Origin of the sequence: Peristeroidobacter agariperforans, from assembly GCF_004138335.1 — a bacterium.
Classification (GTDB): Bacteria; Pseudomonadota; Gammaproteobacteria; order Steroidobacterales; family Steroidobacteraceae; genus Steroidobacter; species Steroidobacter agariperforans.
Window position 1 is genome coordinate 282,043 of record NZ_RYFW01000004.1, and the last position, 57,671, is coordinate 339,713.

Genomic DNA, 57,671 nt, shown 5'->3' on the forward strand with positions numbered 1-57,671 from the left:
CGATGAATGCCGCCACCGCGCCTCCAAATGAACCCACCGCCAGAATAGTGGCGATGACGGGCTGGCGGCATCGGAACGTTGGCGCGAAGAGTGAGTATTCGCAGTTGCACGCCGTGCACGCAAGGCTGGCCGACGACATGATCCACAGCGAGCAGTACACGCCAACTAGCACGAGCACTGCTCCGAGAACTGCATAGGCAATCTTCATATTTTTTACGCCCAACGCCGCCGCTGTGCCGCGAGCAAAAGCGCCTCGCTTTTGCGAGTCGGAACCAGCGGCTTGTTGGGCTGCCTCACTCTATCACCACTTTGTCGATGCGGGTGCCAGGTGGAAGCCTGGACACCTGTCTGTGTATCTGACCCGACACAGAGAAGTGAACCTCGATGTCCGAGACCTCTACATTGCCGACATCAACCTCGCCACCTAGCACCGGTGGGTGCTTGAAACTATAAATCTGCCCTCGCTGAAGCACGCACCCAGAAGAGCGGAGCTCACCCACCATTTGGACCGCAAAGTGACTACCGACAAATTGCCTATCCGATAGCAGCGTCCGAAACTCTTCCACTGAGTCCGCCACCTTTTGTAGCTTGGCTTCGAGCGTGTCGAGAATGTGAATGCTGCCATCGTTAACATCTTGCACGAAGGCATCGCCGCTTGCTGCAAGCAATATTGGCAACTTGTGCGTGCCGATGAGCCATTCCCACTCGCTCAATATTGCTTCGCGATTCAGGTGACTGAAGTTCACGGTCAGATCATTCAAGGTCACGTCTCTGCTCCTTCCTCTGAAGCCCAACGCTAGCGATGAGCCGCGAGCAAAAGCGCATCGCTTTTGCGAGTCGGGCGACCAACGGGAGCGGACTCGATCGCTTTGTTAGGCATCTTCGAGCATCCGCTTGAATTCTTCTTTCTTCCCGTTGCCATTGACATGAAGTATGAGAGTCGTTGCATTTCTGTGCTCGGATGCATGGCTGCAAACTTTGAAAATCCGAAGACCTCGCTCAAGGACTCAGACTCATGCCATGTCGTCATGACGAAGTTGTCTTCGGGTACGTCACGGAAATCGAACTGCTCAAGATTCGCTAAATCGACGGAATCATCCCAGGAGCTGCACCCTGGCCCCCAGGCCATCATGTAGAGACAGCCAGAATCCACCAACCATCGGCTGATCTCAACCTGGCGCGCCACAGAGACTGAGGACTCAATGATTACTACACACTTATATGGCGCAAGCGCTCTGACGTCGGGCAGTGTGCCAACTTCGGTGACGGGCTGATACTCGATCATCTTCAGCCTAACGCCATTGCTCACGCGCGCGCGTTTCGCGCGTCGCGTGCAGCAATTTGTTGGGCACCTCACACATACGTCCAGTGAAACTCAGAGCCGAAGACACCACTCTCCGCAACCGAGCGAACGGCGCCAAGCGCGTGCTCCAGGCTGACAACGTAGCAGGCGGGATAGTCGGCGAGTTGACCACCGACGACCAAGTCGATGTGGGGATCTTCTGCAATTGACGGGTCGGTAAGCGTCGGAAAAGACTCGGCCGCCACGGAGCCGGAAACGATGTACTTTCCGGAACCGCCGCCAACCGTCAATGACACGTCGGCGTTGCCCTCAAGGCCTAGGTGCACGTCGTTCAGATTGCAATTGTTCATAGCGCGTATAGCTGACTCGACCTCAGCCCACGACGGTTTATCAATCACCGTATCGGTCCGGCCTCTCTCGTTCCAATCGCAGATTGTCAGGCTCCGAATCCTCATTCCCTTACCGCCCAACGCCGCCGCTCAGGCGCGCGCGTCCCGCGCGTCGCCTGCAGCGGTTTGTTGGGCATCAGCTGACCTTAGGACCGGCTCCGACTCCGATAAAACATCTACGCACTGATTTCCTGATTTAACAAACCAGTGGATTAGAGGAAAGGAGTCCATTGTACTAGCGGCAGACCGTCGAAACGCCACGATGTACTCGGAACCATGGACGCGCCAGATCAGCCCAGGCTCTACAGGGATCGAGCGAAGGCGATGACCTTCATCTATACATTGGAATGCCCTTTCAGGCGCGAACTCTACCCAGACGCGAACCGAACCGGAAAGACCCTCCGCAATACCGATTTTCAACCCATCCTCCACGGACCAGCTCACCTCCAGAATCTCTGGATTCTGAAAATGACCCTCCGTAGGTATCCAGAGCTCGAATGTCTCTTCGCTCATGATGCCCAACGCCCACGCTGTGCCGCGAGCAAAGGCGCTTCGCCTTTGCGAGTCGGAACCAGCGTGATGTTAGGCGCTCTGTCGCGCCAAGCGATCACGAATTTCATCTCGCGCTCCTCGTTGCAGGAGTAGCCAGAGATCGAGTGCCTCATGCCTCGAAACGCCGCGACGCTCACAAATCATCTCGCCGTTCGAACTGAAGATCACGAGACCATGCTCGTAAACGTCGACGGTCCAGCCATCCGCGTCTGTTAACCACGTATTCGGGTGCTCCTCATCGGGCGTGTCTAGTTCCACCAAGGCCGCTTGCAGTTCCTCAAGCGTCGGATTGTCTGGGCCGCCACCCCACCGACATTCAAGACCCGTATCTATGGTCGATGATGCCGACCGCTTTCGCGGTGGGCTTGCTGCGGGCGGGGCTGTGCAATACGGGCAGAACTCTTCCGTTGCCGGCCGAGGCTTTCCGCACGCGCTGCAATGTCTAACTGACGCATTCATCTGTGCCTAACGCCGCGCATCACGCGCGTGCGTCCTCGCACGTCGCGTGCATGCGCTTGTTAGCCCATGCGCCATTATCTTTCCCATTCGACCGCAACCTCTTTTGTTTCTTTGTCGTTATATGCAGTCAGCCGCGCCGACACGTGTCGACCCGCCCAGTTGATGCTCGAAACAAAGTACCTGTACTCGGCACCGTGCTGTTCAGCTGCTAAGCGTACTGCTTTTTCAGCCGACTCGCCCTTGAGCGTGAGCTGCAACATCACGGCCATCACGACAGCCAATACGCTTCCAGCAAGGAACGCTAACCTGGGCGCGCCCGATTTGTGACCTGCCGTAGCACGAGCCTCCAAGACAGGCGGCGAGCGTAGCTCCCTATAGACCCAAAAGAGCATGAACAACACTGCGGGAAGCAAGACCATCGAACCCAGAGAACTGAGGGGATCTTCGCGAAACGTAATCAGCCAGTACTCCAATGGCTGCAACCACGGAGAAATTATTAAGGACCCAAGCAGGAAGCCGGAGAGCATAAATGCGCTGAACCAGGTAACTATCCGCGCAGTGTCTAAACTGCCTCTGACCAGAAAGATGCCTGCGACGACTGTAAAGATGTTTAGGCTAGATGAGTAACTCATCTGATTGGTAATGCAGTAGATCATGAAGCCTATATCCAAGGCTCCCACGACGATGAGAAGCCAACCGACGCGCGCGAGTATTCTCCGGTGCTCAGGCATAGGTTTTTCGGGGCCTAACGACAACAATGAGCCGCGCGGCGCGATGAGGCTAACGAAGGGCGCATACGTTTCACCGCGTCGGCTCCATTGTTTTGTTGGATTGCAGCAGCCCGCGCACGAGGGCCTCCGCCTGCTGCACCCCTGGATCGTCGCCGATGGCGACTATGACAAACGCGGAGGGCTCGAAGAAGTCAAAGGACGTGTTCAGCACAAAGAACTCGGCGATGTCTTGCAGCGGTTCTTGACAGTGCCACGAGGTCATAACGAACCTGTCGTCAGGCGGCTTGAATTCTGCAGATGTATCGAGGAACGCCAAGTCAACTGCGTCGTCCCATTTTGATGCTTCGAAACCGGAGCAAACGGCGTACCTGCATCCGGAGCCCACCAACTCCGCTGCGATCTTGTCCCGCTCCGCCGCGGTTTGCGTTCGATCATGGGAGATGATCCACGCAGCGTACTCCGTGCCCGGCACGGGCGATCGAAATGCGTACGGTCGGGACAATGCGTTAGAGAAGACGCGTTGCATTCCTGCTTCCTGCAATCCAACGACAACGATGAGCCGCGCGGCGGGATGTCGCTGAGGAAAAGCGCCAAGGTTTCACCGCGTCGGCTCCATTGTTTTGTTAGGGAGCACACGCCGCTGCGCAGCCGTGAGGAGCTGACTCGTTGTGACAACTGACTGCCCTTCGGCTCGCTGCGTAAACCCGCGAGCCTCGAACTCGACCTCGCCCCCAGGCCAACTTATCGGAAGCCTCCATACCTGCGCTTCGTAACTCACTCGACTCTCCACCCGTCGCTCCATCCCGTCAATCATAAATGGACCGAATGCGGCGGTGGCCGCGGCGTAGTCAATCGAGATTCGAGGGAACATGACGCCATGAAAGATAAGCGTCGCGGGCTGCACCCGAAACTTGAATCCACCGTCCTCGCCTTTTAGCCACTCAAGAATGTGGTCGATGTCGAGTACCAGCTCCCCCTCCCCATTTTCTCCCTCAACAAACCGAATCCCATGAACGTGGTTGTCGTGCCACGACATGCGATCAAAGTCCGCTTCCGTCCAGACTTCCTGCATTCGCTGCTCCCTAACGCCGCCGTTAACCCGGCGCGCGCGTCTTCGCGCGCGATCGGGTTGAACGGCTTGTTCGGCTCTCATCAGCAAGCTCGTTCAGTATTGCGATGTCTTCGTTTGCTTCGCTGCGCCTTAGGGGACGAGTACAACTCGTCGCCTCGTAGTAGCCATCCTTGTCTGGGCCATATGCGAACACGAGGAAGACTCCCGATTTCGGGAACTCATAGCCGCATAGGCAGCACGTGATCGCTGACTGAACAAACACGCGGCTCGCTTTTTCGCCCTTCCATGCCTCGAGAATATAGAACTGCGTTCTCTGATACTCGACCTCGAAGTCACCCTCTTCCATAAGCGTGAAGCGCTCCGTGCCCTCGATGCGGCCCAGGAAGACGAGCTGCGCTCTTTCGAATCGATCAGCCACAGCTGTCCGCTTGTCATTGCTCTCTCGGATGCAGGAGCAAGCACCTGACACGCCGACAGCTCCGACAGTCAAGGCAAGAACGCAGAGAATGGCTTTAGTCATAGTCTTCCGGGCCGAACTCTTATATAGACCGCCTACATGCGGTAGTTAGTGCCGAGGCGTATTTCTGGAGGCCGCAAAAGTGCGGTGTATCCCCCCGCCAACCTGGCTCCGCCTTCCGCTTTCGTCCCATATCTTCATGACTTAGGCACTTATTGGGCAATTCGCCCAGAAATACTACCGCACCCGACTCCGTTTGGTGGCCAAGATAGTGCCGCATGGTTGCCAGCGTCAATCCGCCGGGTCACCGGAGTGAACAAGGAGGTTCTTATGTCGCCTGATTCGCAGGATCGAAACTCGCCGCGGCTGCTCGACCAAGTACGTGAGCTGATACGAATCCGCCACTACAGCATCCGTACCGAGCAAGCATATGTGCAGTGGATCAAGAGATTCATTCTGTTCCATGACAAACGCCATCCGCTCGAAATGGGCGCCGATGAGGTCACAGCGTTTCTCAGCCACTTGGCCGTGAAGCGCAATGTAGCGGCTTCCACGCAGAACCAAGCGCTGAACGCCATCCTGTTTCTGTACCGCGACGTGTTGAGATGCACATTGCCGTGGCTGGAGGGCGTACAGCGCGCCAAGAAGCCGCAGCGATTGCCAGTGGTGCTCACTCGCGATGAGGTCAGAGCCCTGCTCGCGCAAATGCAAGGCACCACCTGGCTCATGGCGGCGCTCGTTTACGGCGGCGGGTTGCGGCTGCTGGAATGCCTGCGCATTCGAGTGAAGGACATCGATTTCCAGTATCGCCAACTGGTCATCCGTGACGCCAAAGGCCAGAAGGACCGCATTACACTGTTGCCGCAGAACCTGTTCGAGCCGCTAGGCAACCATCTCGTCCGCGTACGTGCGCTACATGAGAACGATCTTCGCGAAGGCTATGGATGCGTCTATCTGCCATTTGCGCTGGCACAGAAGTATCCGACGGCGGAAAGAGATTGGGGCTGGCAGTATGCCTTCCCGTCGACACGTCGCTCGATGGATCCGCGCTCCGGCGTAGAACGGCGCCATCATGCGCCGGAAGACTCGCTGCAGCGTGCTGTTCGTCAGGCAGTGCAAAGAGCCGGCATCATCAAACCCGCCAGCGTTCACACGCTGCGCCACTCGTTCGCCACTCATCTGCTCGAATCAGGCTATGACATCCGCACGGTCCAGGAACTACTGGGCCATGCAGACGTGAAGACGACGATGATCTACACGCACGTGCTGAATCGCGGCGGCAGGGGAGTCGTCAGTCCGTTCGAAACTATCGCCTGAGAGCCCAGCTCCATTTCCCCCCAAGTGGCGGCTGGGCGGCACGGCCTTGGGATTTGGCGAGGCGCCTGTCCGCGGTCGCGGACAAGGGCCGCAGTCGCGGATACGCGCATTATTGCGTCCCCCGCTTTCGACCGCGTCCTTTAACTCGTTCACCGGCATCGCTGGTGCCAGCTTTGGTGCCAGCCACGGGGAATCGATGGGACTGGAGGGGATTGAAAATCCGCCACGATCAGTAAGTTGCTGATTCGGTCAGTCCTCTTGTCGGGTTTTGATCCCGCCATTCGGAGGTTCGAATCCTTCCGCCCCAGCCAACCACAATAGTTAAAACAACAATCTAGAAAACGCTGTCGCGCTCGCTCCGGGTGAGCCGTAAGCAACGGCGGCGCGCTTTTATGATTCGGGCGCGCCAGCGCGAACTTTTGTTACCCACTCTCGTGCGCCTCCACAACCGCTCGCATCCAAAAGAAAAGGCGACGTGAGTACGGGTTCGCTGCTTCCGTTGATTCACGCGCAAGGACTATCTGTTCCTTTGTCCCCTGCCAATTCTGCGCAGGGTAATGACCACGCTCGCACCACACCGGTTCTGGATTGAAGCTGCAGGTTCGGCGACTTGGATCGTACTGCAGGGTTCCGACGTGATGATCGGGACGCCATGCTGTACCAAATTCTTCAGAAAGAACCCGATACGTGGTTGCCTTCTCATCGCGCGGATATGGGTCGATGTAGAGCGGGACTCTGCTCATGGCCCACGTTCACTAACAGCGCGATCCGCTCGCAGCGGCTGCCAAATGGTGATTGCGCGATCCTGCCGCAGTAGCCGGGGTAGCGCGTCGTGCCATCGCTGACGATAGGGACGTTGGAGTTGAACGTCGATGACGTCCTGGTGGCTCTGCCAGGTCTCATACAGCATGAAGCGGTTCTCGTCGTTCGGATCCCGGTGCAGGATCGCTTCGCGAAATGCGGATTCTCCTCTCATCGCATCCAGCACGCCTTCGAGCAACTCGAGAAACTCGGGACGCCGCTCCGGAACGACATCGAACACGATCACATAAGTCACGGGCGCCATGGGGACTCCATCCAAGTAGCGGATCAAAACCTCAGCTCCAGTGTCCGTGTATTCGAGTACGCGATCCATTACCTCTCAGGTAAAGCTTGGATATCTGACCACAGTCGCACTGTTCGAAGGGAGATTTTCACTTCCCTTCACCCGTATTCATCGAGCCATCGCTGCGGCTCACGCTGCCGGTGTAGCGGCGCACGATGTCGTCGGGCGGGGGCGTGACGCGATTGACTGCGGGCATGCAGTAGCAATACAAGCAACCAACAACGGCCTTGCGGGCTGTTTTGTACTGAGGTGTGAGTATGCCTGTCAGGATCAAGATAACGGGGCGGTTGATCGCCGCGGCGCGCGCCTTGACCGGCGTCAATCGGGGCGATTTCGCCGCGGCGGCTGGAGTGTCGCCCGAGACTATTGCTTCGATGGAGGCAAACGGCAGCGCCTGGTTGCACTCGGAAAGTGATGCGGATGCCGTGTGCCGCGCGTTCGATAAATTCGGGATCGTCGTGCTGGGCGAGTCGGACGGGATGGGCGCCGGCGTCAGGTTGAAATTCACGCGTCAGGATGTGCGGCAGATTGCTCGTCTCGAAGACGAGGGCGGAGTGGTCGGCTCGGACGACGCGCCCTGATCCGGCTTCTGCTATGTGCCGAGCTCTTTTGATACGTGTTTCGTTATTTCTTTAATGTTTCTAGAGAACTCCGCCTCCAGATCAATGCCGCATTTGCTCGCAAGAACGATGACTGACCACAAACAGTCCGATAATTCATGCCCCAGTTTGGATTGGCACTCATCGATGTGACGGATGCCTGCGTTCGCCTGAATCAGTTTGGCCAGATCGCCAATGTCTCCTACGAACCCAAGTGCAAGTTCTTCGGTGGTCCAGGCGCGTCCGTGCAACTTGATCGCGAGCTTTTCGTAAAGATCGTTGAGTTTTAGCGCGGATTCCTGCAGTTCTTCGAATTTCATAGTCATTTGGCTGCCAGCCTGCTGCAATCGTCGATCAGCGCGCCCAGCACGGCGATGCCACGTCGAATCCTTTCGGGTGGCACGGTGACGAACGACAAGCGGAGAGTATTCCGCTGCGGTTCTTCGGCGAAGAACGGCGCGCCCGGTACGAATGCGACGTTCTCGGCAATTGCTCTCTGCAGCAGTTCCACGCTATCCATGCCGGAGGGCAGGTTCACCCAGATGAACATGCCGCCCTCCGGGCGATTCCAGGTGACGCTTTTTGGGAAATGCTCCTGCATTGCTTCCAGCATGACCTGGCAGCGTTCCCGATAGAGTTTGCGGATCGTGGGAATGTGCGTGTCGAGGAAGCCGTCTTTGACGCACTCGTAAACGATGCGTTGAGTAAACGAAGGTGTGTGCAGGTCCGCCGCCTGCTTCGCTTGGACCAGCTTGCGATGCAGAGCTTGAGGTGCGATCAAATAACCCACACGCAGTCCGGGTGTCAGCACCTTGGAGAACGAACCCAGGTACACGACATTGTCCGGCATCATCGACTTCAACGTCGGCAGGGCGTCGCCCGTATATGAAAGCGCGCCGTAGGGATCGTCCTCGACGACCAGCAGCCCGGCGTCGACAGCGACTTTCGCTAGTTGCTCGCGCCGTGCCAGCGGGATACGGCGCCCGGTGGGATTCTGAAAGTTGGGCAGGCAATACATGAAGCGCGCGCCGCTCAAGACATCCTTGGTCAGCATCTCTGGCCGCGGCCCGTGCTCGTCCGAAGGCACGGAAACATAAGTCGGTTCGCTCAGCGAGAACGCCTGTAGCGCGCCGAGGTAGGTCGGCGTCTCGACGAGCACGCGACTGCCTGGATCGATCAGCGTCTTGCCGAGCAGGTCGAGCGCTTGCTGCGATCCGGTTGTGATCAGCACATCGGCGGGGTCGATGCGCACCGAGCCGGCCGAGTGTCGCGCGGCGATCCATTCACGCAATTGCATGTAGCCTTCGGTCGGGCCGTACTGGAGTGCCGGCGTCGGCGCCGTCGTGAGAATCGTCTGCGTGCTCGCGAGCACCCGGTCCACCGGAAAGGTGTCCGGCGACGGCAGGCCGCCGGCGAAGGAGGTGATCTCGGGCCGCTCGGTGACCTTCAGGATTTCGCGGATGACGGAGCTGGTGAGCTTCTGCGCACGCTGTGACAAGGTCAGGTTCATGAAAATCGCTCTCGACTTTGGCGAGTCGCCAAGTCGTACGGTGGCACGATTCCCGCGGCGATGGCATGCACACTTATCCCTCATTTCTTCCATGTCAGATGACTGGCCGACGGCGTATACGCGAGAGCTTTGTTTGCGTTTGCCACCTTACAAAGGTGCCCATTCTGCCAGTTGTTTGCTGCCCGGCACCCGGCGCAGTGTGATGACGCGTCCGCTAGCGTGTACGGAGGATTCAAGACGTGGGCTACAGCGAGCTTTCGATTCCGACGGACATCCCCTGGAAGCGACTGGCCGTTTCCGGTGACATGCTCGACCCCAGGCACGGCGATCTGCGCTTCCCGCGTAAGTGGGATACATCGATCGCGGCGTTTTATCACGAGCCCCCCGAAACGGACCCGGCGTACTGCCAGCGCCGCCTCACCTATATCAAGATCGTCTGCACGATCACGAATTATCAGCTGGCGGCCAACGACGTCACGATCCTGGATCGACTGCGCACTACCCCGATGCTGGCCGCGCCGTATCGCGAGTTCGAGCTTAATGCGACGCGCGCGTATCCCTGCCACGGAGCGCTGTTGCAGGTCGGTGTGTATCCCAACCCGGACGAGAACGTGCCGCTGCACGATTTTCCATACGTGGCCTCCATGCAGCCACGCAAGCGTGAGCTCTACGAAGTGGCGACTCAGTCCGGCGAAGTCGCCAGCCAGTCTGCCAACAAGCTCAATGTGATGAAAGGCGGTACGACCACCGGGACCACCGAAGATTACGACCTTGACATGGGCGGCGGCAGCGGCGGCCATAGCGGGGTGTTTGGACTGTGGTCGGAGCAGCACTCGAACGAGCAGAAACAAGTCGGCACCATCCAGCGCAACCAGACCCAGAACCAGAACGTATCGACGACCGACGCTTCGCGCGAACGCCGCGAGACGTATTCCTTCTCGACGAGCATCAATCAACTGCACACCTTGTTGCAAAGTTATCATCTGGGCACGAATCGCGTGATGTTCTTCATGCAGCCGGTGCCGCACATGCAGGATGCGAAGTTCAGTTTCGTGCGTGGCCTGCGGCGTATCGAAGGCGTGCAGGAGTTCTTTCTCATCATCAACCGTCCCGCGCGCGTGCCCGGCTTTTGCCTAGAAATAGCCCTGGAAACGGCGCACTTGTATGTGCGTCATGCTTATACGCCGAGACTGATCCCACTATCGGATGCGTATTCGCCCACGAATCTCGCCAAGACCGAGGAAGCGATCGGTTCTGCGGTCAAGGGAAATTCGGCGTATCAGCGGTATAGAGACTACCGCGACGCATGGAACTCGCTGTGGCCCTGGGAGCGCAAGACCGTAGCCAACCCGCAGTGGGACCCGTACGGAGCGAGCGACATCTGGTTGACGGCGGGCGAGGTGCCGGTGCGCCTCCCGGACATCGGCATCGAGGACGTGGCGCTCATCTACGAGCAATATGAAGCGCACACCGGCGAATTTTTCGTCAGCGGCCGGCGCTTCTGTGCTTGCTGGCTGCCGACACCGCATGAGCCGATCGAAGAAGAGCCTGACGAAGCAGGCGAGGAAGTGCACGAGCCCGATGAGCATTGCGAGGATTCCTCGCCCGCGAGCATTTCTACTTGCGACATCGCGCCCGGCTCGATCGTGTTCTCCGATTTGCTCGGTGGGGGCGGCTATACCCTTGCCGGCGCCAAGACGGCGCAGTTCTCCAACGGACTCACCGCCGATCTGAACCGGGCGTTGTCGTCGAGCCTGTTGTCCCCCGAGCGCAAGGCCTATGGACGCGGCTCGTTCTTCGAGACCGAATTCATGCTCGAAGAGCTGAGTGAGTTGGTGAGAAGGACAGCGCGCCTGGATACCGATATCTCCAACCTGAAAGCCTTCCGCGAAGGGCCGCGAGAACTACTGCGAAAATTCAAGGGCGCGGCCGTCCTGCGTGAGTTCGCCGGCATGACGACGGCGACCATGATGAGCACATTGAGTATGGATGCCGCATCGGCGCGACGGCTCAAGTGCGACGTGCTTCTCGAAGTGCTGGAGCAATCGGACGCGAGGCTGCCTCACACGGTCGATCGCGAGGAGGCTACGAGGGGAGTCGAAGATCGCGCGACGCGTGAGGCAAGGCTGATTGCCTCCGGACGTGGCGACGCCCGGCCACAGCGAGAAACCAAGAGGGCAACCGTTCGCAAACGACCGAAGAAGTCCCATCGGTGAGTCACGGCCGTGGCGTTCTGGCTCATCCTGATCAAAATCGTCAAAGCGTTGATGACGATCCGGAAGTACGCGGGCCTGCTGTCCGCGCTCTCCTCCGGCAAGCTGGTCGAAAGCATCTTCAGCGACCTGTTGATTGGCTACGCGCGCGACCACCTGGTGAAGGCCGGCATTCCCCTCGATCGGCTCGATTTCGAGGAGCAGGCGAAGCAATGGATTGAAAATGAACTGGACGGTGCGGCGGGCGATCTGAGCGAACATGCGATCGTCATCGCTCCAGGCGTGATCCGTGCGGCGCTCAAGGAAGAAATGCAACGCCTGCTCACGGGAAAATCGATGGGGAACGGTCTTGAGGCGACGCGCAATCAAGGCCGCTCCGGCGACCCCATCGTGCTGCACCGGGGCGAGTTCGAGCACGTCACGACTGATCTCTCGTTGAACGGCGCGGGCATCGATCTCGCGTTTCGTCGCACGTATCGCAGTGGCGCCGACTATCTCGGCCCGATCGGGCGCGGCTGGGATCATTCCTTCAATCTTCGATTGATCGAGAAGAACGAACACCTAGTGGCGCGCTTCACCGGCCGGCTCGGCCAGGATGTCTTTTACCGCCATCCGCGCTTCGGCCAGGCGCAGTACGGCTACTTTGCTCCGCCCAACGGGACGCATGACATCCTGGTTCCAACACCGACGGGATCGTTTCGCATCGAGCAACCGGGCGGAGGCAGCATCGCGTACGAGCGCTGCGGGCCGATGGAGCACCGGGCGATACTCATCAAGTCACCCGGCTCGCACGTACTGTCGCTGCAATATGACGCCGACGATCGCTTGACGCGCCTCGTCGCCAATAGTCCGGGCAGATATATCGACCTGAGCTATGACTCACTCGGACGCATCGCTGAGATTCGCGATCACACCGGCCGCAGTTGCGAGTACGAGTACGACGAAGGGGGCTTGTTGATATCCGCGCGCCAGGCTGTGGTGACCGAAGGCAAGTCGCGCGTCGACATGGAGCTGTACGAATACACGCTCGTCGGCCAATCGCGCCGCCTCGCTCGGATCTGCGACGAGGAAGGCGTGGTCATGGTTGAAAACGTCTACGACTGTCGCTCGACCTCGGAGACCCTTGGATATGTGATCGAGCAGACGCTCAAAGCTGGAAGATCGGTCTACTCATACGAGCCGTTGTCCGCGCCGTCTCCCACCCTCAGCTCGGTGGATGCGCCGACGTTGCGCGTATTCGAGTGGGGGCCGGATGGCCACGTCATCGAACGAATCTTCAACGAAGCTGGCAATGAACTGCTTCGGCGCGAGGACTACACAGACGGCGGCAGCCGGCGCACTGCGCTGTTTCGCAAGCGGTACAACAGCGACGGTGCGGTGATCGTCACCATGGACCCCGAAGGCGAGCTTGTGCAGTATCTGTACGGACGCGAGCAGGTCGATACCCAGGGTCTGTGGTCCGATGTGCCCAATCCCTTGCTGGATGCGACGGCGTCGCAACGCATGGCGTTTGGAAACAAGCTCTCGAGCGTGCATCGCGCGAAGCAGATCGAGCCGTTGCAGCTAGCGCTGGAGCAGGAGGAATGGCTGGCTCTGCTGCCGCCGCCCAAGCAACGGATGGACCCACAAGATGTCGTGTCGAAGTACCAGTATGCGGAGACAACTCAGCAACTGATCGCTCGGTCCGATCCGCAGCACACGGTATCGCCGGACCCATTGCACGTGGAATCGGCCCCGATGGGTACGCCGCTTTACGATCCCTCGCACGTGCTGGCGCTGAACTTTCGGCGTCACCTGACCACGTTTCACTTCGATAGCGACGGGGTCCTATTGCGAACAAACTATCCCGATCGAGCCGCGCCGGCATCTGCCCCCATCACCGAACAGGTATTGGCGCGGGACGCGAAGGGCCGTTCGCTGCAGATCGCGGATCGTCGCGGCTATGTCTCGTTTCATGAGCACTACCCGGAGAGCGGCTCGGCTCCTGCGAGCGAGATCTCTGGTTTCCTCAAGCGTCGCTTGTTGCCCCATCTGGACTGGCGGCTCGACGACAGCACTCCGGACATTCTGGAAATACGCAGCACCGGTGCGTGGGCTCGGAGCAATGCTGGTTTCGCCGGTTTGAATCCCACCGCACGGCTCGAGCTGCACCTGGAGGGCGTACGCATCGAGTTGTGGCAAACCCCGTCCGGCAGCGTTTCGAGTGCTCATTCGGCAGTGAACGTTGCGGTGGACGGCGTTGCACACGGAGTTTGGAATCAAGCGGTGAACGCGCGGTATGTCGTACAGCAATTGCCACGTGGCACTCATGTCGTGACGATCTCCACTGCTCAGCCGGGGAGCTTCACGGTAGGGCGAGTACAAACCCACGTTGCGGTCGACTACGAGGTCGATGCTCTGGGTCGAGTGGTTCGAGAGAGCGACGCGCGTGGCTGTCCGACGACACGAGTATTCGACTCGCTCGATCGGGAAGTCGTCGTTGAGCGCGGCCCGGCTGTATTGGCCACGACGCGGCGGTTGAGTTACGGCGCGTGGGGTGAGTTGCTGCGTGAGGATGTCACGTGGCGTGACAGCTCCGGGCAACCGATCGAAGGCGGCAACATTTCGACCATCTATGAGTACGATTTCCGTGGGTTGCTGGCGTGCGAGACCAAAGGTTCGACGCTTGGCCAGCGGCGTCGCACACAGCGTCGCTACGATCAACGTGGCCAGGTAAGCTCGACACGAAACGGTCGAGGCGTCGTTACGGGATACCGGCACGATGACCTTGGCCGTCGTGTTCAGACGACGCGCGCAGCGTGCTCGCCCGAGCAATCGACCCGAACTTATCGCTACGACAAAACGGGTCGAAAGCTGCTGGAACGCAGTGCCACTGGCGCCTGGACGATCATGGGCTATCGCGCCAACGGCACCATCGTGTCGGGCTACAACTCGCGTGGCTTGATCCGTGTCCAGACGGATCCGAACGGCCATCTATCCGTGACGCGGTTTGATTTGCGCGGCCAGGAGATCGTGGTCAGTCGCTTCGGTCGACGCACGGACGGCACCTATGAGCTCGTATCTCGTATAGAGACCATTCGCGATGAGCACGGTGACGCGGTCGAGAAGCGCGAGGCATTGCTGTCGACGCCCATTCCGACGGCCGACCCCATCGACGCTCCGGATGCGGAGCTCTTACTTGCGCTGGGCGGTGGAGCCGTGCCGCAGGCGATCACAACATTCGAGCTGGATGCCGATGGACGTGTCACCCGGACCGCGGGACCAGGAAGTGGTGTCATCGAACGTCGCTACGATCCTCAAGGCCGGTTGTGGGACGAGCGCTCACCCGATGGGCGCCGTACGGTTCGGATCTATGACGCGACCGGCAATGTCACTCGCATCTACGCATTTGAACCTGCTCATGCAGCGAGTGAAGGCGCATCGGCCACGGCCGTATTCATGGAAGAGTATGAGTACGATGCATTGAATCGGCTGCTGCTCACTCGGGACGCCTATGGCAACGAGCGACGTCATGAGTACGACTCCGCCGGCAATATCACGCTCGTGGAAACGCCAGATGGCATCGTTACGAGGTTCAAGCACAGCGCGTTCGGCGAAGAAACGGAGCGCGTTGAAAGTACGACTGCGACAACGCGCAAGCGCTACGATCGCTCAGGTAATCTCGTCACTGTGATCGACGCGCGGGGGAGTCGGTTTCGATATGTGCGCGATCGGCTGGATCGGCTCGTGGAGGAATTCAACGCTACGGCGGCGCTTCCGCACACGCTGCACGCGTATGATCGCGACGATCGCCTGATCAAGACTGTCGACCGCAACGGCACGATCCATACTCACACCTATGACGACGCCGGGCACCGGCTTCGCACCGAGTTCGACTGGTCGGCATCCTCTGTTACGCGAGCCGCGCTGGCCCCGTCCTATCTGACGTTCGAGTATGACGCGTTGGGGCGCATGATCTCTCATGACAATGATTGGGTCACCGTGCGCCTGGGAAGAGACTCGCGTGGCTTGGTACGTGAGGAAAGCGCCGCGCTGAGGCCAGCGACGGGCTTGCCACCGAATGCCTGGCAAATCGAGCAAACGTTCGATGTTGCGGGAAATCGAACTTCGCTCACTTATGCCTCCGGCCGAAGCGTCGGCTACACCCATGACGCCGCCTCGCGCGTGACCGAGATCCGCGATCTCACGACACCGTCGTTGCTGGCGACGTTCGAGTACGCAGGAAGGCGCTTGCGGCGGGCGAACTTTCCAGACGCGGACTCCACAGTTACGCTCAGTTACGACGGGCGCGCGCAGGTCGTGGATCGCAGCGTTCGCAATGACATCGACGGCTCCATCTCCTGGCGCAGCCAGACTCTGTTCGATCGAGCGGGACGAGTCGTGCTCGAGAACGCCATCGTGGAGGGTGGCGCCCGCTCGCGTTGTTTCGGATACGACGCACATGAGCGATTGACAAGTTATGCCGATCAACCGGTGAACTGGTTCGATCCAAACATCCTGGCGCCGCCTGCACGCCCGGTCGCTCCCGCTGCGTCTTCGGCACAGTCGAGCAGCGATGCGTTGCTAATTGGCGGACCGGCACTGGCGCCGGTGTATGAGTTCGATCTGGAAGGCAATCGCACGCAGACCGCGGAGCCGGGCGGACCCGCGTTCACGTCGAGTGTCGATGCGGACAATAGATACGCGACTGTCGGCAGCACGTCGTGGACGCACGACGACGAAGGCAATCTGCGGAGTGACGGGAACATCACCTTCACGTACGACGCTCAAGGAGCGCTGGTCGAGGAATTCACATCGCCTGGTGTCCGCAGCGTTGGACTGATTCGGGATGCGATGGGTCGCATCACAGCCGTGATGCTCGCGAACAGTGAAACCATTGTGTACGCCAGCAGCGATCGCGTGCCAATCGCGGAGATTCGCGCAGACGGACAGACGGAATTCACGCCCGGAAGACTAGCCGACGAACCTGTGCACGTTCGCAGTCCGGACCAGGACATTTGGATCGTGAACGACCGGCTACGCACACCACGCCTGCTGATTCGACGAGGCGCCGTGACTGCGGTTCAACCACTGAGCTTCCGACCTTTCGGTGCGCTGGAATCCATCGTCGTGCCGACGTTGTTCGACTATGCCGGGCTCCTGCGCATTCCAGGTTCTTCTCTACTGCACGCATTCGCGCGTGCGTATCGAGTCGATGTTGGACGATTCATCCAGCAAGACCCAGCCGGCACGATCGACGGGATGAATCGGTACGTTTATGCGCGCAACAACCCGCTGCAGCTCTTCGATCCGCTGGGATGGCAGTCCTTCAGTCCGTCGGATGAGCGCTTGTTCACCTACATGGAGCGTATTGCCGCGGAGCTCGGCCTCGATCCCGCGCATGCGAACCTATCGACGAGCGCCGCCGGGTCGAACAAGCATCTCGAATTCCAGTCGTCCATGTTCGCGCCGGGCAGCGCGCTCTCGGGGGAGGACGCGCAGCGGCTGGCCCCGGAGGTATGGGTGAACGAGGAGGGCGTCATTACGAAAGTGAACGCCTATCCCAACGGCGCACCGAAGGGAACTCGGACCATCGATGTGGCTATCGTGAAGCAAAACATTCCAGGCGGCCGCGATTCCATCGTCGGCATGAAAGCCTCGGACGCGCTCGACTATGCGGTCGATTACAAGACCGGCAATGCGGAGCTGAAGGGCAGGCGTGCGCTGGAAAAACTGATCGGCGACAAGCCCGTTGTCAAACTCAACGAACGAGGCGGATTGCGCATGGCCTTGCACAGCCGCATAGCGCGACTGGCGGAATGGCAGTTGGCGAAGAAGATGCTGAAAAAGAAGGCCGTCAAGAAAGGGCTGAAACTAATTCCCAAAGCACTGCCTATCGTCGGCGCGTTGTTCACCTATTCGACCGCGGAAGGCAGTCAGGGCGAGAAGGTGGCGAGGGCGGTCGCCGGCGAAATTGGGATTGGGCCAATCGATCTGGAAACGGTGTATGACGCCGGCAAGTTGTGGTACGAGTACGACGAGCAGCTGCGAGAAGAAGACCCCGAAGCCTACAATGAGCGGGCGGAGCACCAGTCCAGCGTCGACTACACCATGTTTCCGAATTGAGTCGTCGCCGACCAGATTACGGATCCACCGCCCGCGTGATCTAACCGGCGCCGCCGTGCATCCAAGCGCCGTCCCGTGACGTATCACTCCCGAGACGTGTTCAACGAACCGTAACACTGCGAGCCTACGATGCTCTGCTCGCACCGGCGGCCGATGAACAAAGAACGGATATGGCCTATCCGGCGCCTCAAAGTCGCTGTTTTTTTCGATAGCGGGCCCGCCGGGCGCATTCGTACGCTCTAACGTATGACGTTTGTCTCAAGGATACGAGGCGTCGGAACTTTACCGGCGGGCGGATTCGGTCTCTTTCGATGTCGGAGTGAGCACATGGTAGCGCCGAGTGTTCGACGTTTCGGGCGACTGGGATTCGGCCTGATGGCGCTGCCCGTGATGAGTTTCGCGGGCGGCATTCCCACGACGGTCATCGACGAAGTCGTCGTCACCGGTCGCTTGGAACACCTGCAGGCAACGCCGGTGTCCGCAAGCCAGGGCGTCGTGACCGACGAACAACTGGCTCTTCGCCCCGTGCTGCGCACCGGCGAGTTGATGGAGGTGGTGCCGGGCCTCATCGTCACTCAGCACAGCGGTGACGGCAAAGCCAACCAGTACTTTCTGCGCGGTTTCAACCTCGATCACGGTACCGATCTCGCGACGAGTGTCGACGGCGTGCCGGTGAACATGCCGACGCACGGTCATGGGCAGGGCTACACCGATATCAACTTCGTCATTCCGGAGCTCGTGCAATCCATTGAATATCGCAAAGGAACCTACTACGCCGAGACTGGGAATTTCTCCGCGGCCGGCGCGGTGAATATGCGCTATCGGCGCAAGGTTGACGCGCCTCTGTTCGTCGTGGAAGGCGGCGAGGACAACTACATGCGCGGCGTCGCGGCCGCATCCCCGAAAGTTGCGGGTGGCACACTGCTGGTTGGCCTGGAGTACGCACACATCGATGGCCCATGGGTGCTCGATGAAAACTACGACAAGTGCAATGGTCTGCTCCGATACAGCCACGATACGGGCGGCGACGGACAGCTCAGCATTACCGCTCAAGCATATGAAGGGGATTGGAGATCGACGGATCAAGTCCCACTGCGCGCGGTACGCTCGGGTGAGATCGACCGCTTCGGCTTTATCGATCCGACGAGCGGTGGATCCACGCACCGCTATGGTCTCACGGCGGAATGGAGTGGATCACTCGGCGAAGGCGTCGCGAGCGGGTTGATCTATGCCATCGACTACGACCTCGATCTGATCTCGAACTTCTCCTATTTCACCGACGCCGGTAATGGCGACCAGTTCGAACAAGTCGACGAGCGTCGCATCTATGGCGGCAGTTGGGAGTGGCGACGCCCATTCGATTGGCAGGGTCGTGAGCAGGAGTTCGCCGCTGGGGTGCAAGTTCGTCACGACGACATCGGCAAGGTCGGGCTCTATCGCACCATCGCGCGCGAACGATTTGACACTGTGCGCGAAGACGCCGTAAAGCAAAGCGGCTACGCCGTCTACTCGAGCCTCGACACTCGTTGGACTGACTACCTGCGCACGACAGTGGGCCTGCGCGCGGATCACTTCGATTTCAATGTCGATGCCGATCTTGCTGCGAATTCCGGCAGCGCCAGCGATTCCCTGGTGAGCCCGAAGTTCGCAGTGGTGCTGGGGCCGTGGAGTAAGACGGAGTTCTTCTTCGACGTCGGCCAAGGTTTCCACAGCAATGACGCGCGAGGCACAACGATTCGTGTCGATCCTGCTGACGGCGTCACGCCCGCGGAGCGCGTCAATCCTTTGGTGAAAGCCATCGGTACGGATGTGGGGTTGAGAACTGCGATCGTGCCGAACACACAGTTCAGCGTCGCGCTGTGGAGTCTCAAACTGGATTCCGAGTTGCTGTTCCTCGGCGATGCGGGCACGACCGAGGCAAGCCGACAGAGCGAGCGCCGTGGCGTGGAAGTCGCGGCGCTCTGGAATCCGATTCAGTGGTTGATCGTCGATGCCGATCTCGCCTGGTCGCGCGCACGGTTCACTGATGAGGATGACGCTGGCGATCGGATCCCCGGCGCCGTCGAGAGCGTCGCCTCATTGGGTGTTGCGATCGATCATCCGAGCGGCTGGTTTGGGGGCGCGCGCTTCCGCCATTTCGGTAAGGCACCCCTGATCGAGGACAGCAGCGTTCGTTCCGAACCGACTACGCTGGTGAACGTCGAAGCGGGCTATCGATTCGCGAAGCGCTACAAGATCAGTGCTGCGGTTTACAACGTGTTCGACAGTAAGGATAGCGACATCACATACTTCTACGAGTCGCAGCTGGCGAATGAAAGCGAGCCGGTGGAGGACATTCACTTCCATCCGGTCGAGCCTCGCACGGTTCGATTGACGCTCAGCGCGACCTTCTAGGTATCGTGGGCATCGCGATTCGCTGCGCTGATGTGCGCAGACGGTCGACGAGCACGGGAGTCTCTTGGGCGCCAAGCCAATTGCAGACTCGGCGCCACCGGGTGGACCGCGCCTTAGACTTTTGGACCTTTTCGCCCAAAGCTAATGGCTGCAACGAGTCCCGTAAGGAGCAGCACTATCGTCCCTGGCTCGGGAACGGATACGGGTGGTTTGTCTTTGTCCTTCTTGTACCAGCCCTTGTGCTGCCCGTTCTTGCCCTGCCCCTCTTTATCGCCGGCATGACTCGCGGTTGAAGCCAAGCTCAATGCCGCAAGTGCGACCGCAGTTGTGTAAGTAAGCCAACGGCTCCGCATGCTGCTCATGATGGATCTCCCCTTACGGTTGTACCGCGGTGACTGTGCAGCTGATGGACGGGCCATCATCGCTCATGGATGATTTCATTTGTATCCGAAACTCTCTGATGTCGACGCTCCTTACATTTTCTAGCTGGTTGGTTGCACCACGACAATGGACAGGACCGCGTTGACACAGAGGTCTGGAGAAATCACATACGCGCTGCAGATATCGAGAGTGCTCATTCCATCTTTCGGCGCTTGCGCCTTGCAGGGCCTTCGTCACTACTACCAACCAGCGAAGCGCGAGTATCTGCCAACGCAAGCTGGATCAGTTCTCTTGCCGCCCGGGCCGCGCGATCCCCATCCTTGTCGACGATTGCTGCGTAGAGCTTCCTGTGATCGGGAATCGCGTCGCGCGGCGGCTCGTGCGATCGATATTTGAAATACGTGGTCCAGTGGATCGCGGCGCAGATCGACGCTGAGAGCGTCATCAATGCCTGGTTGCCTGTTGCTTCGAGTATCGCCTCGTGAAAGCGCTCATCTGCCGCCCGACCTTCGGCGGATGCCAGTCCACGACCCGCCATCTCGTCGAGGGCTTCGGCCATTGACGTAAGTTGCTGCGCTGTGCGGCGGCCCGCTGCGAGTTCGGCAGCGTGCGGCTCGAGAATACCTCGCAGCTCGAACAGTTCCTGGATGAAGCTCAAGCTGGGACCGCTGTCGAAGGCCCAGCGCAAGACATCGGGATCGAGGATCTGCCAGCGGCGTCGATCGGTCACGTGCGTGCCAAGGTGCGGGCGACTCTCCACCAGCCCTTTGGCTACCAGCATGCGCACGGCCTCTCGGTACGCAGTTCGAGAGATACCGAAGTCGACGGAGGCATTCATTTCCTTCGGCAACAAAGAACCGACGGCTCGTCGGCCGCACAGAATGGACGAGCCGAGCTCGCCCGCGATTCTTCGGTGCACGGATGAAGCCGGTATGGCGGCGTGCATCGACCCGGTGAGGTCGGATAGGGGAGCTGCCCACTCGGGCTCTACTCGTTGAATGTTTCTGGGCCTGCGCATGTGAGTGTCGAGCTCATAGGGAGACAGCGCTGGCGATCAGATTGAACCGTGGCCATCGCGCGCATCCGGGGACCCGGATGCGCCAATAAACTATAGCTCAACTATAAAAACGATTGCACATATCAAAGCGTACGAATTTCGTCATCTTCATCGGTGACGAATGTTTCTGATCGATGTCTGTCATTCGTGAAATAAATTGCGCGAATCTGCGCGGCGGGGGTGGGGCCGCCCGGCAACGCCGGGCGGCCATTCCCTGCAGATGATCGTTACATCACATCCGAGTGCGCAGGCCGAGTGTCACCAGGCGGCCGACGGGGTTCGATACGAAGCCGTTGTAGCCCCAGCCAGCGGCATTGCCGAAGATGCCGCTGGTGTTGCCGTTGTAGAAGGAGGGTTCTTCATCCGTGACATTGCGCACATCGAGCGAGACGATCCAGCCTTTGAACCTGCTTGCGTCGCCGAACATATATTGCGCGTGCAGGTCGAACGTATTGGCGGCGTCGACATCGTCGCCGCCGCCAACCGGCACGCCACTCTGGACGATGATCGGATTGACGCTGCTGGAGGACCAGTTCTTGTAACCTCCCGTATGATTCCAGAACACGTCGGCCGAGAAGCCGTTCAGTTCCATGCCGACCTGGGCGCGGTGCTTGAAGCGGATCGAGGGGAACGTCGTGTTGAATCCGGAGGTGTCGAGGATGTCGAACTCGGTGCCGCCGCCGAAATTCTGCGTGTACTTCGTGAAGTACGAAGCCGAATCGCCAACCGTGAAATCGATGTTGCCGATCGAGAAATCATACATGAAGGTGTAATCGATACCTTCCAGCAGCAGATTGAGTGCGTTACGCGAGCTCTGGTCGATCATGTAATACACCACCGGCGGCACCGCGCCGTTGATGCTTGCGCCGTTCGCGACATTGGCGAACTCGAGGATCTGCTGTTCGGTGCAGCCGCTCGGGCAGATGGTCAGCAAATCGTTCAGACCGCGGCTGTTGACGATAGCCGTGGGGCTCGGCGAGCTGACGCCGCCGATGAATTTATTGTGGAAGAACGTCACGGCGCTGGTGAACCCAGGCAGCCACTCGGGAGCGAAATCGACACCGAAGGACCAGCTGCGTCCCTTCTGCGGGACCATATTGCTGAAGCCGCCGCCGAGTTGACGGCGCATGGCGAGATTGCCCTGGCCGATCGTGCAGACATCCGAGGAGGCGGTGCAGGGTGTGTTGGTGTTCTGGACCACGGCGCCAGGCACGTTCACGACATCGGGATAGTTCGCCACCGGAACATTGATGGTGCCGGTGGGCCCCACGCTGCCTGACGCGTACAGATAACCTTGCGATGGATCGCCTATCACGGCGAGCGGTGGGGCGACGAATGCGCTTGCATAGTTGCCGCGCACGCGGAAGCTTGGTGTGAGGTCCCAGTTGAACGCATATTTGGGATTCTTGGTGTCGCCCACGTCGGAGTATTCGTCGTAACGACCCGAAATGTTCAGATCGAACTGGTGCACGAACGGGATGCCCATCTCGGATGAGATCACCGGCAGCAGCACCTCGGCGAACGCAGATTTGACGTTGCGGTCGTAGTTATAAACGCGGAAGGTCGAGCCGGTGGTCGTCGGGCCCGTGTTGTTGCTGCCCGAGATCTTTTGCGTCTGCTCGTGCCAGAAATATTCCGCACCCACCGCAACTTTGACTTGGCCCGCCGGCAGGTCGAACACCGGACCTTGGAACGTGAGTCGCGTCTGGTTCGTGGTGTTGAAGTTCGTGTTCTCGGTGTTGGCGGAGTACAGCTGGCGCAGCACCGCGGGCGATGTGAGGTTCGAGCCCAGCGGACTCCAGACGTCGAGCGCGTTGCTCGTCGTGAGTGGCATATTGAGGGCGACGACATTCTGGCCGGCGATGTTCGACGCCGTGGGGTTGCCGTTTGCTTGTGCCGTACCGTTGAGGGCAAGCAGCGCGCAGGCGGTACAGAAAGTATTGATGGCATTGCCTGCGGAACGATTCCACCCCAGCCCGTCCTCGAGCGAGACGGACCAGTCATTGCCGAGCTCGTAAGAGATGTTGAGCGTGGCATACGCAACGTCGGCTTGTGTTTCAGCAGTGCCGTAGTCGCCATCCTCGCGCAGGGCGAGCCATGTGACGCTTTCGCGCGTCGCATTCGGGGCGCCCGCAGGTGCTCTGAAGAACGGATTCTGTTGACCGAGCACGCCTTGGCCGGGCCCGAATGCGGTGGCGCTGGTCAGACCGCCGGGCGCCTGCGCGAACTCGGAGCGCTGCCTGTTGAAGTTCACCATGCCGATCACGGTCAGGCGGTCGCTGAACTCATTCACGATCTTCATCAACCCGTTCAATCGATACTGTTCCGGCACGAGCGTGGCGTAGAGGGAGTTGTTGCAAGGAGCGTTGCTCGGTGTGTTGGAAACAGTTGCCGTCGCGTCCGGTGAAAGGAACACGCCCGAGGGCGCGACGCCGCTCGACACTCCCGTCACCGTCATGGTGGAAGGGCTGCACTGAAAGCTGTTGTTGTTCGAGCCGACGGGCCGATAGTCGCCGCGGCTGGTGAAGGGTCGATCCCGCGCCATCAGCTCGCTCGAATTGTTGTATTGACTGGCGAAGTACACCCCGCCGGTTTCCCAGGTGTGGCCCCAGATCATGTTCAGATCCAGATTGTCGTAGCCGTCGGCAAAGCCGTAAGCAACATTGCTTTCGAAGCCGTCGAACGTGCGGCGAGTGATGAAGTTGACGACGCCCGCGACTGCATCGGAGCCATAGACGGACGAGGCGCCGTCGGCGAGGACTTCTACGCGCTGGATTGCCGAGATCGGAATGATGTTCGGGTCGGATTGATTGAATTGCGTGCCGCCGCCGGGAATACGCAGTCCGTCGGCGACGACCAGCGTGGTGTTGGACGAGGAGCCGGCCAGGCTGTGAATCTGCGGAGAGTAGTAGGAGAAGACGTTTTCGCCCTGCGCGAGCGAGCCCGAAGTGGATATTGCCGGTACCGTGTTGACCAGACTCGACAGGTTGATCGCGGCGGTTTTCTCGATCGTGTCCTGGCCTACGGCAACCATGTTGGAGCCGACAGGCACTGCACCGCGAATGCTCGAGCCGGTGACGAGCACCGTCTCGAGCTCGCCAAGTTCGCTGCCCGCCGTTGGCGTGGCCTGGTCCGAAGTCTGCTCCTGAGCAATTGCCGGGCCGGTCGATATCGCTGCGGCAGTGAGCGCCGCAAGGACCGAGGCCCGGAGTGAGCGAGATGCTGGCATGATCGAGTCCCCCTAAATGAACGTTGTTGTGAGTCCTTGAGTGAGGGGCGCCTCCAGACGCCCTGCCGAAGCGCTTGTGTTCAGTGGGCTTCCGGAGCCTGGAAGTTGTGCATTCCATCCGGGCGTGGATTGATGGCGAGGCGGGTAGCCATGCCATTGCCGCCGAAGCTGGCGCGGTGCCAGCGGCCTTGGGGCGCGTAAACTACGTCGCCCGGCTCGGCGGTGAAGAAGGGAACGCCTTCGATCAAATAATCGATCTTGCCTTCCAGGATCAGCCAGAACTCGGAATAGCCGATGTGAAAATGGCCGAGGTTGGTGGCGGGCGGCGCTGCTTGGCCCGGGCCGCGAATCATGTTGGCAAAGGTCTTGTCGTCCTTGACGAAAGGTCCGCCGCGACCGTTGGCGTTGACGACGTCCTTGGTGAAATCGAGGTGCGGCTTGTTGATTTCGTCGTAAGCGCCGCGGCCGGTGTAAGTCACCTTCATATACGTCTTGCCGTCGAGCGGGGCCGGCGTTTCATCGATCGGATAGAGCGGCACGGCTTGCGCGCCCCTGACCTCGAAGCGCAGCGAAGGCTCGGAGCCCTCGGTCTCGATGCTGTATGGAACGCGGTAGGGCACCTGCACCATGAAGCCTCGGGTTGCGACGAAGGGCTCCTGGCCGTCGATGCTCACGCGCATGCGACCTGACTGCACGATCCAGAAGACCCGGTCGTCCGCAAAGAACTGCCGCTTGGTCTTCTCGCCGGGCGCCATGCTGATATAGCGCGCGATGAAATCCCGGTCGCTGACGATGTCTTCCTGCCAGCTGCGCTGACCGGAATGTTTCGCGAGCACTTCGGAGAGTTGCCAGTGGGGCTTGTTGGGCGCCGTCCAGGGTGTTGCCTCTACCGGCTTCGCCGACCACGCCACAATGGGTTGCGGCCGCTGTGGCGGCGAGGACTGTTGTGCCAGCGCGCCACTGGCGCAGATCAATGGGCCGGCCAGCAGGCAGGCGAGCTGCTGGATGACGGATCGGTCGAACATTCTCATGGCATCTCCGTTTCTAAACTCAGCGTTGATAGAGCGGCATGGTGCCAGAGGTGCGCAGAGCAAGTTTGTAGATGCTCGAGGAAGCGGTGATGTAGGCCACCTTGCCTTGCTCGGCGAACGCGAGATTCGCGGCCACTTCAGGCAACACCAGTTGTCCGAGCACTTTTCCGCGAGGTGTGATGATGCGAATGCCGCCCGGGCCGGTCGTCCATACGTTGCCCGCGCTGTCGACTTTGAGACCGTCCGGTCCGCCGGGCCGGCGCTCGTCAGGAGCGTATTTGATGAGCGCGCGTGCATTGCTGAGGGCCCCGTCGGCGCCGACGTCATACGCGTTGACGAATCGCTCGGGCCCGAAGTTCGCGACGTACAGTGTCTTGCCATTCGGCGAGAAGGCAAGGCCGTTCGGCAACGGCAGATCTTTGATCATCGCTTCGAGCTTGCCGTTGGCGTACCTATAGACGGCGTTGAACGGCAGCTCCTTCGCAGGATCTTTGTCCATGCCCGACAGGCCGAACGGTGGATCGGTGAACCACAGCGCACCGTCCGGTGCAAAGACCAGGTCGTTCGGGCTGTTGAGTTTCTTGCCCTGATAGCGATCCAGCAGGGTGCTTGGCTGGAGCTGCGCGTTGAGACGAACGATCTTGCGTCCACCTTGCTGTACCAGTAGCACCGAGCCGTCCTTATCGGTGGCCATGGCGTTCGAGCCGAGATACGAGTCGGCGGGAAATGGATCGAGGCCGCCAGCGCGCTCGATCAGCAGCTCGACTTTGCCGCTGCGATCGACCGCAAACACTTTGTTGTCGCGCAGATCGGAGAACCACAACCGGCCCTCGCGCCACATCGGGCCTTCGGTGAACTTGAAGCCGGTTGCGACACGCTCGATCGTCGTTCCTGGCGCGATGACGGTGTCGAGCGCCGGGTCCATCCGCTCGATACGCGTCGTTACTGTGTCGGCGGCGGCAGCGCCGACGGCCACGGCGCTCAGCAGCAGCGCAAGCCCTGTGTGACGAAGTAAATTCATTGTGTGTCTCGCTCAAACAGCGTCGGTGAGCAGCACCAGATAGCCTTTGTCGGCGACGGTGTTCTCGATCATCGGCCAATATTTGACGTGATCGGCGGAGGCGATCCATTGCTGGCGCAGCTCTTCGCTCTCGTACGTCAGTTGAAAGCGATAGTTGATGCTCTTTGCCGGCGCCGGTCCGCCCTGAATCACTTTGCGCAGCTTGAGCATCTTCAAATCGACATAGCCGCGGTGCTTCTGCGCGACCGGTTTGAAATGGTTGTGATAGGCATCGAGCATTTCCTGCTCGCGGGCAGGATCGATGGCCAGATCGCAATAAAGAACGATGGGCTTCTTCGTTTCGCCTGAGGAGCTCGCAGCTCGAGCGAGAGGATTGGCCGCGGCGGCGGTGCCTGCGCTAAACCATGCGAGAGATTGCAGCCAACGTCGTCGGTTCATAGAGACTCCTCGTTCATTACTTGGATGCCGATTGCTGTTGAGTGTCCGCGGACTCGGGCGCGGCGACGGAGAAGTTCTGCGACAGATACTCCTCGATGATCTGCATTTCTTCCGGCGTTACTTCGGCGCCGCGCGCCGCCATCAGATCCATGACCTCTGCCCACTGCTGCGGCGTCTTGCGCTTGCTGCTGATCATGTAGATGTCGTGGCAGCTGATGCAGCTGCGCTGAATGAGCTCCAGACCAGGGCCGGCCGGCGGCTCGCCGGGCGCTTGCTCGGCGCACAGCGGCGCACTGGCGAGGATCGAGGCGAAGAGTGTGAGCCTGGCGAGGCTTGTCGAACGGAACATGGGTGACTTCACTTATGGGAGTGCGAACGTGGTGACCGTGTCGCTCTCGACCGCATTGCCGGCGAAGCCGCCCGTGTTCACAGCGGCAACGAATTGCTTGCCGCTCTTGCCCTGATACGTGATCGGTGTGCCGTAGATCGATGCGGGCAACTTGAAGGTCCACAGTTCAGCACCAGTGCGCGTGTCGAACGCGCGGATGCGGCTGTCGTCCGTGGCTCCGATGAAGGTCAATCCGCTGGCAGTGAGGATCGGGCCGCCAGCGCTGATGCGGCCAGTGTTCTTCAGGTGCTCGGGCAAGTTGTCGCTGACGCCCAAAGTCGAGCGCCACGCAATGTTTCCTGTGTTGACGTCCACGGCGACGAGGCTGCCCCAGGGCGGTTGCTGACAGGGCAGGCGCGTCTCGTGGTTCCAGAAGTAGACGTAACCATCTTTCAATCCCCACGAGCCGTCGGGTCGCTTCGCGAGCTGCTGCGGGCTGGCCAGCTCGTTGATGTTCACGACGAAGTAGCCGAGCCGGGCGTCGAATGCGCCGCCGCCCCAATCGATACCGCCGAGACTGCCGGGAAAGCTCGCAACAGCGGAGTCGCCGCGCAGCGGCTGAAAGGCGCGGCTCTCGACAATGTTCTTTTCGCGGATCAATTGCTCGCAGAACGCGCGGTGCTCCGGAGTGAGATTGGCCAGATCCGACATCTTGAATCCCAGGCGCGCGAGCGGCGGCGGCGCAACGGGCATCGGCTGCGTGGGCCAGGGTGTTTCATCCGGAATATCCGTTTCCGTAGGCACCGGCGCTTCTTTGATCTCGTAGATGGGCTGGCCGCTGACGCGGTCGAGCAGAAACAGCATGGCGGTCTTGTTCATGACGGCGATGGCGGGAATCGTCTTGCCATTCTTCTTCACATCCACGAGCGTGGCGGCCGGCAGATCGAGATCCCAGATATCGTGGTGTACGGTCTGGAAGTGCCAGAGGTATTTGCCCGTGGCCGCCTCAACCGCGACGATGGAATTGCTGAACAGGTTGGCGCCTTTGCGATCGCCGCCCCAGCGGTCGAAAGCGGGTGCGCCCACGGGCAAGTACACGATGCCTCGCTCGGCATCGAGCACCAGCGAAGTCCATACATTCACGCCGGAACGCTTCTTCCAGCTGTCGCCTTCCCAGGTGTCGTGGCCGAATTCACCAGGGCGGGGCACAGTGTGAAACGTCCACACGAGCTCGCCGGTGCGCGCATCCCAAGCACGCACGTCGCCGGCAGCGCCCAGCGATGGCGTTTCTTGTACGCGTGAGCCGGTGATGACGAGATTCTTATAAGTGAGCGGTGGCGAGCTCATGCCCAAGGAGGCGCGTGGCGCGCCATTCATGACCTCGGGAGTCTTCATGTCTACAAGCCCGTCCTTACCGAAGCTCGGGATGAGCTTGCCCGTCGCCGCGGACAGCTTGATGAGCTTGCCGCTGCGCGTGCCGAAGAAGATTGCGGGCTCCGCGTCGGATACCCCCGGCCAGTATTCGACACCGCGAGTCGAGGGCTGATCGTGATTGGGCAATTCGTACACCCAGAGCTCGCGCCCGTTCTCCGGATCCAGTGCGACGACTCGTCCATACGGCGTCGATAGAAACATCCGGCCGTTCACGACCAGGGGCGTCGCCTCGGAAGGAATGAAGCGGCTGCGACGCACGGGTATTTCGTCGCCGGCGTCGCTCGATGGTGGCAGCGGCGCAGGCGTCGGGGTCGCACTGGGCGGCTTCATGTGGTACGTCCAGGCGACCTGCAACTTGGAAACATTTGCCGGTGTGATTTGATCGAGCGGCGAGAAGCGCGCGCCGCCCGCATCACGATGATAGGTAGGCCAGTCCGTCGAGACTGGCGTGCTGGTGCACGCGGTCATCAGGGCGCCAGCGGCGGCGATGACGATCGTTCGCTTCATTGTTGCTTCCGAGGAGGACGAGGCTGATTGAGTAGGGCGGTCTTGGCGGCCATGTCGCGCGCGACGCCGACGATCATGAGCTCCAGCGGAGCCGCGCTTTCATTGCTAATGGATTTCAATTGACCAACGTCGACCGCAATGGCATCGCCACTGCGAATGCTGGCGCGCTCGGCAGCCACGGTTGCTGTGCCGGACCCGGAGATCACGTAGTAGACCTCGCTCATGTCCGCCAGGCTCTCAGGCCCGACGCTCGTGCCGGGCGGCAGCAGGAGGTGGTCGACGTAAGACCAGGTGGTGAAGAACACGCTGGGTTCGAGCGCGCGACGATAGTGCACGCGGCCTTTACCGCCGTGCATCGCATCGATGGGCTTCAACAGATCGCGATCAAGTCGCATCGAGATGAACTGGGGCACCGGGTCGAGCGACGCGCCGACGCGCGCATCGCCGAGATCGAAAGCATCGTAGGTCTTCGAGGCGCCTACATTGATGTTCAACCACTGAATGGGTCGATCGGTGGGGTTGTAGATCGCGTGCGAGTGGCCCTGTCGATTGGGCGCGCCGGCGGGACCTTTAATAAGAGAGGTTCGTCCGTCGATCGTGAACTCGGCCTCGCCATCGAGGATGACGAACATCTCTTCGCAGTAGTTGTGAAAGTGCTGGCCGATGCCGCTGCGCGGCTGGATCACTCCGCGATGGAGAAAAATGAAGTTGGTGGCGAGCGCGTCAGTCCCGAGCAGCACGCCGAAATCCATCGACCCGGCGCCGCCGTGTACACCCGTCAGGGAGCGAAAGGTGGTCGGATCTGTGTGCGCGATCCGCCGCTCCAGCGACGTGCTGGTCGCGGGCTGCGGTGTATCGGCCGCGAAGGTCGCGGCGGATACGAGCAACGATGCAATGAAGGCCCGGCTGGTCACGCGCTCTTCCCCCTCGCTACGAATCTACGTCCGCAGCGTTGTTGTCCCATACCATATCCGATAGCATATACGATATGACGGCCACAGCAACAAAAGTCCGACAACTGGTCCGGCCGACTGTGGTGCCGGTGCGCTTCTTACTGGTGTTCGTGCTGTTTCTTCTCAGCACGGTCGCCTTTCTGGACCGGACCAACATTTCCATTGCCGGTGTCGCGCTTGCGCAGGAGTACGGCCTGAGCCAGGTTCAACTGGGCTGGGTGTTCAGTGCGTTCCTGATCGGTTATGCGGGATTTCAGATTCCCGCGGGTTGGCTCGCGGTGCGCCTGGGGCCAAGGAACATCCTGACCCTCGGAGTCCTGTGGTGGGGCGTGTTCACGGCGCTGACTGCGATTGTTTCACCCACCGCGGGTCACGCCTTGCTTGCGCTCATTCTGGTGCGCTTCGGCTTGGGCGTTGGCGAATCGGTCGTTTATCCCGCCGCCAACCAGTTCGTGGCTCGTTGGATCCCGGTGCAGGAGCGCGGCAAGGCCAATGGTTGGATTTTTGCCGGTGTTGGCGCGGGCGCGGGCCTCACACCTCCGATCTTGAATGCGATCATCGAATCATATGGCTGGCGCGCGTCCTTCTGGTTCTGCGCCATCATCGGATGTATCGCAGGGCTGCTCTGGTATGTCGCCGCTCGCGACCGTCCTGAGGAACATCCGCGCGTTTCCGATGCGGAGCTCGAGCAGATTCGAGCGGGCATCGACGCCGCCGGCCCGACGGCGCGACCGCCGATTCCCTGGCGGCGTATTTTCGCCAACCGTGATGTGTGGGCGCTCACGATCAGCTACTTCACGTTCGGCTACGTGGTGTGGATTTTTTTCAGCTGGTTCTTTATCTATCTGGCCGAAGCGCGCGGGTTGAACCTCAAGACCAGTGCGCTCTACAGCATGTTGCCCTTCATCGCCATGACGATCTGCTGTCTGCTGGGTGGCGTGATCAACGATGCTTTGGTCAAACGCCATGGCTTGCGATGGGGCCGGTGCGGTTTGCCGGTGGTTGCGTTGCTGTTGACCGCGATATTTTTGGCCTTGGGGTCGATGGCCGATAGTGCCGGCGTAGCGACCGTGATCCTGGCCGGCGGCGCCGGCGCCATCTATCTCTCGCAGAGCGCATACTGGTCGGTGACTGCAGACTTTGCCGGGCCGCATGCCGGAGTGGTGGCTGGCGTGATGAACATGGGATGTCAGGTGGGCGGGGCCATCACCGCATCGCTGACGCCTTGGATCGCCGCCGGGCTCGGATGGAAATCTGCCTTCTTCGTGGCAGCGGCGCTCGCCGTGATCGGCGCCTTTGCGTGGCTGCTGGTCGATCCGACGCGGCGCCTTGACGAACATCGCTTAGTGACATGAGACGGACGTGAATACATCGACTCAGAACGAGAAGGCGGGCCTGCCCCTGGCGGGGATCCGCGTGCTGGATATCACGCAAGTGATGGCGGGGCCCTTCTGCTGCATGTTGTTGGGGGACATGGGGGCCGATGTCATCAAGATCGAGCCGCCAAAGGTGGGCGATTCCACGCGTCACTCGATGGGATTTCGTTTGAAAGGCGAGGACAGCCCGGGCTTTCTCGCGCTCAATCGCAACAAGCGAAGTATCGCTCTGGATCTGAAGAATCCCGCGGATCGTGACGTGCTGTACGCGCTCGTCAAGACCGCAGACGTGCTCGTTGAGAATGCGCGCCCGGGCGTCGCAGCTCGTCTCGGCATGGGTTACGAAACGCTGTCGGCACTGAATCCGCGGCTGGTGTACGCGAGCATTTCGGGATTCGGTCAGACGGGTCCGTGGGCGCAACGTCCTGGATTCGACTTGATTGCGCAAGCGATGTCCGGCGCATTGAGCGCCACCGGATTGCCCGGCTCCGAGCCGGTCAAGAACGGTATTCCAGTGGCAGATCTTGGCGCGGGCTTGTTTGCTACCTACGGCATTCTGAGTGCGCTCATGGGCAGAGAAAAATCCGGCCGCGGCCAGTTCATCGACGCCTCGCTGCTGGAAGCCGCGCTGGGATTGTCCGTGTGGGAGACCACCGAATTCTGGGGCACCGGCAAATCCCCGCAACCGATCGGCAGTGCGAATCGCATGTCCGCGCCGTATCAAGCCGTGCAGGCCTCCGATGGCTACTTCGTCATCGGTGCGGCCAATCAGAAGCTCTGGCTCACTTTCCTCGAGGTGGTGCAGCGGCCGGAGCTGAGCTCGGATGCGCGATTTGTCACCAATGCCTTGCGAGTCACCAACCGCATCGACTTGATCGAGGAGTTGCGGCCGACGCTGGCGCGACGCACGGTGCACGAATGGGTCGAATCGCTGTTGGCTGCCGGCGTGCCGGCGGGCCCGATCTACAACTACGAACAGGCTCTCGCGAGCGACCACGTGGCTGCGCGCGAGATGGTCATGAATATTCCACACCCGGTCGAAGGCTCGTTCCGCGCGCTGGGGTTCCCGGTCAAAATGCGCGGCACCCCGCAGCAGGTGCGCCATGCGCCACCGTTGCTCGACCAGCATGGCGATGAGATTCGTCGCGAGCTGATCGAGAAGGGCCTGCTGCAGTCTTCCGGGCAAGAGGCAGTCGCGCGATGAGTGAAGCCAGGCTGGTCTACGAAAAACGCGACGCCGTCGCTCGGATCTCGTTCGACAATCCGACGGCGCACAACGCATTGACGCATCAGATGTGGTGCGACCTGCGCGATGTTTGCAAGCAGATTGCGCAAGATCCAAGCATTCGCGCCGTGACCTTCCGCGGCGTCGGTGGCAAGGCGTTCATCTCCGGTACGGATATCAGTGGCTTCGTCGGATTCACCTCGGGGCGCGACGGCATCGAATACGAACGACACATCGATGAGTGCATGGCTGCGGTCGACGCGCTGCCGGTGACCACCATCGCGATCATCGAAGGCTGGGCCGTAGGCGGCGGGTTGAACATCTTCAGCGCTGCCGACATTCGCATTGCCACTCCCGATGCGCGCTTTGCTTCGCCGCTGGGGCGCACCATCGGCAACTGTCTGTCGATGAGCAGCTGCGCCCGCATCGCTGGCGCGATCGGCATCACCATGGCCAAGCGAATGTTGTTGCTAGGAGAAGTGATCTCCGCTCAGGAAATGATGAGCAGGGGAGTGCTGTACAACCTGGTCGATGCCGGCGGGCTGGATGCCGCCGTGGAGGCGGTTTGTCAGCGTGCGGTTTCGAATGCGCCCCTGACGACTCGCGCCAGCAAGGAGATGATTCGTCGACTGACCGCCGCGAACCTGCCGAACATCGATGATCTGATCGAGCAGGTGTACGGCAGCGAAGACTTCAAGCGCGGCGTACAGAACTTCGTCGCGAAGAACAAAGGTGTGCCGCAATGGAGCGGCAAGTGAGAGTACTGGATGGCGGCCCTCATGAGGCCGCCAACGTCAGTTTGTAATCACCACTCGACGGCGATGTACTTGGCTTCGGTGAACTCACGAATGCCGTGATGTGAGCCTTCGCGTCCGAGGCCGCTCTGTTTCACGCCGCCGAAGGGAGCGGCCGCGTCCGACACCAGGCCGCGGTTGAGCGCGATCATGCCGCTCTCGAGCCGCTCGGCGATGCGCAGCCCGGTCTTTAGATCTCCCGTGTAGAGATACGCAACCAGCCCGTACTCGGTGTCATTCGCAAGCGCGATCGCTTCATCAATCGAATCGAAGGGCATGAGTACGGCGACCGGGCCGAAGATCTCCTGTTTGAGGATCTCCGAACCTGCAGGAACGTCGCTCAACACGGTTGGCGGATAAAAGAATCCTGGCCGTGACGGCGTGGCGCCGCCCAACAGCACGCGTGCGCCTCGCTTCACAGCGTCCGCGACCAGCGACTCGATCTTGGCCACCGCCGCCTGATTGATGAGTGCGCCGCAGCCGCTGTCTGGCGAGCAGCCATCGCCGAGCTTGACGGCTGCCATCTTGGCCACCAGCTGCTTGCTGAATTCTTCGTAGACGCCGCGCTGGACATAGAAACGATTCGCCGCGGTACAGGCTTCGCCGCCGTTACGCATTTTCGCGATCATCGCGCCTGCGATGGCGTCTGCAATGTTGGCATCGTTCAGCACCAGAAACGGCGCGTTGCCGCCCAGTTCCATGGAGCAGTTGACGATGGTGTCGGCGGCTTCGCGCAGCAGGAGCCGGCCCACTTCGGTGGATCCCGTAAAGGAAAGTTTCCGAATCCTGCCCTCGTGCAGCAGGGCTTTCACCACCGCCGCCGGCTCGCTGGTCGTGATCACGTTCACCACGCCCGGCGGAATGCCGGCGTCCAACATGATCTGGGCAACGGCGTACGCGGTGAGCGGTGTTTCTTCTGCGGGCTTGAGGATACAAGTGCAGCCCGCGGCGAGCGCCGGCGCGATCTTGCGAGTGGCCATCGCAGCTGGAAAGTTCCAAGGAGTGATCAACAGCGAGATGCCGATCGGCTGATACATCACCACGATCCGGTTGGCGCCGCTGGGTGCGGTGCTGATTTCGCCTTCCAGGCGCACGGCTTCTTCGGCGTACCACCGGAAGAACTCCGCGGCGTACAGCACTTCGCTCTTTGCATCCGCGAGCGCCTTGCCGTTTTCGAGCGAGATCAGTTGAGCCAGCCATTCGCTATTGGCGACCATCCGTTCGAAACACGAGCGCAACAACTCGGCGCGCTTTCTCGGTGGCGTCGCGGCCCAGGCGGGCGCAGCTCGCGACGCGGCTTCGATCGATTCGATTCCATCCTTGATCGTGGCATCCGCGACCGAAGCGAGCACTTCGCCGGTCGAGGGATTGATGACATCGATGCGCTGGCCTTCAGCGCCACCGCGCCAGCGATCGCCAATCAACAGATCCGTGGGAATCGCGCGTCCCGGCTGGGCAGAAGAGGAGGGCAGTAGATAGTTGTTCGTGGATTTCATGGCAGGAGAGTTCGGGATCAGGCGTGGCGAAGTGCGGCTCGATCGCCGGAATAGGCGGCGGCGGTGATGGCCTGCATCGCTGGCAAATCCAGCGGTCGGGGATTGTTTTTAACCAGGCGCTGAATCGAAATGGCGCTTTCTGCCGTCCATTGCTGCTTGTCAGCCGCGAGCCCGAGATCCTTCAACGTGCGCGGAATGCCGACGGACGCGAGCAGTCGCGCCACTTCATCGATGAGGATGTGCGACAGATCATCATCGGTGCTGCTGGCAACGCCCAGCCCCAGCATGCGAGCGATTTGCGCAAAGCTGTCGACGCAAGCGGGACGATTGAACTCCATCACATACGGCAACAAAGACGCTACGCCATCGCCATGTGCCGTGTGCGTGGCATTTCCGACGGGATACTGAATTGCATGTGCGGCGGCGGTTCCTGCCGTTCCAAATGCGCAGCCCGCGGCAAGCGCTCCCATCATGAGGTTCTCGCGCGCCTGCAGATCTTTGCCATTGATAAAGGCGGGGTAGAGGCTCTTCCAGATCGAAGCGATCGCCAGCAGAGCGAAATGATCCGAGAGCGCGTTCTTGCCGACGAACACGTGCTGCAGGGTCAGGTCGGCGCTTACAGGCCGCGCCAAGGCGGTAAAGGACTCGATCGCGTGCGTGAGTGCGTCGCCGCCCGAGCATGCCGTCAGCGCCGGAGGACAACTCAACGTCAGCTCCGGATCGCACACCGCCACTTGCGGAATGAGATACGGGCTCGCGATACCGATCTTTGTTCCTTTGGCCGTGTCTGCCACCACCGATACCGGTGTCACTTCCGATCCAGTGCCGGATGTCGTCGGTACCGCGATCAGCGGGATGACCGGGCCGGGCACTTTGTATTCGCCGTAGTACGCAGACGGCTCACCGCCGTGAGTGAGCAGTACCGACACAGCTTTGGCCATGTCCATGCAGCTGCCGCCGCCGATGCCGATGACTACTTCGGGCGTAAAGCTCGCCGCCGTGCGCAGACAATCCATGATGGATTCGGTCGGCAAGTCCGGCAGTGTGCGGTCGTACACGAGTGTCGTCGAGCCGAGTCGCTCGAGACCGGTCACGAGTGCTTCGAGCTCACGGTCGGCGCCGAGTCTCGGGTCGGTGCAGATCAACACGCGCCGGCCAAACTGCCGCGCCACCGCCGGCAGCGCCTGACGTTGGCCGGAACCGAATAACACGGATCTAGGCAGCCGCATGGCGCCAAATAGGCTCATAAAGGTCTCTACTGTGGTGGCCGGCGACAGTACCGTCCCGCTACTGAGCATCCTATATCATATATGATAGAATTGCTACGCACGGTGAACGACAATGCACCCCACACCGTTGGCCAATGACGTGCATTGCCAAATCTTATGAGCATCGATTCCAAGAACCCCCGAGTAGCGCCGGTCGCGGCTGCGCCGGAGAACCCGCGTCAGATCAAACGGGCGTCCGGTTTCGTCGAGGATGCGTACAGCCGCATTCGCGAAGACATCATGTCGCTGAAGATTCCACCCAACACCCGCATCTCGGTGGATAGCATGGCGCGCGAGTTCGGCATCTCGCAGACGCCGATTCGCGAAGCGCTCAGCATGCTCGAGGCCAACGGTCTGGTGACCAAGCAGCGCTTCATCGGCTATTGCACGGCGCCGACGCTCAATCGCAAGCAATTCGAGGAACTGTTCGAGATCCGGCTGCTCCTGGAGCCTTATGCCGCGCGATGTGCGGCCGAGCGCATGAGCGATAGAGCGTTGATCGATCTGTGCGGACTGGCGCTCGAGATGAATCCCGATCAGGCCGCGCAATCGCGCACTCTTTACGACCAGTTCGCCGATCAGGATGCAGAGTTTCACGAACAGATTGCCCGCGGCAGCAATAACAACCTGATCGTGGAGTCGCTCAGCCGGTTGCACATTCATTTGCACATCTTCCGGCTGCGCTTTCATCGCGAGGTGACCAACGAAGCGGTCGCCGAGCACACGCAGGTGACCAAAGCTCTGCAGCAGCGCGATCCCGATCTGGCTGAAGCCGCCATGCGCACCCACCTCGAGAAGTCCTATCAACGCCTCGTGAAATTCACGCGCGAATAGCGACGCCCCGCCCGCAATCCCCCGCCCCAGTTCACGCCTCTGGAGCACCGGCTCCAGATTTGATACCGATACCATTTGACTTTTCGGGCGTGCCGCCGCAATCATGCCGATATGATATAGGATATAGGCTGCCCAACGCGCCGCAATGAGCGCCGGGTGCTGGAGGGGGAAGAGTGCAGTTAGTAGTCCGTGTCGTCGCTGCGTTGCTCGGTTTGGCGGCGCTGTCCGTGGCACAGGCCGCGACGACAGTGCTCACGAACTTCACTCTTATAGATGGGACGGGCCGGGCTCCGGCTGCCGACTCAGCATTGATTTTCGAGAACGGCCGCATCTCGTGGGTGGGCTCGCAGAAGAGCCTGAAACTACCCAGTGGCGCGACCGTAGTGAATCTGGCCGGGAAGTTCGTCACGCCCGGGCTCATCGATAACCACGTGCACGTCGGACTGGTTCACGACCTCGCACAAGACATCAATTTCTACTCTCGCGAGTTGGTGCAGCAGCAACTGCGCATCTATGCAGCCTACGGAGTCACTGCCGTTCAAGTGCTGGGCACGGACACGGATGTGATATTCGGCATTCGCGCGGACCAACGCAAAGCGCAGTCCGACATGGCGCGTGTGTACACGTCCGGACAGGGACTGATGTTCAAAAGTTCTTACGGCGGCGTCGCCGGACTGAACAAACCCGTTGCAAATCCGGCCGAGGCGCGCCGAGCCGTCGATGAGCAAGTAGCGAAAGGCGTCGACTTCATCAAATTGTGGGTCGACGACGAGTTCGGCGATCTGCCCTCACGCATGCCGGCCGACATCAGCAAGGCCATCATCGATCAGGCGCACAAGCACGGCCTGCGCGCGATCGCTCATATCTTCTATCTGGAAAACGCCAGGACACTGGCGTCGCAAGGTGTCGATGGCTTCGCGCACAGCGTACGTGACTTGCCCGTGGACCAGGCGCTGCTGGATGAAATGAAGCGGAAAGACATCGCCCAGATGGCCGCGACGCTCAGCCGCGAAGCGTCGTTCACTTATACGAAGTTGCCATTTCTCGACGATCCCTTCTTCAATCGCTCGATCACACCGGCCGCGCTGGCGACACTGAAGAGTCCGGAGCGACAGCAAAAGCTCGCCGCTGGCAAACACTTCAGCCAGTACCAGGGCGTCCTCGACACGGCATTGGCAAACACTCGTCGCGAGATCCAAGCCGGCGTGCGCTACGGAGTCGGCAGCGATAGCGGGCCGTCCGGGCGTTTCTCCGGACATTTCCTGCACTGGGAGCTGCAGTTGATGGTGCAAGCGGGATTGTCGCCGCTACAGGCTCTGACAGCGGCCACCAGCACGAACGCGAAGCTGATCGGCGCAAAAGATCTAGGCACGATCGAACCGGGCAAGAGCGCCGATCTGCTGGTGCTCGATGCGGACCCAGTCGCGGACATTCGGAACACCAGAACGATTCACTCCGTGTACGTGGCAGGCATGTCAGTTCCCACCATCTGGTCGGTCTGCACGGGTCGTGCTGCAAAGGAGTGTAAGGGCGGATCGAGCGGTGGTGAACATGGCGAACGGTGATGCTGCAATCGTAAAGCCGATTGCCGCGGCCTTGGATCAAGCCGCGGTGATCGCGCCGACGCGCGTGCGCCACACAGTGCTGTGGCTCACTGTCGCTGCCTACATGATCACTTACATCGATCGAGTGGTGATCTCGGCGGCCGTGCCCTCGATCCAGGAAGAGTTCGGCTTCTCCATCGTCACGATGGGATGGATTCTCGGCGCCTATCAATTGTCGTATGCGCTGTTTCAAATTCCGGGCGGTTGGCTGGGAGACCGCTTCGGGCCGCGACGTGCGCTTCCCGCGATTGTCGCGTGGTGGTCCGCGTTCACCGCGGCTACGGCGCTGACGTGGTCGGCGACTTCCATGATCGTCTGCCGATTTCTGTTTGGAATGGGAGAGGCGGGCGCCTTTCCGATCGCGACCCGATCGCTGTCGCGTTGGATGCTGCCCTCGGAGCGGGGTTTTGCACAAGGCATTACGCACGCGGGCTCACGTCTCGGTGGCGCGCTCACGCCGATCGTCGTCGTCTTCATCATCGCTCACTACGGCTGGCGTGCGCCATTCTATATTTTCGCGGTGCTCGGCTTGTTGTGGGCCGGGATCTGGTACTGGTTCTATCGGGATTCCCCGAACGAACACCACATGGTCAACGCCGCAGAGCGCGAGCTGATCGCCAGTGCGTTGGGTAACACAGCCAATCGATCGAAGGTGGTGCCGTGGCGGCGGATTTTGCGCAGCCCGCAGATGTGGCTGCTGTCGGCCATGTATTTCTGTTACGGCTACGACATTGGCATCTTTCTCACCTGGTTTCCGAAGTATCTGCACGCCGAGCGCCAGTTCGAGCTCCAGCAGATGGGCATCTACGCAAGTCTGCCGCTGCTCGCCGGTGTTGCCGGCGATATCTGCGGTGGCTGGTTCTCTGATCTGGCGCTGAAGCGTACGGGCAATCTCAAGTTCGCGCGTCGCGTCGTTGCCATCCCGGGATTCTTGATCGCCGCCGTCACCATTCCGCTCGCCTGTCTCGCCAGCGATCCGCTCGTCAGCGTCGGATACTTCGCGCTCGCGGTGTTCGGTATCGAGCTGACCGTCGGCGTTTCCTGGGCGGTGACGCTGGATATCGGCGGAGTGTACGCAGGCTCGGTGTCGGCGGTGATGAATACCTTCGGCAATCTGGGCGCTGCTATCGCCGCGGCGATGACGGGTTACATCGTGACCGCGAGCGGCTGGACAACTGCGTTCCTTGTTCTCGCAGGTTACGCGCTGGTGGCCGCCATATTGTTCACGCGCATCGATGCATCGAAACGCGTCTATGAGGACGCTGCTGTGTCCTAGAGCGCAGTGGTGTCGATCGGGGGGATGATGACTGACGAAAACAATGCCGAGCCGAAGACTGTGAATCGGCGCGCATGGCTGAAACTCCTCGGCGCGGGTGCAGCTACCGGCGCGCTGCCGATCGGTGGCGCAGCCGCCGAAGGCGCCATGCATCATCCGGCGCCGAAGGCTGCAAGCCCCGCCGATGAGCCGGTGCCCGTCTACGAGTTCCTCAATGGCGATGAAGCCGCGTTCGTAGAAGCTGCCGTTGATACGTTGATTCCACCCGACGACGTTGGGCCCGGGGCTTTGGAGTTGGGCGTCGCGGTGTTCATCGATCGGCAATTGAACTCCGGCTACGGCCGTGGCGATCGCATGTACCTGCAGGGACCGTTCATCGAAGGAACGCCGCAGCAGGGCTATCAGCTGCGCATGACGCCGAGCGAGCTGATTCGCAACGGGATTCTCGATGTCAACGCTCACGTCCGCGACCAATACAAGCGCACGTTCGATGCGCTTGGCGAAGCGGATCGCGTTGCCGTCCTGACGCAGCTGGAGAAGCGCGAGATTCAATTGCCGACCGTGCCCACCGCGATCTTCTTCAATCTGCTGTATGACCTCACCATGCAGGGCTACTTCGCCGATCCGCTTCACGGCGGCAACAAAGGCAAGGCGTCGTGGAAGATGATCGGCTTCCCGGGCATCGGCTCCATGTACGCCGACAAGATCGAGGCATATCGCAACAAGAAGTACATGAGCGAGCCCATGAGCATTCAGGACCTGTTGTGACGATGGCCACGAAACTGAAACCAGTCGATATCGCAATCGTCGGCCTGGGATGGGCCGGCGGCATCGTCGCCAAGGAGCTTGCTGCCACGGGCCTGAAGATAGTCGCATTCGAGCGTGGCGGACCGCGCGCGACCAATCCCGATTTCATGGCGCCGCAGGTTCACGATGAGCTGCGCTATTCGCGCCGCCACGAGCTGATTCAGAATCTGCGCAAGGAAACATTGACCTTCCGCAACGACCCGTCGCAGCTGGCGTTGCCGATGCGACAGCTGGGCTCGTTCCTGCCGGGCGAGGGTGTCGGTGGCGCGGGCACACACTGGTCGGGCTTGCACTGGCGCTGGACGGAGTGGGAGCACAAGATGTACTCGGGCACCGTGGCAAAGCACGGCAAGAGCATCATTCCAGCCGACATGAATTTGCAGGACTGGCCGATCGACTACCACGAGCTCGAGCCGTACTACGACAAGTTCGAGAAAGTCTGCGGCACGTCGGGCAAAGCCGGCAACCTGCAAGGCAAGAAGATCGACGGTGGAAACATCTTCGAAGCGCCGCGCGCGAACGAGTTTCCGAATCCGCCGCTGACTCAATCGCACAACATGGTCTTGTTCGAAAAGGCCGCGCGCAACCTGGGTTATCACCCCTTCCCAGTGCCTGCATCCAATGCGTCGCGTCCGTATGTGAACCCGGACGGTGTCGCGCTCGGTCAGTGTCACTACTGCGGCTTCTGCACCGCCTATGGCTGCGAGGCCAATGCGAAGGCCAGTCCTCACTTCACCGTGATCCCGCTCGCTCACAAGAACCCGAACTTCGAAGCGCGCACCAACAGCTACGTGATGAAGGTGAACCTCGACTCAAGGCGCAAGCGCGCCGTGAGCGTCACATACCTGGATGCGGGCGGCCGCGAGTTCGAGCAGCCGGCAGACCTGGTGATCCTGGCAGCGTACGTGTTCGGCAACGTGCACTTGATGCTCCACTCACAAATCGGCAAGCCGTTCGATTTCAAGCGCAACAGCGGTGTCGTCGGCCGAAGCTATGCTTATCAATCGATGGGCGGTGTGGCCGCGTTGTTTCCCAAGGACACATACTTCAATCCGTTCATGGGCTCGGGCGCGCTCGGCACCTGGATCGATGACTTCAACAGCGACAATCCTGATTTCGCGAAGCTGGGATTCATCGGTGGGGGTGGGATCAGCAGCGGCAGCAACAGCGGGGCGCCGATCGGGCGACATCCCACTGCGCCAGGGTCGCCGCGCTGGGGCAAAGGGTGGAAGAAGGCGGTCGTCGAGACGTATCACCGGATGACTGCGGTAGGCAATCAAGGCTCGGTGATGTCCTATCGGCAGAACTATCTGGACCTCGACCCGACCTATACCGATTCTTTCGGCCGCCCGATGCTGCGACTCACGTTCGACTGGCAGGAAAACGAGTTCCGGCAAATGGAGTTCGCGCGCGGCATCTGTGCAAACATCGCCAAAGAGATGGGAGCCGAACAGGTATTGAGCCGACGCGATCGCGGACGCTATTCGATCGTGCCGTACCAGACGACGCACAACACGGGTGGAACCGTGTTTGGCGACGATCCGCGGACCAGCGCCTTGAACAAGCACCTGCAGAGCTGGGATGTTTCCAACGTGTTCGTGGTGGGCTCCAGCGTGTTTCCACAGAACGCCGGACGCAATCCGACCGGGCCGGTCGGCGCGTTGGCGTATAGACTCGCCGATACGTTGAAGGATCAGTATCTGAAACGGCCGGAGCGCCTGGTGACTGTTTGAGAGAGGATCAAGGTGAAACGAATCCCGATCGCCGGCCTGCTTGCGCTGGCATTGATGTCTTCAGCACGGGCCGACGGTGATGCCGCGGCGGGTGCGACGGTGTTTGCGCAATGCTCGGCGTGTCACGCCGTGGGCGCAGGCGCTCAGAACAGTGTCGGGCCGGTACTGAACGGCGTCGTTGGTCGGCCTGCAGGCACTTATCCGAGCTATCGCTACTCCTCAGCGATGAGGAAGTCCGGCCTCACGTGGGACGAGCCCACGCTCGTGCAGTATCTGAAAGGACCGGAAAAGCTCGTGCCGGGCAGCAAGATGGTATTCCCGGGGCTGGCGAACGATGCGGATCTCGTCAACCTGATTGCGTATCTCAAGCAGCAGAAGGCGGAGTGAGCTTTGCCGAAATCTCATCGGCGGCGCTTCGGATTGCAGTGATGGTTTCTTTGATTGGCAGCGCCTTGGGAGTTTCGATGTAAGGGCAGGTCAACGCGGCCGCAACCCTGTCGATCGACATGACCGGTGCTGAGAGGTCGACGATGTGGCGAGTGACGTCGCTGTCTGCGCGTACGTGCTTTTTGGTCCGAGCAGCAGCGGCCCGCTCTTCGAAACCTTTCCACACCTTGCTGCTCACGGTGGCAGCAAGACGTTTGCGCCATTCCGTCCGAATGTTTGGAGGTTGAAATGCATAGAGCACCAATCCCGACGTAGACGCAACCAAGGGCCGGCGGTTGCCGACTCGCACTGAATAGCCTTCATTGCCCGGCGCTTCGATGCGCGCAATGACGACCATCTGCTCATCGCTTGCTACTGCAAGGTGGCACGATTGGCCGATCGTGCGCGCTAACTTTCTCATCTCGGGCAGTGCGTGTTCGAGCAGGCTCTTTGCCGGCGCACGTGCGAGCCCGAGAGCGAACAACTTGTCCGTGAGCTCGAGCCCTTCAGCGGTCTCGGCGGGAGCGATGTAACCACGACGTATCAACGCTTCGATCATCCGGAACACCTCGCCCACGGAGCGGCCGAGCTCGGTGGCCATTTGTGACATGGTCAGCGGTTCGCCGCGCGCGGCCAGCAGTTCGAGAATGTCCAGGCCTTTTTCGAGCGCGGGAGCACTGTATTTGCGCTGTTTGGTTTCGTGTCGCTTCATGCCTCCATTATAAATCCTCGCTGCCACCGGTTACCTGGAATTAAAACAGTGCGTTATCGGGGCAAGTCGAGTGCGATTCGACAAATTTGCTGTATTTCAGTAATGAAGTAGATTGTATTTGTGAAAGAGTGTATCGTCGCCTGAGATCGTTACACGCACGCCCGGAATCTTCGATGCCGGGCGATAGTGAGCGCGACAATATTTCTTTCGAGGTATCGCCTTGCGCATCGGGTTTCTTTGCGCGAGAGAGCAGACGACAGATTTTTCTTCTGGAGCACACTCATCCACGATGAGTGAAGTTGTGAGCGCCCGGAGTGCCGCTCGATGATTTTCGATCAATCGACGACGCGCGCGTGCACGCATTTGGATGGATCTGATCGTTCGAGAAGGGTTGGCTAAAAGTAATTGTCCGAGTATTGACGCGATTGGCGTCGCGGTGATAAGTACGCCACAGACCACATCCGATAACAGGATGGGACTTCTAGGGGGAATATCGATGCAGTCGTTGACCAGGAACGGCGTTTTACGCGCCGCAATTTTGTTAGCGCTAGCAAGCTCTGCGCCAGCTGGAGCGCAAGAGGGTTCATCCGCGCCCGCCAATACCAGTGAACTTGAAGAAGTAGTTGTTACCGGTATCAGGGAATCCCTACAGCGGAACCTGGACATGAAGCGCGAGGCGACCGGCGTCGTCGACGTGATTTCATCGGAGGATATCGGCAAGTTCCCGGACTCGAACGTCGCGGCCTCTTTGCAACGCGTGCCAGGCGTCTCGATTCAACGCGCAGGCACACGAGGCGAGCCGACTGGCATCACGGTGCGTGGCTTCGGCGGCGACTTCAACGAAACACTGTACGACGGTCGACGCATTTCGACCGCGGCTGGCGGGCGTTCGGTTGACTTCAGCACGGTCGGCGCCGACTTCGTTGGGGCGCTGGCCGTAATGAAGACGCCGGATATCACGCTGTCCTCCAGTTCGATCGGCGCCACCGTCAATGTGATGTTCCCGAAGCCCTTCGATGCGCCCGGTCCGCGTTTTGTCACGAGCGCCTCCGGCTCGATGCAGGATGAGGCCGGTGACATCAAGCCCACGGCGGGCGTGTTGTTCAGCAACACCTTCGCGAACGACACGTTCGGCGTCCTGGCCGACGTGATCTATACGGAGCGCAGCACCGACACCAACAGGGTGTTCGTTTCCGGTTGGGAAGGCGGCAGGTTCGCGGAGTGCCAGCGGACTTCCTTTTGCCCTCCAGGGGCGCTGGCCAACAGGACCATCGTGGGTTGGTGGCAGCAGCAATACGGCGCCGAACAGTCGCAGGTGAACGATGAGCGCATCGACGGCCGCATCGCCTTCCAGTGGCGCCCGTCGGATCGCATGTTGCTCACCGTCGACGACAACTATTCGCGCCAGAAGCTGGTCACCGAGACGTACGGCTTCGCTCTCTGGTTCAACCGGGACGATCTGCGCAACGTCCAGTTCGACGGCAATGGCACGGTGATCGACTTCATCCAGCCGGGCACGCCGATGGATCTGAACGCCGGCATCACGGATCAAGTGCGCGAGACCAATCAGATCGGCATCAACCTGAAGCTGGACGCCTCCGACAACCTGTCGTTCGACTTCGATGCCTCGTATGCCAAGAGCGAGCAGAATCCGGACGGCGAGGGCGTGGACAATGCCGACATCGGCTATGGCGGCGCTCTGGGTACCGCGTTGGGCGTGCGCGTGACCGGCGATAGCAGCGACGCCTTTCCGCAGTTGACCACCTATGGTCCGGCCGGCGATCAATCGCGCTATCTCGATCCTTCGGTGATCGGCTCACACGTGCTGGTGCGCCAGCAGCAAGAAAACACCGATGAGCTCAAGCAGGCGCGCATCACGGCGACCTGGAAGCAGGATGGCCTGCAACTCGACGCGGGCACGTCTTTTGTGGACGACAACTTCCAGCTGCAGCAGAGCAATACGTTCACCAACAACTTCTGGCAGGCGTATTCAGGCTACGGTGCGCCCTCGGGGCGCAGCTCTGGCGTGATCGTGCCGACCGATCTGTATCGAGGCACCATCGGCACCGGCGGCTTCATCCCAGGGTTCGCGGGCGCGGGCGCGTTGCCGTCGCAACTGCTCGTGTACGATCCTCGCGGCTTGTACTCGTATCTCCAGGGACTGGGCAATCCGCAGGCGCAGAACATCCCGGGCTTCAACTACGGGTGCTGCAGCTATACGGGTTCGCTCGATCTCGCGCTCGATCCCGGCAGCGTTCAAGACATCACCGAGGAGACCTGGGCGACATTCGTGCGCGCAAAGTTCGATGTCGACCTGGCCGGTCGGCCGTTCCACTTCAGCGCGGGCGTGCGTAACGAGCGCACTCACGTCGAGTCCTCGGGCGTCGGTCGCCTGCCTGTCCTTTTGACGCAGAGCGCGGCGGATCCCACGTTGCTGTCGACGACGTACTCGGACTCGCAGCCGATCACGACCAAGAGCAAATATTCCTATTTGCTGCCGAGCCTCGACATGAAACTGGAGATCACGCCCGAAGTTCACGCCCGCTTCGGCGCCTCCCGCACCTTGACCAGGCCTGCGATCAACTTCCTGAATCCGGTGTTGAACGTAGGTGCGCTACCGCGAGTGGGGGCCCTGACCGCCAACGGCGGCAACCCGGCACTGAAGCCGTATCTGTCGGATAACTTCGACCTCGCGGTCGAGTGGTATTACCAGCAGAACTCGTATGCGTCGGCGAACTACTTCATCAAGGATGTGACGAACTTCATCGTGCAGGGCACGCAGCGCCAGACCATCAATGGCGTGATCGATCCCACGACCGGCCAGGCGGCGGTCTACACGGTCTCGCAGCGGGTCAACGGGCCCGATGCCACCGTGGACGGATTCGAGTTCGCGTGGCAACACGTGTTCGGCGACACGGGGTTCGGCTTCAATGCCAACGTCACGCTGGTGGACACCGACAAGCCCTTTAACCGCAACGACATCTCGCAGAGCGGCTTCGCGGTGACCGGTCTCGCCGATTCCGCGAACCTGGTCGCGTTCTATGACAAGAACGGCTTCGAGGTGCGCGTCGCCGGCAACTGGCGAGACGAATACCTGTTGCAGTTCGGTCAGAACCAGAACAACAGCGAGTTCGGCGCCGAGCCGACGTTCGTCAACTCGAGTCTGCAGATCGATGTGAGCACCAGCTATCAGTTCACCGAGCAGCTCAACGTGTTCTTCGAGGCGCTGAACGTCACGAACGAGACGATGAGCACGCACGGCCGCTTCGATAACCAGTTGCTCGACGTGTTTGCCTACGGTCGGCGCTACGCCTTGGGCGCACGCTTCCGGATGTGACATGGCAAGGGGAGGCGTCGACGATTTATCCCCTTGGCGGCGCTTCCCCCTTTTTTCGATTGTCGAGAGCGGGGCCAGCTTTGAGCATTAGGCCATGGTGCAAGCAGTCAAGAGAGTTGTGATCGTGGGCGGCGGCACCGCCGGGTGGCTGGCGGCGGGCATCATCGCCGCCAAACATCGCAGCCGCATTCCTGCGAGCTTCAGTGTCACTTTGGTGGAGTCGCCGAATACACCGATCATCGGCGTGGGCGAAGGTACGTGGCCGACACTTCGAACGACCCTGTCTCGGATCGGTGTGTCGGAGACGGAGCTGTTCCGTCAGTGTGACGCCGCATTCAAACAAGGCGCGTGGTTCGCGCGCTGGACGACGGGTGAGAAGCACGATGGTTATTACCACCCTTTGATGCTTCCGCAGAATTTTTCGCAGATCAATCTCGTACCGCACTGGCTCGCCAAGAACGACGGGCGCAGCTTCTGCGACGCCGTGTGCCCGCAGGGCCGGATCTGCGACGATGGTCTTGCGCCCAAGACCATCGCAACGGCTGAGTACGAGGCTCTCGCCAATTACTCGTATCACCTCGACGCCGGCAAGTTCGCGCCATTTCTTCAGAAACACTGTTGTGAAAAACTGGGCGTGCGCCACGTGCTGGCGGATGTGCGGCGCGTGCACCTGTCCGAGAACGGCGACATTCGCAGTCTCGAGACCGAGCAGGCCGGAGAGATCGAGGGCGACTTGTTCGTCGATTGCACCGGCTTCAAGGCGCTGCTCATTGGCGAGACGCTGGGCGTTCCGTTCGTGGACTGCAGTGACGTCCTGTTCTGCGATACCGCACTAGCGATACAGGTGCCGCATGCAACGGACACCAGCCCGATCGCATCACACACCATTTCAACCGCGCAGTCGGCCGGTTGGATCTGGGACATCGGATTACCCACGCGGCGCGGTGTGGGGCATGTATTTTCCAGCCGCCATATTTCGGTCGACGATGCAGAGCGCGAGCTGCGCGACTACATCGGGCCGGCAGGCAAGGACCTGCCCATGCGTCGGATCCCGATTCGCTCCGGTCATCGACAGATCTTCTGGAAGCGCAACTGCGTGGCCGTAGGATTGTCGGCAGGCTTCCTCGAGCCGTTGGAATCGTCGGCCATCGTGCTGATAGAAATGTCGGCGAAGCTCATTGCCGAGCAGATGCCGGTGTGTCGTGAAGTGATGGATGTGATCGCAGCCCGCTTCAACAACACGACCGAATATCGCTGGGGCAGGATCATCGATTTTCTGAAGCTCCACTATGCGCTCACGCAGCGCGATGACAGTGCATTCTGGCGCGACAACCGATTGCCGGAAACGATTCCGGAACGGCTGCAACATCTGATGTTGCTGTGGCGCTATCAGTCGCCCTGGTATCACGACGAATTCGATCGGATCGAGGAAGTGTTTCCGGCTGCCAGTTACCAGTATGTCTTGTACGGCATGGGATTTCGCACCGAGGTCGAGCCGGACATCGTCGCGGGCGCCGCCAACTCCGCAGAGCGTGCGATGCGTGAGAACCTGGCTCAGATCGACAAGCTGCGCGCGGGCTTGCCCCGGCATCGAGATCTGATCCGGAAGATCGTACAGCACGGTTTGCAGCCGGTATGAGCTCCATGACGAATCATCAGCTGCTCAATCCGCAGGATCATGGACACCTCCGGCTGCTGCCGAGGGCAGGCGCAGAACCGCACTTCGCCCAGATCGTCCCCCGTGAATTCGTGGCGGCGGCCATCGCCTGTCCGATTCTGTTCTCGAAGGATCCCGCGACGGGCGCGTTTTACGCCGGCGCAATGCTTGGTTTGAAGCCGGGCGAGGGCGCACTGAAGAACATCGAGGAGCGCGGCGGCTTCGAGCCGCTCAGCCTGCAGCGTGATGGATTCTTCATCTCGGGCGAACGCATCGCCATCGATCGCGCCAATCCGCGATTCAGCGAGACGGATGGAGAGTTGTTGTTCGATGACGCACAGCCGAGCACGTCCTTGCGCCGAGTACAGCAGGTGTTGGGGCAGTTGCACGAGGGGCTCGAACAAACAGCCGTTCTGGTGCGCGATCTGATGAATCTGAAGCTGCTCGAGCCGATCGATGTCTCACTGAATTTCGACGACGGCGAACGCTTGCGACTGGAGGGCCTGTACACGGTGAGCCGCGATTCGCTGCGCGAGCTCGAAGACGAACATGTGCTGCGTCTGTTCCGCAGCGGGCATCTGCAGCTGGCTTACACCATTGCCGGCTCGATCAACCAGCTGGCGATCCTGGCGCATTTGCGCAATCGCAAGCTCGCCGAGATTTGAAACAAGCGGCTCGACGCACGGAACTTTGGCAGACGTTTTTGGGGGAACTCATGAAGTGGATGGTGGCGATCGGCTGTGCCCTGGCGGCAAGTGTGTGTCTGGCGCAGGCGGCCGAGAGCTTTCGGCCGGCGAGCACGAATGTATGGGGCGCGCAGTATCCACGCATCGATGACGCCGGAAGAGTGCAGGTGCGCATCAAGGCGCCGGAAGCCACGAGCGTCAAGTTGAATTTCTGGAACGGGCCCAAGATCGACATGCAGAAGCAGTCCGACGGCTTCTGGACCGTGACCACCGAGCCGCTCGTTCCGGGTTTCCATTACTACACCGTCGCCATCGATGGCGCTGAAGTCTCCGATCCGGGCAGTCATGCGTTCTATGGCGGCACCCGACATGCGAGCGCGGTGGAGATCCCGGAGCCGGGCGCGACGTTCTATGCCATCAAGGACGTTCCTCACGGACAGGTGCGTGAGGTGTGGTATCACTCCAAGGTCACTGACACCTGGCGGCATGCGCTGGTGTATCTCCCGCCAGGTTACGACGCGCAAACGAACACGCGTTATCCCGTTCTCTATTTGCAGCACGGCGGCGGTGAAGATGAGACCGGCTGGATCCGGCAGGGTCGAGCAAATTTCATCCTGGACAATCTGATCGCGGCCCGCCAGGCCGAGCCCATGATCGTCGTCATGGCCTATGGCTACGCGCTGCGCGCCGGCGAGTCTCTGCCGGATGCGTCGGCAACGGCCTTTGGCTCCCCGCAGATGTTGAAAGCCATGCAGGACATGGCTGCGACGTTCGAGGACGATGTAACTCAGGCGCTGATCCCATTCGTCGACAAGACATTCCGAACACGCGCGGATCGCGACAACCGCGCAATGGCAGGTCTATCGATGGGCGGAATGCAGACATTCCACATCACGCTCAAACACCTCGACTTGTTCTCTCACATCGGCGGCTTCAGTGGTGCTGGCGGATTGCTCGCGCCGGGCGGAGGCAAGTTCGATCCGAAGACGGACTACAACGGCGCGTTCGCCGACGCGGCGGCCTTTGCAAAGAAAGTGCACGTGCTCTGGCTCGGCGTAGGCACCGCGGAATCCGAAAGATTTCGCGTTGGCATTCGCGGCCTGCACGAGAGCTTGAATGCAGCAGGCATCGAGCACGTCTATGTGGAGTCGCAGGGCACGGACCATGAATGGCAGACCTGGCGGCGCGCGCTGAACGATTTCGCGCCTCGTCTGTTCAAGGCGCGCAAAGCCCGGAGCTGATGAGAGGGATGATGACGACGAATAAAGCTGTTCGCCTGCTGGCTTGGCTGTTGAGCGCTTCGTTTGCCCATATAGCGACGGCGCAGGTGAAGACGGAAGCGCCGCCGGCGGTCGCCGGCGCCAAACCGGTCACGCTCGAATCGATAAAAATTCACGCGAGCGCAGTCGAAGGCAATCTGGAAGGCAATGCGGTCGAGCGCGACGTCCTGGTGTTCTTACCGCCCAGTTATAAAAAAGACCAGGCTCGACGCTATCCCGTCGTATACGCCCTGCACGGATTCTTTGTGGGGGCGGAACAGTGGTCACACGAGATTCACGCGCCACAGACCATTGAAGGCGCGTTCGCTCGCGGCGCCAACGAGATGATCGTGGTCCTGCCGGACTCGAAGACCCTCCACAACGGCTCGATGTATTCGGGTTCGATCACTACCGGCGACTTCGAGAGCTTCATTGCGCACGATGTGGTCTCGTACATCGATGCTCACTATCGCACGATCCCCGAGCGGCGCAGCCGTGGCCTCGCCGGTCATTCGATGGGTGGGTACGGTGCGACGCGGATCGGAATGAAACATGCCGACGTGTTCGGCAGCCTCTACGTCATGAGTCCTTGCTGTCTTTCGCCGCGGTCGGTCGGACCCGCGAATGCGGAAATGAGCAAGCAGCTGGAAGCGGTCAAGAGCCCGGCGGATCTGGCCAAATTGCCGTTTTACGCGCGTGCCCAGTTAGCAGCCGCGGCGGCCTGGTCGCCGAATCCGAAGAATCCTCCGTTGTTCCTCGATCTTCCTGCTCAGGCAGGGGAGGCGCAGGCGGATGTCCTGGCGAGGTGGGCGGCCAATGCGCCGCTGGCTTTCATTCATCAATACATCGGCAACATCCGGCGCTACGACGCGATCGCAATCGATGTCGGCGATCAGGACGGTTTGCGCACCGACACGGCCAGACTGCACGACGTGCTCGATGCCTATGGGATCAAGCACAGCTTCGAGGTGTATGCGGGTGACCACACGAACAAGCTGGGCGATCGATTCCAGAATCACGTCCTGCCGTTCTTCGGCGCCAGCCTGTGCTTCAAGGCCGGATGTCGCTAGCTCGGCAGCTCGAGACGCGACCAGCTCATGGCACTGTCCCCCACAGAGATCGCGGCGAAGGATGTCACGGATCCCACCGCATTCCTGCGTGAGGTTGCGGAGCCTTGTCGGCCGGTGGTCATACGAGGCCTGGTCAGTTCATGGCCCGCAGTGTCGGCAGCCATCGGCTCGCCAACACAATTAAGAGACTACATGTCGCGCTTCGATGCAGGTGGCGAAGCGGAGGTCTTCGTTGGCGAGTCGAGCATTGCTGGCAAGTACTACTACAGCGAGGATCTGCGCGGCTTCAACTTCGCGCGCGCTCGAATGCACTTCACTGATGCGCTCGATCGTATCGTAGCCACTGCGACCGATCCGAACGGCAGCTCGATGTACCTGGGGTCGCTGCCGGTCGAACAGTATCTGCCCGGCTTTGCGGCTGAGAATCAGCTGTCGGTGTTGAAGACCAACGTCGCTCCTCGCATCTGGCTGGGGCATGCATCGAGTGTTGCGGCTCACTACGACACGATGGACAACGTCGCTTGCGTCGTTGCCGGCGCGCGGCGCTTCACTTTGTATGCTCCCGAAGCGATCGATCGTCTATACGTCGGCCCGATCGATCACACGATGGCCGGCCAACCGGTCAGTCTCGCCGCATCCGCGCCTTTCGATGACGAGCGATATCCGCGCTTTCGCGAAGTCCGTGACCAAGCGCTGGTGGCCGAGTTGCAGCCGGGCGATGCCATCTATCTCCCCAAGCTGTGGTGGCATCAGGTCGAGGCGACCGGCGCGTTCAACGTGCTGGTGAATTATTGGTGGGATGCATTCAGCGCGGGACGCGATGCGCCCGCCGTGGCCATGCTGCTGAGTTTGATTTCGATCGCCGAGCGCCCGCCGGCCGAACGCCAGGCATGGAAGGCGTTCTTCGATCATTTCGTGTTTCGGACTCAGGGGCATCCGTTGGCGCACCTGCCGGCGGATCAGCACGGCGTGCTCGGGTCATTGAAGCCGGACAACTACCAGAAGATCCGCGCACGCGTGATGCAGATGTTGCGGAGTGCGTGAATGAAAGGGAGCAGCATGTCTTTGAGCGATGTTCCAGCCGGCCTTTTGAGTTTATGCCTGGCGTTCGCTACCAGTGGTGTCGCGCTGGCGTCCGATGCCGGTGAGGCATCTCTGCGAGCGCGAGCTGACGCGAAAGCAAAAGCATTGGTCGAACAGCTGACGCTGGATGAGAAGGTCGAGCAACTGCTCAACACAGCGCCGGCAATTCCGCGCCTGAAGATCCCGGCCTATAACTGGTGGACCGAATCGTTGCACGGCGCCATGGGTCCTGTGCCGACCACGAACTTTCCCGAGCCGATCGGGCTCGCGGCATCGTTCGATGAGGCCATGGTGCACGAGGTTGCCGCTGCGATCAGCGTGGAAGTGCGCGCGCTGCACGCACTGGGACGCAAGACAGGTCGGCTGGGGCGCATCGGCACCGGCCTCGACACGTGGTCGCCCAATATCAACATCTTCCGCGATCCGCGTTGGGGACGTGGGCAGGAAACATACGGCGAGGATCCGTTTCTGACGGCGCGTCTCGGTGTGGCGTACGTACGCGGCATGCAAGGCCCGGATCCCGAGCGTCCCGATGTGGTCGCGTCACCCAAACATTTTGCGGTTCATAGCGGTCCCGAGTCGACGCGTCACGAAGCGAACGTGTTCGTAACGCCGCACGATCTCGAAGATACCTATCTGCCTGCGTTTCGTGCGGCGATCGTCGAAGGCCAGGCAGGCTCGATCATGTGTGCCTACAACCGAGTCAATGGCGAGCCGGCGTGTGTCAGCGATCTGTTGTTACAGAATCGCTTGCGCGACGCGTGGAAGTTCGACGGCTACGTCGTCTCCGACTGCGATGCCGTCAAGGACATCAGTGACAACCACAAGTTTGCGCCCGATGCAGTCGCGGCGGTGGCGGCCGGGCTCAAAGCGGGTGTGGACAACGAGTGCAGCAACGCCACGTTGTTCGACATCGGGGGGCTCGGCGCACGTTACAAGCAGGCGTACGAGCGCGGCCTGATCAGCATGCAGGATATCGATCAAGCGCTGATCCGATTGTTCTCCGCGCGTTATCGCAATGGCGATTTGCCGGGACTCGAGGGGCGGCCACCGATCAATACTCCGCCCACGCGGTTCACTACGCCCGAGCGCGATGCACTTGCACTGAAGAGTGCCGAGAAGAGTCTGGTGCTGTTGAAGAATGACGGTGTGCTGCCATTGAAAGGCACCGAACGCATCGCCGTCATTGGGCCGCACGCAGATGCGACGCGTGTGCTGCGCGGGAACTATTCATCGGCGCTATCCAGTCCTCCGATCTCACTGGTCGATGGTTTGCGTCGCGCCTTGCCAAAGGCAACGGTGACGCTCGTGCCTGGGGCAGCCTCGGTCACCGATGGCGATCCGATTCCGACGTCGGCGTTGCGCTCGCCTCGAGGAGAGCCGGGATTGCTGGCGGAGTACTACGACGCCGAGCAGACCATGCCCAAGCGTTACGCGAGCCATGCGGACTTCGCCCAGCACGCCAGCAAGGTGAGTTTCAAGAGCAAACCGATCGTGTCTCGCGTCGAGCCCGGCATCGCCATGCGCGGCAACGAGCACGCTCAGCTATCGGACTACTACCGCGTAGTGTGGACCGGCTTCGTCGTGCCCCCGGAGAGCGGTACTTATCGGATGAATCTCGGCGGCCCCAATGCGGAGCTCACGTTCGATGGAAAAGTGATCGCGCGTCATCGCAACCAGCCGTGGGGCACGCGCTCCGACATGACGACGCTCGAGTTGGAGAAAGGACGGCGTTATCCAATCCGCGTCACCGCTGACGCACTCCTGTTGTCCGGCGTCGAAGTGTTGTGGAAACGAATCTCTGCGCAGCCTGAAGCAGACCTCCGTGCTGCTGCCGCGCAGTCGGATGTGATCGTTGCCGCCGTTGGCCTGAACTCCAATCTCGAAGGAGAGGAGATGAAGGTCGAGCTGGAAGGTTTCGCCGGCGGCGATAAAACGTCCATCGATCTGCTCGCCGATCAACGCCGGCTGCTCGAACTGGCGAAATCGTTGGGCAAGCCGCTGATCGTCGTGCTCATGAACGGCAGCACGCTCGATCTGTCGTGGCCCAAGGAGCACGCTGCGGCCATCGTCGAAGCCTGGTACCCGGGACAGGCCGGCGGACTTGCCATCGGCAATGTCATTGCCGGCAAGACGAATCCAGCCGGGCGCTTGCCGCTGACGTTCTATCGCAGTGTCGCCGATCTGCCGCCCTTCGATGACTACGCGATGCAAGGTCGCACGTATCGGTACTTCACCGGCACACCCGTCTACCCGTTCGGCTACGGCCTGAGTTATTCGACGTTCGAGTACGGCGCAGTGACTGTGCAGCCGATGGACGGCGCTGCCGAGCGCGGGCTTCGCGTCAGCACGACGGTTCGTAATACCAGCAAGCGAGCGGGAGAAGAAGTCGCGCAGCTCTATCTGGATCCTCCGGACTTCGAAGGCGCGCCGCGAGTTGCTCTGCGTGGCGTACAGCGCTTCGCACTCCAGCCAGGCGAGCAGCGGACTATCACATTCGAGCTCACGCCACGCGACCTGAGTTTTGTGACGAGGGATGGTGTGCGGCAGATATTCGCGGGCGAGCACCGCGTGAGCATCGGGTCCGGGCAACCGGAATCAGGTGTGCCGGTGCAATCGGAGTCGTTCGCAACGACGCAGGTCGTTCCCCTCGCGCTCTGAAAGCACCAAGCCGATCCCGCAAGAAAGTTGAAGACGAAGTAGAGGCCACGATGAATCTGAAGTCCGCGCTCTCAGCGCTCCTGATAGGTGTGACAGCGTCCGTCGGTGTGGCGCATGCGCAGGCAGTCGCGCTGAAAGTCGAAGCCGACAAACCGGGCGCGAAGATCGATCGTCAGTTGTTCGGTCAGTTTGCCGAGCATCTGGGGCGCGGCGTTTACGAAGGTGTTTGGGTCGGGCCGGATTCATCCATTCCGAATACACGGGGTATTCGCAACGACGTAGTTGCGGCGCTGAAAGAGCTGCGCGTGCCCAACGTGCGGTGGCCGGGTGGCTGCTTTGCCGATGAATATCACTGGCGCAATGGCATCGGTCCGCTGAAGGACCGACCAGCCACGCTCAATCCGAATTGGGGCGGCGTCATCGAGCCGAACAGTTTCGGAACGCATGAGTTCATGGACTTCGTCCAGCAGATTGGCGCCGAAGCATACATTTCCGTCAACGTCGGCTCGGGCACGCCTCAAGAAGCTGCGGACTGGTTCGAGTACATGACGACCGCGCAGCCGACGGCGTTGGCGAAGCAGCGCGCGGCGAATGGTCATCCGGAGCCCTACGGCATTTCCTTCATGGGCATCGGCAATGAGAGCTGGGGTTGTGGCGGATCGATGACGCCGGAGGAATATGCAGCTCAGCTCCGCATCTACGCGCGCTACACACGCAACTACAACGCGGATCATCCAACACTGAAAATCGCCGTCGGTCCGGATTCGGCCAACACCGGCTACACCGAAGCGGTGATGAAAGCCTGGAAGGAGCGCAACTGGAGCTGGGACATCAACGGACTCTCGCTGCACTACTACACGGTGGGCGCGGGTTGGCCGCCGAAGTTCGCCGCGACCGGCTTCGGTGTCGAGGAATACGCGACTCTCATCAACTACACGCTGCGGATGAACGAGTTGCTTCGCACCCATGGCGCGATCATGGACAAGTACGACCCCGAGAAGAAGATTGCGCTGGTCGTGGACGAATGGGGCGCGTGGCTCGCGCCGACGCCGGGCAGCAAGGAAGGCTTCCTGGAACAGCAGAACAGCGTGCGCGACGCAATCATCGCCGCGCTCAATATCAATATCTTCGCGCGTCACGCCGACCGCGTGCGCATGGCGAACATCGCCCAGATGGTCAACGTGCTACAGGCCATGATCCTGACGGATCAGGACAAGCTCGTGCTGACGCCGACCTATCACCTCTTTCACATGTATGTCCCTTTCCAGGATGCAACGTTTCTTCCGGTGACCTTCGATGCCGGGACGTATGCAAGCGGCGACATCAAGCTGCCGAAGCTCGATGCAATCGCCGCGAAGGGTAAGGACGGCAAGACCTGGCTGGCCGTCACCAACATCGATCCCACCGGCCCCGCGCAATTGGAGTTGACGACGCGCGCAAAGCGGGCCGTCGGAAAGATCCTTTCGGCGCCGAAAGTAGACAGTGTGAATACGTTCCAGGCGCCCGCGACTGTCGCGCCGAAGCCGTTCGAATCGAAGTCGAGCGGCAACAAGATCGCGTTGAAGTTGCCGCCGCACTCGGTCGCCGTGATTGCGCTCGAACAATAGCGGTACGCAACTGAAAAGCATACGCAACCAAGCTCATAGACCCCGATAACACAAACCGAGAAGAGACTATGTTTAAAATTTTTTGCAAGGACGGCTCTGGCTCCAGGATGACCTCGACACGCTTGCAGGCGCTGGCCGCTTGCGGGCTACTGCTGCCGCTAGCGGTGCACGCGCA

The 57,671-nt window shown here is 60.6% G+C and carries 45 protein-coding genes (1 of these 45 running past the window's edge); 23 read left to right on the top strand and 22 right to left on the bottom strand.

The genetic code is table 11. The annotated features are described in order from the left end of the window. Positions 1–293 precede the first annotated feature (293 nt). The 7 genes from EK373_RS27095 to EK373_RS27125 all read right to left on the bottom strand — a co-directional run bounded on the left by EK373_RS27095 (position 294) and on the right by EK373_RS27125 (position 5,026). A complete protein-coding gene (locus EK373_RS27095) occupies positions 294–767 on the bottom strand; it encodes a T6SS immunity protein Tdi1 domain-containing protein (RefSeq protein WP_129647626.1) in 474 nt (157 codons plus the stop codon). A gap of 29 nt (positions 768–796) precedes the next feature. Next, positions 797–1,285: a DUF7684 family protein gene (locus tag EK373_RS34545; protein ID WP_456107224.1), complete on the bottom strand. Its 489-nt coding sequence runs from the start codon at positions 1,283–1,285 to the stop codon at positions 797–799. 68 nt (positions 1,286–1,353) lie between these two features. Further along, positions 1,354–1,653, bottom strand: a complete 300-nt coding sequence (locus EK373_RS27105) for a hypothetical protein (RefSeq protein ID WP_157994559.1) — start codon at positions 1,651–1,653, stop codon at positions 1,354–1,356. Positions 1,654–2,777: 1,124 nt separating this feature from the next. Beyond that, entirely contained in the window at positions 2,778–3,359 is a 582-nt protein-coding gene (locus EK373_RS27110; protein WP_129647633.1) for a hypothetical protein, read from the bottom strand. A gap of 145 nt (positions 3,360–3,504) precedes the next feature. Next, positions 3,505–3,960: a DUF7684 family protein gene (locus EK373_RS27115; protein WP_129647635.1), complete on the bottom strand. Its 456-nt coding sequence runs from the start codon at positions 3,958–3,960 to the stop codon at positions 3,505–3,507. A gap of 72 nt (positions 3,961–4,032) precedes the next feature. Next, positions 4,033–4,506 carry a hypothetical protein gene (locus EK373_RS27120; RefSeq protein ID WP_129647637.1) on the bottom strand — a complete coding sequence of 158 codons (474 nt, stop codon included), beginning with the start codon at positions 4,504–4,506 and terminating at the stop codon, positions 4,033–4,035. 22 nt (positions 4,507–4,528) lie between these two features. Next, positions 4,529–5,026 carry a hypothetical protein gene (locus tag EK373_RS27125; protein ID WP_129647639.1) on the bottom strand — a complete coding sequence of 166 codons (498 nt, stop codon included), beginning with the start codon at positions 5,024–5,026 and terminating at the stop codon, positions 4,529–4,531. A 267-nt stretch (positions 5,027–5,293) separates the two neighbouring features. Here EK373_RS27125 and EK373_RS27130 point away from each other — a divergent pair, with 267 nt between their 5' ends. Continuing rightward, entirely contained in the window at positions 5,294–6,280 is a 987-nt protein-coding gene (locus EK373_RS27130; RefSeq protein ID WP_129647641.1) for an integron integrase, read from the top strand. Between the two features lie 739 nt (positions 6,281–7,019). Here EK373_RS27130 and EK373_RS27135 read toward each other — a convergent pair. Next, positions 7,020–7,346: a putative quinol monooxygenase gene (locus tag EK373_RS27135; RefSeq protein WP_129647643.1), complete on the bottom strand. Its 327-nt coding sequence runs from the start codon at positions 7,344–7,346 to the stop codon at positions 7,020–7,022. A 326-nt stretch (positions 7,347–7,672) separates the two neighbouring features. Here EK373_RS27135 and EK373_RS27140 point away from each other — a divergent pair, with 326 nt between their 5' ends. After that, on the top strand, positions 7,673–7,966 hold the full coding sequence (locus EK373_RS27140; protein WP_232831268.1) for a helix-turn-helix domain-containing protein: 294 nt from the start codon (positions 7,673–7,675) through the stop codon (positions 7,964–7,966). Positions 7,967–7,977: 11 nt separating this feature from the next. Here EK373_RS27140 and EK373_RS27145 read toward each other — a convergent pair whose 3' ends face one another. Together EK373_RS27145 and EK373_RS27150 are read right to left on the bottom strand one after the other, a co-directional pair. Continuing rightward, positions 7,978–8,304, bottom strand: coding sequence for a nucleoside triphosphate pyrophosphohydrolase family protein (locus EK373_RS27145; RefSeq protein ID WP_129647648.1), 327 nt, complete (start codon positions 8,302–8,304; stop codon positions 7,978–7,980). A gap of 2 nt (positions 8,305–8,306) precedes the next feature. Further along, on the bottom strand, positions 8,307–9,494 hold the full coding sequence (locus EK373_RS27150; RefSeq protein WP_129647650.1) for an aminotransferase-like domain-containing protein: 1,188 nt from the start codon (positions 9,492–9,494) through the stop codon (positions 8,307–8,309). Between the two features lie 239 nt (positions 9,495–9,733). On the opposite strand from EK373_RS27150, the gene EK373_RS27155 reads away from it, so the two are divergent. From EK373_RS27155 to EK373_RS27165, 3 genes are all read left to right on the top strand, one after another. Further along, positions 9,734–11,710: a hypothetical protein gene (locus EK373_RS27155; RefSeq protein WP_129647652.1), complete on the top strand. Its 1,977-nt coding sequence runs from the start codon at positions 9,734–9,736 to the stop codon at positions 11,708–11,710. A 9-nt stretch (positions 11,711–11,719) separates the two neighbouring features. After that, positions 11,720–17,812: an RHS repeat-associated core domain-containing protein gene (locus tag EK373_RS27160; protein WP_129647654.1), complete on the top strand. Its 6,093-nt coding sequence runs from the start codon at positions 11,720–11,722 to the stop codon at positions 17,810–17,812. A 327-nt stretch (positions 17,813–18,139) separates the two neighbouring features. Continuing rightward, positions 18,140–20,206, top strand: coding sequence for a TonB-dependent receptor (locus EK373_RS27165; RefSeq protein WP_129647656.1), 2,067 nt, complete (start codon positions 18,140–18,142; stop codon positions 20,204–20,206). 113 nt (positions 20,207–20,319) lie between these two features. Here the strand turns inward: EK373_RS27165 and EK373_RS34450 are convergent, their stop codons facing one another. The 9 genes from EK373_RS34450 to EK373_RS27210 form a co-directional block, all read right to left on the bottom strand. Beyond that, positions 20,320–20,628, bottom strand: a complete 309-nt coding sequence (locus EK373_RS34450) for a PEP-CTERM sorting domain-containing protein (protein WP_129647659.1) — start codon at positions 20,626–20,628, stop codon at positions 20,320–20,322. 152 nt (positions 20,629–20,780) lie between these two features. Further along, entirely contained in the window at positions 20,781–21,506 is a 726-nt protein-coding gene (locus EK373_RS27175) for a FadR/GntR family transcriptional regulator (RefSeq protein WP_198683683.1), read from the bottom strand. 370 nt (positions 21,507–21,876) lie between these two features. Further along, positions 21,877–24,873 (bottom strand): TonB-dependent receptor domain-containing protein, encoded by a 2,997-nt coding sequence (locus EK373_RS27180; protein ID WP_129647661.1) that lies wholly within the window; start codon positions 24,871–24,873, stop codon positions 21,877–21,879. A gap of 80 nt (positions 24,874–24,953) precedes the next feature. Next, positions 24,954–25,904: a cupin domain-containing protein gene (locus EK373_RS27185; protein WP_198683684.1), complete on the bottom strand. Its 951-nt coding sequence runs from the start codon at positions 25,902–25,904 to the stop codon at positions 24,954–24,956. Positions 25,905–25,923: 19 nt separating this feature from the next. Further along, on the bottom strand, positions 25,924–26,925 hold the full coding sequence (locus EK373_RS27190) for an SMP-30/gluconolactonase/LRE family protein (protein WP_129647663.1): 1,002 nt from the start codon (positions 26,923–26,925) through the stop codon (positions 25,924–25,926). Positions 26,926–26,937: 12 nt separating this feature from the next. Next, positions 26,938–27,363, bottom strand: a complete 426-nt coding sequence (locus tag EK373_RS27195) for a hypothetical protein (RefSeq protein ID WP_129647665.1) — start codon at positions 27,361–27,363, stop codon at positions 26,938–26,940. 16 nt (positions 27,364–27,379) lie between these two features. Then, a complete protein-coding gene (locus EK373_RS27200) occupies positions 27,380–27,712 on the bottom strand; it encodes a hypothetical protein (RefSeq protein ID WP_129647668.1) in 333 nt (110 codons plus the stop codon). Positions 27,713–27,724: 12 nt separating this feature from the next. Next, a complete protein-coding gene (locus EK373_RS27205; protein ID WP_129647670.1) occupies positions 27,725–29,632 on the bottom strand; it encodes a pyrroloquinoline quinone-dependent dehydrogenase in 1,908 nt (635 codons plus the stop codon). Then, on the bottom strand, positions 29,629–30,546 hold the full coding sequence (locus EK373_RS27210; protein WP_198683685.1) for a cupin domain-containing protein: 918 nt from the start codon (positions 30,544–30,546) through the stop codon (positions 29,629–29,631). The genes EK373_RS27205 and EK373_RS27210 overlap by 4 nt, the downstream gene beginning before the upstream one ends. Before the next feature lie 74 nt (positions 30,547–30,620). Here EK373_RS27210 and EK373_RS27215 point away from each other — a divergent pair, with 74 nt between their 5' ends. Genes EK373_RS27215 through EK373_RS27225 form a run of 3 tightly spaced genes read left to right on the top strand, consistent with a single transcriptional unit; the run spans position 30,621 to position 33,944 of the window. Next, positions 30,621–31,940 carry an MFS transporter gene (locus EK373_RS27215; protein WP_129647672.1) on the top strand — a complete coding sequence of 440 codons (1,320 nt, stop codon included), beginning with the start codon at positions 30,621–30,623 and terminating at the stop codon, positions 31,938–31,940. A gap of 7 nt (positions 31,941–31,947) precedes the next feature. After that, positions 31,948–33,165 (top strand): CaiB/BaiF CoA transferase family protein, encoded by a 1,218-nt coding sequence (locus EK373_RS27220; protein ID WP_198683686.1) that lies wholly within the window; start codon positions 31,948–31,950, stop codon positions 33,163–33,165. After that, positions 33,162–33,944 (top strand): enoyl-CoA hydratase, encoded by a 783-nt coding sequence (locus tag EK373_RS27225; protein ID WP_129647674.1) that lies wholly within the window; start codon positions 33,162–33,164, stop codon positions 33,942–33,944. The genes EK373_RS27220 and EK373_RS27225 overlap by 4 nt, the downstream gene beginning before the upstream one ends. 47 nt (positions 33,945–33,991) lie before the next feature. Here the strand turns inward: EK373_RS27225 and EK373_RS27230 are convergent, their stop codons facing one another. Together EK373_RS27230 and EK373_RS27235 are read right to left on the bottom strand one after the other, a co-directional pair. Next, the gene (locus EK373_RS27230; protein WP_129647676.1) at positions 33,992–35,476 is read right to left on the bottom strand and encodes an NAD-dependent succinate-semialdehyde dehydrogenase; all 1,485 of its coding nucleotides are present in this window, start codon (positions 35,474–35,476) and stop codon (positions 33,992–33,994) included. 17 nt (positions 35,477–35,493) lie between these two features. Beyond that, positions 35,494–36,723, bottom strand: a complete 1,230-nt coding sequence (locus EK373_RS27235; protein WP_129647679.1) for an iron-containing alcohol dehydrogenase — start codon at positions 36,721–36,723, stop codon at positions 35,494–35,496. A 138-nt stretch (positions 36,724–36,861) separates the two neighbouring features. On the opposite strand from EK373_RS27235, the gene EK373_RS27240 reads away from it, so the two are divergent. The 6 genes from EK373_RS27240 to EK373_RS27265 all read left to right on the top strand — a co-directional run bounded on the left by EK373_RS27240 (position 36,862) and on the right by EK373_RS27265 (position 43,385). Then, on the top strand, positions 36,862–37,578 hold the full coding sequence (locus tag EK373_RS27240; protein WP_129647681.1) for a GntR family transcriptional regulator: 717 nt from the start codon (positions 36,862–36,864) through the stop codon (positions 37,576–37,578). 173 nt (positions 37,579–37,751) lie between these two features. Continuing rightward, positions 37,752–39,143 carry an amidohydrolase family protein gene (locus EK373_RS27245; RefSeq protein WP_129647683.1) on the top strand — a complete coding sequence of 464 codons (1,392 nt, stop codon included), beginning with the start codon at positions 37,752–37,754 and terminating at the stop codon, positions 39,141–39,143. Next, positions 39,130–40,458, top strand: a complete 1,329-nt coding sequence (locus EK373_RS27250) for an MFS transporter (RefSeq protein WP_129647685.1) — start codon at positions 39,130–39,132, stop codon at positions 40,456–40,458. The genes EK373_RS27245 and EK373_RS27250 overlap by 14 nt, the downstream gene beginning before the upstream one ends. Positions 40,459–40,482: 24 nt before the next feature. Further along, entirely contained in the window at positions 40,483–41,226 is a 744-nt protein-coding gene (locus tag EK373_RS27255; protein ID WP_129647687.1) for a gluconate 2-dehydrogenase subunit 3 family protein, read from the top strand. 2 nt (positions 41,227–41,228) lie between these two features. Next, entirely contained in the window at positions 41,229–42,998 is a 1,770-nt protein-coding gene (locus EK373_RS27260; protein WP_129647690.1) for a GMC family oxidoreductase, read from the top strand. Between the two features lie 12 nt (positions 42,999–43,010). Further along, positions 43,011–43,385 carry a c-type cytochrome gene (locus EK373_RS27265; protein ID WP_198683688.1) on the top strand — a complete coding sequence of 125 codons (375 nt, stop codon included), beginning with the start codon at positions 43,011–43,013 and terminating at the stop codon, positions 43,383–43,385. Here EK373_RS27265 and EK373_RS27270 read toward each other — a convergent pair. Continuing rightward, positions 43,363–44,136, bottom strand: coding sequence for an IclR family transcriptional regulator (locus EK373_RS27270; RefSeq protein WP_129647692.1), 774 nt, complete (start codon positions 44,134–44,136; stop codon positions 43,363–43,365). The genes EK373_RS27265 and EK373_RS27270 overlap by 23 nt on opposite strands. Positions 44,137–44,632: 496 nt before the next feature. Here EK373_RS27270 and EK373_RS27275 point away from each other — a divergent pair, with 496 nt between their 5' ends. The 9 genes from EK373_RS27275 to EK373_RS27315 form a co-directional block, all read left to right on the top strand. Continuing rightward, entirely contained in the window at positions 44,633–47,473 is a 2,841-nt protein-coding gene (locus tag EK373_RS27275) for a TonB-dependent receptor (protein WP_129647694.1), read from the top strand. Between the two features lie 94 nt (positions 47,474–47,567). Next, positions 47,568–49,112 (top strand): tryptophan halogenase family protein, encoded by a 1,545-nt coding sequence (locus EK373_RS27280; RefSeq protein WP_198683689.1) that lies wholly within the window; start codon positions 47,568–47,570, stop codon positions 49,110–49,112. Next, complete coding sequence (locus EK373_RS27285; RefSeq protein ID WP_198683690.1) at positions 49,109–49,795, top strand: SapC family protein; 687 nt, start codon at positions 49,109–49,111, stop codon at positions 49,793–49,795. Before EK373_RS27280 ends, EK373_RS27285 begins: the two co-directional genes overlap by 4 nt. 50 nt (positions 49,796–49,845) lie before the next feature. Further along, on the top strand, positions 49,846–51,057 hold the full coding sequence (locus tag EK373_RS27290) for an alpha/beta hydrolase-fold protein (RefSeq protein ID WP_129647696.1): 1,212 nt from the start codon (positions 49,846–49,848) through the stop codon (positions 51,055–51,057). 11 nt (positions 51,058–51,068) lie between these two features. After that, a complete protein-coding gene (locus tag EK373_RS27295; RefSeq protein ID WP_129647698.1) occupies positions 51,069–52,145 on the top strand; it encodes an alpha/beta hydrolase in 1,077 nt (358 codons plus the stop codon). A 27-nt stretch (positions 52,146–52,172) separates the two neighbouring features. Continuing rightward, complete coding sequence (locus EK373_RS27300; protein WP_129647700.1) at positions 52,173–53,189, top strand: cupin-like domain-containing protein; 1,017 nt, start codon at positions 52,173–52,175, stop codon at positions 53,187–53,189. Beyond that, positions 53,190–55,889: a glycoside hydrolase family 3 C-terminal domain-containing protein gene (locus EK373_RS27305; RefSeq protein WP_198683691.1), complete on the top strand. Its 2,700-nt coding sequence runs from the start codon at positions 53,190–53,192 to the stop codon at positions 55,887–55,889. A 50-nt stretch (positions 55,890–55,939) separates the two neighbouring features. After that, a complete protein-coding gene (locus EK373_RS27310) occupies positions 55,940–57,496 on the top strand; it encodes an alpha-N-arabinofuranosidase (RefSeq protein WP_129647702.1) in 1,557 nt (518 codons plus the stop codon). Positions 57,497–57,603: 107 nt separating this feature from the next. Further along, on the top strand, positions 57,604–57,671 hold the 5' portion of the coding sequence (locus EK373_RS27315) for a TonB-dependent receptor plug domain-containing protein (protein WP_232831272.1). It continues 2,857 nt past the right edge of the window; only the first 68 of its 2,925 coding nucleotides appear in the window; it begins with the start codon at positions 57,604–57,606; its stop codon lies beyond the right edge, outside the window.

What these genes read in the sequence shown, in the direction of transcription:
- EK373_RS27250 (WP_129647685.1), top strand. Translation starts at nt 39,130, where the DNA reads ATGGCGAACGGTGATGCTGCAATCGTAAAGCCGATTGCCGCGGCCTTG.
- EK373_RS27295 (WP_129647698.1), top strand. Translation starts at nt 51,069, where the DNA reads ATGACGACGAATAAAGCTGTTCGCCTGCTGGCTTGGCTGTTGAGCGCT.
- EK373_RS27240 (WP_129647681.1), top strand. Translation starts at nt 36,862, where the DNA reads ATGAGCATCGATTCCAAGAACCCCCGAGTAGCGCCGGTCGCGGCTGCG.
- EK373_RS34545 (WP_456107224.1), bottom strand. Translation starts at nt 1,285, where the DNA reads ATGATCGAGTATCAGCCCGTCACCGAAGTTGGCACACTGCCCGACGTC.
- EK373_RS27135 (WP_129647643.1), bottom strand. Translation starts at nt 7,346, where the DNA reads ATGGCGCCCGTGACTTATGTGATCGTGTTCGATGTCGTTCCGGAGCGG.
- EK373_RS27230 (WP_129647676.1), bottom strand. Translation starts at nt 35,476, where the DNA reads ATGAAATCCACGAACAACTATCTACTGCCCTCCTCTTCTGCCCAGCCG.
- EK373_RS27130 (WP_129647641.1), top strand. Translation starts at nt 5,294, where the DNA reads ATGTCGCCTGATTCGCAGGATCGAAACTCGCCGCGGCTGCTCGACCAA.
- EK373_RS27280 (WP_198683689.1), top strand. Translation starts at nt 47,568, where the DNA reads ATGGTGCAAGCAGTCAAGAGAGTTGTGATCGTGGGCGGCGGCACCGCC.
- EK373_RS27310 (WP_129647702.1), top strand. Translation starts at nt 55,940, where the DNA reads ATGAATCTGAAGTCCGCGCTCTCAGCGCTCCTGATAGGTGTGACAGCG.
- EK373_RS27275 (WP_129647694.1), top strand. Translation starts at nt 44,633, where the DNA reads ATGCAGTCGTTGACCAGGAACGGCGTTTTACGCGCCGCAATTTTGTTA.
- EK373_RS27165 (WP_129647656.1), top strand. Translation starts at nt 18,140, where the DNA reads ATGGTAGCGCCGAGTGTTCGACGTTTCGGGCGACTGGGATTCGGCCTG.
- EK373_RS27115 (WP_129647635.1), bottom strand. Translation starts at nt 3,960, where the DNA reads ATGCAACGCGTCTTCTCTAACGCATTGTCCCGACCGTACGCATTTCGA.
- EK373_RS27215 (WP_129647672.1), top strand. Translation starts at nt 30,621, where the DNA reads ATGACGGCCACAGCAACAAAAGTCCGACAACTGGTCCGGCCGACTGTG.
- EK373_RS27120 (WP_129647637.1), bottom strand. Translation starts at nt 4,506, where the DNA reads ATGCAGGAAGTCTGGACGGAAGCGGACTTTGATCGCATGTCGTGGCAC.
- EK373_RS27125 (WP_129647639.1), bottom strand. Translation starts at nt 5,026, where the DNA reads ATGACTAAAGCCATTCTCTGCGTTCTTGCCTTGACTGTCGGAGCTGTC.
- EK373_RS27195 (WP_129647665.1), bottom strand. Translation starts at nt 27,363, where the DNA reads ATGAACCGACGACGTTGGCTGCAATCTCTCGCATGGTTTAGCGCAGGC.
- EK373_RS27180 (WP_129647661.1), bottom strand. Translation starts at nt 24,873, where the DNA reads ATGCCAGCATCTCGCTCACTCCGGGCCTCGGTCCTTGCGGCGCTCACT.
- EK373_RS27145 (WP_129647648.1), bottom strand. Translation starts at nt 8,304, where the DNA reads ATGAAATTCGAAGAACTGCAGGAATCCGCGCTAAAACTCAACGATCTT.
- EK373_RS27225 (WP_129647674.1), top strand. Translation starts at nt 33,162, where the DNA reads ATGAGTGAAGCCAGGCTGGTCTACGAAAAACGCGACGCCGTCGCTCGG.
- EK373_RS27270 (WP_129647692.1), bottom strand. Translation starts at nt 44,136, where the DNA reads ATGAAGCGACACGAAACCAAACAGCGCAAATACAGTGCTCCCGCGCTC.
- EK373_RS27290 (WP_129647696.1), top strand. Translation starts at nt 49,846, where the DNA reads ATGAAGTGGATGGTGGCGATCGGCTGTGCCCTGGCGGCAAGTGTGTGT.
- EK373_RS27110 (WP_129647633.1), bottom strand. Translation starts at nt 3,359, where the DNA reads ATGATCTACTGCATTACCAATCAGATGAGTTACTCATCTAGCCTAAAC.
- EK373_RS27190 (WP_129647663.1), bottom strand. Translation starts at nt 26,925, where the DNA reads ATGAATTTACTTCGTCACACAGGGCTTGCGCTGCTGCTGAGCGCCGTG.
- EK373_RS27260 (WP_129647690.1), top strand. Translation starts at nt 41,229, where the DNA reads ATGGCCACGAAACTGAAACCAGTCGATATCGCAATCGTCGGCCTGGGA.
- EK373_RS27185 (WP_198683684.1), bottom strand. Translation starts at nt 25,904, where the DNA reads ATGAGAATGTTCGACCGATCCGTCATCCAGCAGCTCGCCTGCCTGCTG.
- EK373_RS27105 (WP_157994559.1), bottom strand. Translation starts at nt 1,653, where the DNA reads ATGAACAATTGCAATCTGAACGACGTGCACCTAGGCCTTGAGGGCAAC.
- EK373_RS27300 (WP_129647700.1), top strand. Translation starts at nt 52,173, where the DNA reads ATGGCACTGTCCCCCACAGAGATCGCGGCGAAGGATGTCACGGATCCC.
- EK373_RS34450 (WP_129647659.1), bottom strand. Translation starts at nt 20,628, where the DNA reads ATGATGGCCCGTCCATCAGCTGCACAGTCACCGCGGTACAACCGTAAG.
- EK373_RS27235 (WP_129647679.1), bottom strand. Translation starts at nt 36,723, where the DNA reads ATGAGCCTATTTGGCGCCATGCGGCTGCCTAGATCCGTGTTATTCGGT.
- EK373_RS27255 (WP_129647687.1), top strand. Translation starts at nt 40,483, where the DNA reads ATGATGACTGACGAAAACAATGCCGAGCCGAAGACTGTGAATCGGCGC.
- EK373_RS27200 (WP_129647668.1), bottom strand. Translation starts at nt 27,712, where the DNA reads ATGTTCCGTTCGACAAGCCTCGCCAGGCTCACACTCTTCGCCTCGATC.
- EK373_RS27285 (WP_198683690.1), top strand. Translation starts at nt 49,109, where the DNA reads ATGAGCTCCATGACGAATCATCAGCTGCTCAATCCGCAGGATCATGGA.
- EK373_RS27150 (WP_129647650.1), bottom strand. Translation starts at nt 9,494, where the DNA reads ATGAACCTGACCTTGTCACAGCGTGCGCAGAAGCTCACCAGCTCCGTC.
- EK373_RS27305 (WP_198683691.1), top strand. Translation starts at nt 53,190, where the DNA reads ATGAAAGGGAGCAGCATGTCTTTGAGCGATGTTCCAGCCGGCCTTTTG.
- EK373_RS27205 (WP_129647670.1), bottom strand. Translation starts at nt 29,632, where the DNA reads ATGAAGCGAACGATCGTCATCGCCGCCGCTGGCGCCCTGATGACCGCG.